The organism is Streptomyces sp. NPDC030798 (assembly GCF_055572275.1).
In genome coordinates, this window is sequence record NZ_JBVIDR010000002.1 from 1 (window position 1) to 57671 (window position 57671).

A 57671-nucleotide genomic window follows, 5' to 3' on the forward strand; every position below is an offset into this window, starting at 1 on the left:
CCGAGTTCGGGCATGAAGCCCTGGACGGCCGCCAGGATGGCGTAGTCACCGCAGCCGGGGCACCAGCGCACCTCCTGATCCGACTTGAAGTCCTTGGGACGCAGGGTGAGTTCAGTTCTCATGGAGGGCTGCCTTCAGTGCTTCGGCGAGCTGCTCGGCCTGGAACGGCATGCCGTTGACCTGGGTGTACGAGGCCGCGTCGACCAGGTACTTCGCTCGCAGCAGGAGCGCCAGCTGGCCGAGGTTCATCTCGGGGACGACGACGCGCTCGTACCGGGCGAGGACGTCACCGAGGTTGTGCGGGAAGGGGTTGAGGTGGCGCAGGTGGGCCTGGGCGATGGATTCGCCGGCGGTGCGCAGGCGCCGTACGGCGGCGGTGATGGGGCCGTAGGTGGAGCCCCAGCCCAGGACCAGGGTCTTGGCCTGGTGGGGGTCGTCGACCTCGATGTCGGGGACGTCGATGCGGTCGATCTTGGCTTGGCGGGTGCGGACCATGAAGTCGTGGTTGGCGGGGTCGTAGGAGATGTTGCCCGTGCCGTCCTGCTTCTCGATGCCGCCGATGCGGTGTTCCAGACCGGGGGTGCCGGGGATCGCCCAGGGGCGGGCCAGGGTCTGCGGGTCGCGCTTGTAGGGCCAGAAGACCTCGGTGCCGTCCTGCAGTGTGTGGTTGGGGCCGGAGGCGAACTGCACGCGCAGGTCGGGCAGCTCGTCCAGGTCGGGGATGCGCCAGGGTTCGGAGCCGTTGGCGAGGTAGCCGTCGGAGAGCAGGAAGACCGGGGTGCGGTAGGTGAGGGCGATCCGGGCGGCTTCCAGGGCGGCGTCGAAGCAGTCCGCGGGGGTGCGGGGGGCGACGACCGGGACCGGGGCCTCGCCGTTGCGGCCGTACATGGCCTGCAGCAGGTCGGCCTGTTCGGTCTTGGTGGGCAGGCCGGTGGAGGGGCCGCCGCGCTGGATGTCGACGATCAGCAGGGGCAGCTCGAGGGAGACGGCCAGGCCGATCGTCTCGCTCTTGAGTGCCACGCCCGGGCCGGAGGTGGTGGTCACGGCGAGGGAGCCGCCGAAGGCCGCGCCGAGTGCGGCGCCGATGCCGGCGATCTCGTCCTCGGCCTGGAAGGTGCGGACACCGAAGTTCTTGTGCTTGCTCAGCTCGTGCAGGATGTCCGAGGCCGGGGTGATCGGATACGACCCCAGGAACAACGGCAGGCCTGAGCGCTCGCCGGACGCCACCAGCCCCAGGGCGAGGGCCAGGTTCCCGGAGATGTTCCGGTACCGGCCCGGCGTGAACGCCTGCGCGGCCGGAGCCACTTCGTACGACACCGCGAAGTCCTCGGTGGTCTCGCCGAAGTTCCAGCCGGCGCGGAAGGCGGCGATGTTGGCTCGGGCGATGTCGGGCTTCTTGGCGAACTTCGAGGTCAGGAACTTCTCGGTGCCCTCGGTGGGCCGGTGGTACATCCAGCTCAGCAGGCCGAGGGCGAACATGTTCTTGCTGCGCTCGGCCTCTTTGCGGGAGAGGGCGAACTCCTTGAGCGCCTCGACGGTGAGCGTCGTCAGCGGGACGGCGTGCACCCGGTAGCCGTCCAGGGAGCCGTCCTCCAGCGGGTTGCCGGCGTAGCCGACCTTCTGCAGGGCGCGCCGGGTGAACTCGTCGGTGTTGACGATGATCTCGGCGCCGCGCGGCAGGTCGCCCACGTTGGCCTTCAACGCGGCCGGGTTCATCGCCACCAGCACGTTCGGCGCGTCGCCGGGGGTGAGGATGTCGTGGTCGGCGAAGTGCAGCTGGAACGACGACACACCCGGCAGGGTCCCGGCGGGCGCCCTGATCTCGGCGGGGAAGTTGGGCAGCGTCGACAGGTCGTTGCCGAAGGCGGCCGTCTCCGAGGTGAAGCGGTCACCGGTGAGCTGCATGCCGTCACCGGAGTCACCGGCGAACCGGATGACCACCCGGTCCAGGCGCCGGACGGTACGGGCCCGGGGCGGGCCGACGCGCGTGGCGTCGGCCCCCTCCGGTGTCATGAGGCCGGGAGTGGTCATGACGGCCCGCCCTGCTCGGTCGGGTAGCCGCCCCGCTTCCAGTACTCGAACCCGCCGATCATCTCCTTCACCTTGAAGCCGAGCGCCGACAGCTTGGCGGCGGCGCGGGTGCCGCCGTTGCAGGCGGGACCCCAGCCGTAGGTGACGTAGAGCGGCTCGGGGTCGAGCGTGCGGACCGTCTCGGAGGAGATGTCCTGGTGGGGGAGGCTGCGGGCGCCGCGCACATGCTCCGTGGCGTACGCGACGGGACGCCGCACGTCCAGGACCACCACGTCGCGCACGCCCTCCACCAGGTCGTGGTGGACGTCGTACGGGTCGGTCTCGCAGGCCAGTCTCAGGTCCTGGAAGTAGGCGTAGGCGTTCTCGGGCGCGGCCGGCGGGATGCCGAGGACCCGGCTGGGCGCGGCGTAGCGGATGGGCCGGTACTCGGCGAGGCGCTTGAAGTCGCGGTAGGCGGCCTCGTAGTCCTTGTTGGAGACCAGGAACGTGCCGCCGTTGGCGAGCAGGGAGTTGCTGCTCTCGATCTCCTCGCCGATCTCGACCTTCCAGGTCATCTCGACGTGGCTCTCCAGCTCGGGCTCGATCAGCTCGCGCACGACGCCCTGCGCCTTGGGGACCACCCCGTCGAAGCAGTAGATCTGCTCCCCGTCGTAGGGCAGGCTCTTGACGCCGGACTCGATCTCGAAGGCGAGGTTGACGAACGCGATGCCGTAGTTGCGCTGCATGGCGGCGAGGCCCGCCATGCCCTTGAAGCGGGCGCCGACCTCCAGGAAGACGAGTTCGTCGTCCTCGGTGTGGAACAGCTCCAGGTGGGAGCCGCCGTCGGGGCGGCCGAGCGCGTCCAGGGCGCGCTCGGCGAAGGCCACCATGCGGGCGACGCGCGGGTCGGAGTCGATCAGGTTGATGTCGGCGTTGACCTTGCCGCCCGGCACCTCCAGCGAGTTCACCAGGTACTCGGTGACGCCGCCGAAGACGGTACGGCCCGCGTCCGAGACGATGTTGACGCTGTACATCGTCCCGGCGACGAACTCCTCGTACTCGTACGCCCGGCCGAAGTCGGACGGCAGCGCGGTGAACTCGTCGCAGTCGCTGATCTTCAGGACGCCCTCGGAGGCGGCCGCGTCGGTCGGCTTGAGGATGAAGGGCAGCCCGACCTCGGCGACGATCGTCTGGAAGTAGGCCTCGGGGGCGACCGCGTGCCGCTCGGCGTCGAAGTGGCCGAAGAGCGGCACACGCACGCCGGCGTCCAGGAGCCGCTGCTTCATCAGGCACTTGTCGCGGAACGGCAGGATGTCGGCGACCTTGGGCCCCTGGAGGCCGAAGTGGGTGCGCAGTTCGGCGGCGACCATCATGTTCTGCTCGTCGTAGCAGTGCACGGTGAGGTCGGCCGAGGCGGTGTCGGTCAGCAACCCGGCGACCGCCTCGCGGGCGGCCTCCAGGTCGACGAGCGAGTACAGCATGGGTGTGGGGTCGGCCAGCCCGCACGGCACGACGTGGATCCGTTCGAACCAGGCGCGCTGTTCGGCGGTGAGGTTGTCCACGTCCCGGTCGGCGAAGACGCCGACGAGGCGCACCTCGGCCGGGTCGACGAGGAGGTCGTGCCGGAACACGCCGAAGCCTCGGGTGGAGATGATGACGGCGGTCTTCATGCGGCTGCCTCGCTGACGGGGTGGGCGGTCAGCTCCGTCAGGGCGTCGACGAGCGTCTGCAGCCCCGCCGACAGGTTGACCTGGCTGACGGTGAGTGGCGGAAGGATCTTGAGTACCTCGTCGTGGCGGCCGCAGGTCTCGACGATCAGCCCCTTCTCGAAGCACCGCCGGGACACCTCGGCGGCCTCCACGCCGGGTACGCCGGTGAGGTCGACGGCGCGCATCAGGCCGATGCCCCGGACGCCGGCGCCGAAGGGCTGGGCCACCCGGCGCTGGAGGAAGTCGGTGACCAGGTCGGCCTTGGTGCGTATCTGCCGGACGAAGGTGTCGTCGGACCAGTAGTGCCGCAGGGCGGCGGCGGCCGCGACGAAGGCGAGCTGGTGCCCGCGGAAGGTGCCGTTGTGCTGGCCGGGACGCCAGATGTCGTACTCCGGCTTGATCAGCACGATCGCCATGGGCAGGCCGTAGCCGCCGATGGCCTTGGACAGGGTGACCAGGTCGGGGGCGATGCCGGCCCGCTCGAAGGAGAAGAAGGTGCCGGTGCGGCCGCAGCCGGCCTGGATGTCGTCGACGATCAGCAGGATGCCGTGCCGGTCGCACAGCGCGCGCAGCTCCTGCAGGAACGGCACCGGTGCCACCCAGACACCGCCCTCGCCCTGGACCGTCTCCAGCAGCACGGCGGCCGGTTTGTCGACGCCGGAGCTGGGGTCGTCCAGCAGCCGGCGCAGCAGCCCCAGGCTGTCGAACTCGCCCAGCGGGGAGACCGGGTAGGGGATGTGGGTGACCTGGGGGAGCGTGTTCTCCAGGCCCTCGCGGTAGTAGGTGGAGCCGGTGGCCGCGAGGGAGCCGGTGCTCACGCCGTGGAAGCCGCCGCCGAAGGCGATGACGTTGGTGCGGCCGGTGGCCAGCCGGGCCACCTTCAGCGCGGCCTCGACGGCGTTGGTGCCGGACGGGCTGGTGAACTGGACCTTGTAGTCCAGGCCCCGGGGCTGCAGGACGAGGGTCCGGAAGGCCTCCAGGAAGCCCGCCTTGGCCGAGGTCGACAGGTCCAGGCCGTGCACGAGGCCGTCGGCGCGCAGATACTCGATCAGCTCGTCCTTGACCGGGTCCGGGTTGTGCCCGTAGTTGAGGGTCCCGGCACCGGAGAGGAAGTCGATGTAGCGGGTGCCGTCCTGCCCGACGAGCAGGTCGCCCTTGGCGCTGGTGAACACCGCGGGGAAGGCGCGTGAGTAGGACCGTACGGCCGATTCGGCGGTCTCGAAGACCGAGCGGGCCGGCGTGGTGGTGTCGAGGGTGAGCGTGGTCATGAGGGGTTACCTCCCGGTTTCCACGACGGCCGGCTCGGCGTCGGCGGGCAGCGGGGAGCCGGTGTCGAAGGCGGCTCCGATGTCGGTGCGGTGACGCATGCCGGGGAACGAGATGCCGCCGATGCGCCGGTAGGCCTGGGCCCGTGCCTCGGTGAGGGTGCGGCCGGCGCCGACCACGTGCAGCACCCGGCCGCCGCTGGTGACCGGCCGGCCGTCGGCGTCGGCGCGCAGGTTGGCGTAGAAGAGGCGGGCGTTGTCGCGCGGGAACTGGGCGAGGCCCAGCACCGGCTGCCCGGTGGTGAAGGCGCCGAACGGCCAGCCGGGCGCGGCCGCCGGGTCGGCGGGGTCGACGCAGCCCTGGGTGAGGGCCACGCTGCAGCGCACCAGAGCGTCGGTGACGAGCAGGCTGTTGGCGAGGTCGCGGCGCAGCACCGCCCGGCACAGCTCGGTGAAGTCGCTGTGCACGCCGGGCAGCACGGCCTCCGCCTCGGAGTCGCCGAACCGGGTGTTGATCTCGATGACCTTCAGGCCCGCCGCGGTGAGCATCGCGCCGATGTAGACGAACCCGGTGTACGCCAGCCCCTCGGCGGCGAGACCGCGCAGGAACGGCTCGACGAGGTCCCGGCGGATCTGCTCCAGCAGGGCCGGTGAGGACTCGGGGTGCGGGGCGAGGGAGCCCATGCCGTCGCAGTTCTTGCCGGCGTCCCCCTCGAGCGTCCGCTTGAAGTCCAGCGCGGTCGGGAAGAGCAGGTAGTCCTCGCCGTCCAGCAGGGCGAAGACCGAGATCTCCCGGCCGTAGAGCCGCTCCTCCACGACGAGTTGCAGGTGCTCGCCCTGTACGGCGGCGAACGCGTCCACGGCCGCCTCCGCCTCGGCCGCGGTCTCGCACACCACCGATCCGTCCCCGTCCGGGGTGAGCCCGTCCGTCTTCACGACACAGGCGTAGGGGCGCTGCCGGACGTACTCCCGGGCCGCCGCCGCGTCGGTGAACGCGGCGTACTCGGCCGTGGGCAGTCCGTGCTCCGCACAGAAACGTTTGCCCCGTTCCTTGCTGGCCTCCAGGGCGGCCGCCTCCCGGGACGGCCCGATCACCCGGTGGCCGTGCGCGGACAGCACGTCGGTGTACCCGGCGCACAGCGCGTCGATGTGGGAGACGAACACGAACTCCACCGGGTGGGCGGCCAGGAACCGGAGCGCCGTCGCCGGGTCGTCCAGCCGGATCTCCGGGACGCTGACGACGCGCTCGTCCGTCAGGGCGTCGCAGCCCGGGCCGTAATACACGGTCACCGAGGGGTTCGTGCGGACGAACAGGTCACAGATCGCGTGGCCGCGGCCCGTGCCGTCGATCACCAGTACGTGGGTCACAACCGCCCCTTCACTGTGCGGCCGTCGGGCGTCACGGCCCCGGTGACGACCGGTATGGATTGCGTCCACGGCGTGGGCGCGACGTCCTCGGGCAGCCCCGCCCGGTCGTCGCCGACCTGGCCCGCGGCCTGCAGATGGTCGGCGAGCGAGCCCCACACCTCGGTGTAGCGCTCGGGCCGGTTGTCCTGGTCGTCGGCCCGGATCCAGGGCGAGTTGGCCCAGTCGCAGGCCGGCATGACGTGGTGCAGATCGTGCTGGACGGTGTCGCCGACGAGCACGAACATCCGGTACGAGGAGTGCACCACCAGCATCCGGAAGGTCCACCTCGCCCAGGCTGCCGCCTTGCGGCCCCCGGTCAGGGAGGCGTCCGGCACGGCCTCGCCGCAGAAGCGGCCGAAGGTGAGCAGGTCCCGCTTGTCCCGGGGGAGCCGCTCCTGGTTGCCGAACAGCCACCAGCGGTGCTCGGTCATCGTGTACAGGTAGGTGCACGACTGGAAGAACACCGACGCCGGCACCAGCCACAGCACCAGCCACTCACGCCACCAGCCGGTCAGCGCCAGGAAGGCGACCGTGGCGGCCAGGTACACCAGCGACATCACCAGCCGGTAGCGCGGCTGCACCCCGACGAAGTTGGACTTCACCCGGCCGAAGAAGAACCGGCCGTGGTGGCGCGGCGAGAACAGCGTCGCCCACAGGTAGCGCCGGAACTCCGTCCGGGTCATCCCCGGGCGCATCCCCGTCGACAGCAGGTAGCGGGTGTCGCCGTCCTTCATCGAGCAGGGGTAGGCGTGGTGGGTCAGGTGCTCCTTGCGGTTCTCGTCGTACGGGGTGCGCCAGAACACCGTCGTGATCAGCTCGCCGACCAGGCGGTTGCTCCACGCCTTCTTGGTGAACATGCGGTGCAGGGTCTGGTGCACCACCACGACGTCCAGGCGCCGCATGCCGCCGCTGGTCAGCAGCCAGCCCAGCACCAGCAGCAGCGGCGAGAGGGCGGTGAACGGGTGCATCGCCCAGGCGCCGAGCGCGATGCCGCCGGCCATCTGCACCAGGCCCAGCAGACCGGCCTTGGCCGGGCTCCACGGGATCAGCTGCCTGCCACCCTTGAGCGGGACCCCGGTGATCCAGGTCAGGTACGGCTGGACGAAGCCCGGCAGGACCCGCATGGACTCCCGCGGCTCGCCCGCCGTCAGCAGGGGCTCCTCGGTGCGCTGCGGACTACTCACCGGTGCCCCCGAACAGCGCGTCGTTGGTCTCGTGGGTGATCTCGCGGCGCAGGTCCGCGCCGTTCGCCCACGTCATGTTGACGATCGTGCGGGTCGTCTCGCCGCGGATCGGATACACCCGGTGCATGGTGGTGTCGGTCTTCACCACGTAGGCGTCGCCGGCCTCGAAGGCGTAGGAGCGGACCTGGCTCTTCAGCAGCGCTCCGTGCACGTCCGGGTTCTGCTTGTCCCAGGAGGTGTGCGGCACGGCCTGGACGAAGCCGCCGTCGCGGTAGTCGGGGGCCTGCAGCACCAGGATGAAGCCGTAGGTGTAGTCGTCCCAGTGCCAGCCGTGCGTGTCGCCGCTCTTGCCGAGACGGCTGATCACGTAGTGCTCACCGGCGTACGGGCAGGTGAACACCTCCTCGCCGACCACCTGCGACAGCAGTTCCTTGACCGCCGGGGAGAAGTAGGTGGCGTGGATGAGCGGGCCGTGCTCCCGGATGACCGGCTGGCCGACCGTGGTCATCTGACGGGGCGTGCCGTCGGTGATGTCGAAGCTGAACTTGCGGTCCACCCCGTGCTCGTCCATGATCCCGAACGCCTCCTGCTGGAGGGGGGCCAGCAGCTCGGGCGGGCAGAAGCCGCGCAGCGGCACGATGTGCTCCTCACGGAACCGCTGCTGCAGGCCGGTGAGGGCGTCCCCGGTGAACCGGGCGGCGAAGTGCCGCTCGAAGAGGCGCTCGGGGTCGGCGCCGGTGCCGTGCTCCGGACGGGAGCCGGTCTCGGTGGTGACGGTCATGCGGAGTTGTCTCCTTGCGGGTGTCAGGCGGGAGTCGCGGTGAACAGGTAGTGGCGCGGCGACACCACCCGGTTGTTCGGGTGGTCGCCGAGCGGTTCGCCGTTGAAGACGGTGGTCCGGCGCACCTCGAGGGCCCGCTGGTGCAGCTCCTCGGGGGTGTCCGCGGTGACGACGAGCATGGCGACCACGTCGAGCTGGTCGGCGCGTCCGCTCAGGGGCTGCCCGAAGGGCTTGGTCGCCCTGCCGTACTCGGTGCCCTCCGGGAAGGCCAGGTCGGTCATCACGGTCGCGCCGGGCGGCGGCAGGAGCAGCAGATCGGCCGAGTGGCGCGGGGTGCGCTCCAGGAAGGCGAGGTCCGGGCGCCGGCCGCAGGCGAGGTCGGTGAGCGGGACGGCGTACTCGATGCCGAAGGCGTTGCCGATGCAGACGGCCATGCCCACGCCGGCGGTGCGCAGATTGAAGTCGATCAGCTCCACGGGTCCCTCGTCGGGCACCATGACCTCGAGGTGGGTCGGCCCGTGGGTGATGCCCAGGCTGCGGTGGAAGTCCACCGCGCGGGCCACGATCTCGTCGTGGCGCGGATGCCGGTACGGGAAGCACACGCCCAGCTCCACGACCGGGTCGAGCGCGGAGACGTAGCGTCCGGTGAGCCCGACCACGTGCACCTCGCCCCGGTGCACCAGGGACTCCACCGACAGCAGCTCGCCCTCGGCGCGCTCCTCCAGGACGAACTCGCCGTGCGCCCGGATGTACTCCGCCATCAGCGCGTTCCCGACCTGGACGGCGGCGATCCGCTCGGCCGCCGCGCGGAGTTCGGGGAGCGAGCCGACCGTGAAGCACAGGGCGCTGCCGGTGCCGTTGGCCGGCTTGAGCACCGCCGCCCGGTCGAAGCGCCACTCCGGCCAGGTCAGCGCCTCGGCCAGGGTCGTCGAGCGCAGGGCGGTCAGGCCCTCGGCGTACAGGTCGGAGCGCACCAGGGCCTTGTCCAGGACGCGGCTCACGGTGGCGGCGCCGCTGGTGGGCAGGCCGGCCAGCTCGCGCAGCCGGGCCTCGGAGCGCAGCGCGCCCTCGAAGGCGGCGTAGGTGCCGGCCACCTCGTAGCGGGTGAGGAGGTCGTCGACCAGGCCGTCGACCGCCCCGGCGTCCGTCCAGGAGGCGACCGGGACCAGCTCGTCGACCACGCCGTCCGGCACGGCGAACGGGCCCTCGGTGAGCAGCGGGTTGTGGTTGAGGGCGATCACCTTCAGGCCGCGCTTCTTGGCCTCGCGGGCGATCAGGACCATGTGGTTGAGCAGTTCCAGCAGGACGAAGGCCTGCGGCTTGGCCGGGTGCATGGGTGGGCGTCTCTCTCTTCCCGGTGCGTCGGGTGGCGGTGTGTCTTCGGGGATGCGTCAGTTGGCGGCCCGGACGTCGTCCGGTACCGGGAGGGAAGGGGCGGGGCTCGGGACCCGGCGGCGCAGCCGTCCGCGCAGCAGCTCCCAGCCGCCGACCAGCGCCACGACGAGGACGATGTCGGCGTAGACGGACGGGGCGACGCCGATGCCGTCCATGCCGCGGGCGAAGACGAAGGCGAAGACGGCCATCAGGCTGTAGCCGATCGCGGTCTGCACGCCCACCACCGAGGAGACCTGCGCGTCCGGGGTGTGGGCGATCATCAGCTTGAACTGGTGCACCCACACGACCTCGCCGCACAGCACCATGACCGAGAACAGGGCGACGCAGAGGTAGATGTTCCCGCGCGCGGCCGGCATCGCCAGGTAGCAGAGTGTGGCGGCGGTCACGGCGCCCAGGTTCACCATGGTGCCGTTCGCAGCTGTGATCAGTTCACGCCGGCTGCAGAACTGGTAGAGGAAAATACCGGCCATGATGCTGACGGATTCGAAGGTGAAGAACAGCGCCGTGCCGGACTCGCCCCAGTGGAACCAGACTTGGGGAATCACGGTGATGAGGGACTCGTAAGTCGCCTGGAAAGCGGTTACGGACAGCACGATGTAGAAGACGGCCGTGCCGATGACCTCCTCGCGTCCCATGAGCGCGAGCGCCTCCCGTGCCCCGGCCAGGCTGCCGCGCCGGCCGGCGGCCTTGGCGGAGGCCAGGGATTCCGCGAGGCGTTGCTCGTGGGGCCGTACGAATACCGTCAGAACGGCCGCCACCACAAAGGCACTTGCGTCGATCCACACCACCGCCGTGAAGCCGACGAACTTCAGGATGAACACGCCGACCGCCCCCGCGAGCGCCAGCGCGAGCGGCAGGCTGGAGTTGAAGACCGGCGAGTACAGGTCGGTCTCCCGCTCGTCGAAGAACTGCACCAACGCCTTCACCCGGGCGTTGCTGACGGCGCTCTTGAGCAGGGAGCGCACGAAGACGATGGCGACCGCGCCGGCGAACATGCCGGGGGTCAGAAAGGCCAGGAAGAGCAGCGTGAAGACGGCGGCGGCCACATTCAGCTTGATGAGCAGCGTTTTCGCGTTCTGCCGGTCGATGTACTGCGCGGCGAAGATGCCGACGAACAGGTTGGCGATCCAGTCCGCCGCGAACACGATCGCGGAAAGGGTCGCGCTGCCGCTCTCCTTGAACACATAGGCGGCATAGGAGATCATCAGCAGCTTCGAGCCGAACAGCGAAATGAAGGATGCCAGGAAGCTGAGCAGGAAGTTTCGGCGCAGGTAGACACTCATATCAGGCTTGCTCTTTCTGGCAAGGGCTGTGGGGGGCTTTACCGAGAAGTGTTCGGGGAGGTGGTACCGGCCGTGTTCCGAACGGGTACCGCTGGGCCCGGCAGCCGCCTAAGATCCTTTGCGCAGGCCCCACGACCTGGGGTTTGGCAGTGACAAGGGGGAGCGCAGCACGATGACGAGACCCGTCGAAGGCGCGGTGCGGTTCAACATCCTCGGCGCCCTGGAGTGCTGGGAGGGACGCCGTCGGGTGAAGCTCGGCGGACCGATCCAGGAGCGGGTGCTGACCGTGCTCCTGCTGGAGGCCCACCACGTGGTGACGGTCTCCCGGCTGATCGAGGCGGTGTGGGGCGAGGAGCCGCCCGCGACCGCGGTGCGGCAGATCCGCAAGACGGTCGCCGAACTCAGACGGCGCATCCCGGGCGGCGCCGACTTCGTCGTCACCGAGGCCGCCGGATACCGGGCGGTCGTCGCGGACGGCCAGCTCGACCTGCACGACTTCCAGCAGGGCGCCATGGAAGCCGCCGCCGACGTGGCCGCCGGCCGGCCCGCGGACGCGGTGGAGAAGCTCGGGTCGGCGCTCGCGCAGTGGCGCGGCACCGTGATGTGCGGCCAGGGCGGCCCGGTCATCGACGCCGCCGCCACCGCGCTGGAGGAGCACCGCCTCGCGGCCTTCGAACAGCTCTACGAACTGCGGCTACGGGCGGGCGAGAGCGGCGAGCTGGTCGGCGACCTGCGCCGGGCCGTCGACGCCCACCCGCTGCGCGAGCGGCTGCGCGGCCGGCTGATGCTCGCCCTGTACCGCTCGGGCCAGCAGGCCGAGGCCCTCGCCGAGTACGGCAGGCTGCGCGACCTGCTCGCCGAGGAACTCGGCATCGACCCCGGCGCGGAGCTGGCCCGGCTCCACGAGGACATCCTGCGCGGCAACCCCGAACTCGCCGCCCCGCGCTGCGAACCCCGGGCCCCCGCCCCGCCGGAGACGGCACCGGCGAGCCCGCCGTGCACCCTGCCGTACGACCTCGCGGACTTCACCGGCCGGGACCGGGAGCTGCGGCGGCTGCTGGAGATGGGCGCCGGCCCGGGGCGCACCCGGCTCGTCGGCATCGACGGCATGGGCGGCACGGGCAAGTCGACGCTCGCCGTGCACGCCGCCTACCAGCTGGCCGACGCCTATCCCGACGGCCGGCTCTACATCGACCTGCGCGGCTTCACGCCCGGCGAACGGCCGCTGCAGCCCGACTTCGTGGCCGCCGCGCTGCTGCGCGAACTCGGCGCGCCGGACGCGCAGATCCCCGACGACGCCCAGGGCCGCTTCGCGCTGCTGCGGTCCTGGACGGCGGACCGGCGCCTGCTGCTGATCCTGGACAACGCGGCCGACACCGCGCAGGTACGGCCGCTGCTGTCCGGCATGACGAAAGGTTTCGTCATCGTGACCGGCCGGGTCCGCCTGGTCGACCTCGACGGCGCGCAGTGGCTGACCCTCGGCAGCATGGACCCCGAGCAGAGCGCGCTGATGCTCACCCGGACGCTCGGTGAACAGCGCGTGGCCGCCGAACCCAAGGCGGCCCGGGTGCTGGCCGACCTGTGCGGCCATCTGCCGCTGGCCCTGCGCATCGCCGCCGCCAGGCTGTGCAACCGCCCGCACTGGACCCTGCAGTACCTGGTCGGACGACTCCACGACGAGTCCCGGCTGCTCAAGGAGCTGTGCTCCAACGAACGCAGCGTCGCCACCACCATCCAGCTCTCCTACCAGGTCCTGGACCCCGACCAGCAGCGCGCCTTCCGGCTGCTGGGCCTGCACCCCGGCACCGACATCGACGTGCACGGGGCGGCCGCCCTCTTCGGCACCGGCCCGCTGGACGCCGAGGACCTGCTGGAGGCGCTGCTCGACGTGCACCTGCTGCGCCAGCCCGGCGTCGGCCTGTACTCCTTCCACGACCTCGTGCGCAGCTTCGCCCGCGGGCTGGGCGAGAGCGCCGACGACGAGGAGCGGGCGGAGGGACGTACCGCGCTGGGCGGACTGCTCGACTACTACGTCGCGGCGACGGACGAGGCCTGCCGGGCGCTGTTCCCGGCCCGGGCCCAGTACCAGATCGCCCGCGCCGGAAAGCTCCCCGAACTGCCGCCGCTGGGCAGCAGGGCCGAGGCGCAGCGCTGGTTCGACCGGGAACAGCGGGCCCTGCAGGCGACCGTCGGGGTCGGCCACGAACAGGGTTTCGACCTCCAGGCCGCCTACATCGCCCGCAACACCCTCTTCCAGCTCCACCGGCGCGGCGACATCAAGGGCTACCAGGAGGTCGCCGCGATCGGCGTCGCCGCCGCCCGCCGCGACCAGGACCCGCTCGCCCTGCAGTTCAGTCTGCGCAACATGGTCGCCGGCCACTCCATGCTGGGCGACTTCCGGGCGGCGACGGACGTCGCCGAGGAGGGACTGCGGCTCGCCCGCGCCCAGCACGACCGGGTCAGCGAGGGCTACTACCTGGGCGAACTGGGCTGGGCCTGCTGCGCGCTCGGCCGCCTGGCCGACGGGAGCGAACTACTGGAGCAGGCGATCGACGCCTTCCGCGAGGCAGCCGTCGAACAGGAGGAGAACTTCGCCCTGTGCAACCTCAGTTCGGTCTACGCCTGGCTCGGCCGGACCGAGGATGCGGTCGCCGCCGCCCAGCGGGCCGTCCTGCTCCAGCGGCGCATCGGTGAGCGCCTGCACCAGGTCGCCGCACTGAACGACCTGGCCATCGCCCACCTGTTCGGCGGCGCCCACGAACCGGCCCGCGCCGCCCTCGAACAGGCACTCGACCTGTGCGACGAGTTCGCGATGCCCCGGTGCGTGGCCCTCACCAACGTCCTCATGGCCGACGTCTGCCAGCGCGACGGCCACGGGGACCAGGCCCCGGCCTATGTGGAGCGGGCCCTGACCCTGGTCACCCCGCTCGGCGCCAAACCCTGGCAGGCCCAGATCGAGAACATCGCCGGCCTCGTCCACCGGCGCCGCGGCGAGCACGCCCGGGCACTGGAACTGCACCGCACGGCCTTCGAGCACGCCTCCGCCAGCGAGTACCGCATCGAAACGGCCTGGGCCCTGGACGGCATCGCCCACGCACTGGAGGGCACGGGCGACCCCGGCCGCGCGGCGGAACACCGTCGCGCGGCGGCCGGGCACTTCGAGGCCATGGGGCTGCCGGAGGGGAGCCGGCGGCGGGGGTGACGTTCCGCCGCGCTGCCCGAGGGCAGTGGAGCCCGGCTGACACACCGCGGCGCTCCGTCCCCGGAGGTGGTGCGGGGAGGGAGCGCCGCGGCCGATGTGGCCGGTACGGCTCAGGAGCCGGCGAACTTCGGTCCGCGGTCGTCGGCGACGACCTGGTGCCCCGTGCTCTTGCCGGACCCCGCGAGCCCGTGGCCCGTCACCCCGGCTCCCAGAGCCAGCGCCACCGCGAGTATCCCCACGAGACCGGCCAGCTTGCGTCGCATTCGTTCCCCCTGTGATGCATGTGTGTTTCTCGGCGTGTGCCTTGCGGCGCAACCGATCATGGGTGAAGGAGACCCCGAATGGAATCCTTTCCGGTACCGAACGACTACCTGAAGTCAGCAATCGGCCGACCTGAAGTCAGCAATCGGCCGACCCGACACCCTCGGGCCCCTCGGCGGGCGACCCGAGCCGATGGCCGCGGCCACCCCCGCGGCCAGGGCAGGCACCGCGAAGGCACCGGCGGGGGAGAGGTGCTCCGCCGCCCAGCCACCGGCCGCCGAGCCGCAGGCGATGCCGGTGAGCAGACCGGTGACGACGAGGCTCATCCCCTCGTGCAGCCGGTCGGCCGGGGTGCGCTCCTGCACCAGGGTCATGGCGGTCACCATCGTCGGCGCGGTGGCCATGCCCGCGACGAGCAGCACCCCGGCCAGCACCGTGAGCGACCCGGCGGTGACGGCCGCGCACCAGGGCAGACACATCAGCGCGGCCATCGCCGCCAGACAGTGCGCGAACCGGAGCCCGGCCGGCTTCAGCGCCCCGTACAGCAGCCCCGCCGCGCACGAGCCGGCCGCCTGCAGCGCGAGCACGGCACCGGCCGCCGCGCGGTGCCCCAGCGCGTCGGCGTAGGCGATGGTGACGACCTCCATGGAGCCGAACACCGCGCCGGTCGCCACGAAGCAGGCCAGCAGCGGTGGTATCCCCGGACTCCGCAACGGCGACGGAGCCTTCGAACGGGCGGCCCGCGCAGGGGGTTCGGTGGCGCGCTGCGCGGTGAACCACAGCATCCCGGCCAGCAACAGCCCGGCCCCGGCGAGCGTGCCCGCCTCCGGGAAGAAGGTGCCGGTCAGGAAGGACGCCAGCACCGGCCCGAGCATGAAGCACAGCTCGTCGGCGGCCTGTTCGAAGGAGGTCGCGGTGTGCAGGGCGGCGGGGTCGTCGCGCAGCAGATGGGCCCAGCGGGAGCGGGACAGCCCGCCGATGTTGGGAGTGGCGGCGGTGGCGGCGTAGGCGGCGAACAACGTCCAGTCCGGTGCGCCGTACCGCACGCACAGCAGCAGCGCGAGGCTTGCGAGTACGGCCGTGAGCGTGGCCGGCACGGCGACCCGGGCCTGCCCGTAGCGGTCCACGAGCCGCGCGATCCAGGGGCCGGCCAGCCCGGTCGCCGCGAGCCCGGTGGCGGTGACGGCACCGGCGAGGGCGTACGACCCCCGGGACCCGGCGATCATCACGACCGCGCTCACCCCGAACATGCCCATGGGCAGCCGGGCGACGAGGTTGCCGGCGGTGAAGGCGCGGGTGCCGGGCAGGGCGAACAGACGGCGGTACGCCGAGGTCTGGGGAGGCATGACTCCACGGTGACCCGGAGTGGATCACGGGGTCCAACACCTTCTGGGGTCACATTCACGCACCTCTGTTGTAAGTTCCCGCCATGCCCGCCCCCGCCTCGCCGGCCCCCCGCCTCCTCCGCGCCTTCGTCACCGTCGCCGAGGAACTGCACTTCACCCGCGCCGCGGCCCGCCTGTACGTCGCCCAGCAGGCGCTCAGCCGGGACGTGCGGCGGCTGGAGCGGGAGCTGGGTGCCGAGCTGTTCGTACGGACCACCCGGCAGGTGACGCTCACGGCGGACGGCGAGCGGCTGCTGCCGCACGCCCGGCGGGTGCTGGCCGCCCAGGACGACCTCCTCGCCGCCTTCGGCCAGGCCCGTCCCCTGCTGGTCGACCTCAACTCCGCCGGGCTGGTCACCGGCCGGCGCGTACTGCACCGGGCCCGCGAACTGGCCCCCGACCACGAGCTGATGGCGCGCTACGAAAGCGGTCTGACGGGAGCCGCCGCGGACCTGCTCGCCGGCCGCCTGGACGCCTCCTTCGGCCGCTTCGCCGGCCTGGACCCGACCCTGCGCTCCGGCCTGGCCCACCAGCCGGTCCGCTACGAACCGATGGCCGTCGTCCTCCCCGACGACCACCCCCTCGCCACCCTCCCCGAGGTCCCGCTGGCGGCACTGACCGGCGAAACGGTCTACGCCGGCGCCGGCAACCCACGCACCCGCGAGTGGACCGACCTGGCCCTCCACCTCTTCGAGTCCCGCGGCATCCACCTGGCCCCACCCCTGCCCCTGGCGGTCGGGGACGAGGAGTTCCAGCGCATCATGTCCAAGACCCGCACCCCGATCCTGGCCGTGACCGACTTCCCGTCCCTGCCCGACACGGTGCTGCGGCCTCTCGTCGACCCGGTACCGCTGTCACCGGTGTCCCTGGTGTGGCGACGAGGACTGTCCCACCCGGCCCTGGACGCCCTGCGGGAAGCGGCGACGGAACTGGCTCGGGGGGAGGGGTGGCTGCGGCGGCCCGGCGGGGGGTGGATTCCGGCCGTGGACGAGGAGGTGATGGGCGCGTCCTGAGCGGGGGTTCTTCACCGGCCCCTCATCGGCTGAGGGGGGCGAGACGCTCCTGGAGACCCTTGGCTCAGGCCACGACGAGGTGGCCCGGGCCTCACGCGTCCGCGTACTTCGTGTCCGCCGCCGGATCCAGCGCCAGCCGGTAGCCCCGCTTCACCACCGTCTGGATCAGCTTCGGCGCCCCCAGTGCCGTACGCAGCCGGGCCATGGCCGTCTCCACCGCGTGTTCGTCGCGGCCCGCGCCCGGCAGCGCGCGCAGCAGGTCCGAGCGGGGGACGACCCAGCCCGGGCGGCGGGAGAGGGCGCGCAGGAGGGACATGCCGGCCGGCGGCACGGGCTTGAGTTCGCCGTCGACCAGGACCGCGTGGCCGCGGATCTCCACGCGGTGTCCGGCGACGGGCAACGCGCGGGCCCGGGAGGGCAGTTCCTGGCAGAGGAGCTGGACGAGGGGGCCGAGGCGGAAGCGCTCCGGCTGGACGGTGTCGATACCCCGGGCCTGGAGAGGCAGGGCCGTCACGGGGCCCACGCAGGCAGGAAGGACGTCGTGGCCGAGGGCTCCCAGGACCTCGTCGACCAGCCCCCGCTCCTCGGCCCGGGAGAGCAGGGAGACGGCGGCCGGCGCGCTGGTGAACGTGAGCGCGTCCACCGCGCGTGAGACGACCGCGTCCAGCAGCCGGTCCACGGGCCCGATGTCCTCCGGCGGCATCCACCGGTACACCGGCACCGGCACGACCTCGGCTCCGCCGGCCCGGAGCGCCTCCACGAACCCGGGCAGCGGCTCGCCGTGCAGCTGGACGGCGACCCGGCGCCCGTCGACGCCCTCCTCCAGCAGCCGGTCGAGGACCTCCGCCATGGACTCCGACGACGGCGACCACTCCTCCGTCAGCCCGGCGGCCCGTACGGCCCCCTTGACCTTGGGCCCGCGTGCCAGCAGCTCCACCCCGCGCAGCCGGGCGAGCAGCGGCTCCCCGAGCCCCCAGCCGTCGGCGGCCTCGATCCAGCCGCGGAAGCCGATGGCGGTGGTGGCCACCACGACGTCCGGCACCTGGTCGATGAGCTCCTTGGTGGCGGCGAGCAGTTCCCCGTCGTCGGCGAGCGGCACGATGCGCAGGGTGGGTGCGTGCAGGACGGCGGCACCACGCCGCTGGAGCAGCGCGCCCAGTTCCTCGGCGCGACGCGCGGCGGTGACGCCCACGGTGAACCCGGCGAGGGGTCCCTGTTCGGGGTGGTGCTGTTCGTCGTACATGGCTCTCCTAGCTGTCCCGCATGCCGAACGAGCCTGTCAACGGTGCGTGACAGGCTCGGTTCGACTTGATGTCCGCGGTGTTACGTCACACCTCGGCATAGCTGAGCTGCGGCTTTGCCTCGGAGGCGGCTGTGGCGTGGGCCTCACCGGCCGGGCGGCGAAGGTATACGGCCCAGGTCACCGCGAAGCAGACGCCGTAGTAGGCGAGGAAGGTGACGAAGGCGCCGGTGCCGGAGCCGTAGGAGAGGAAGGACTGGCGGAAGGCGAGGTTGATGCCGACACCGCCGAGTGCGCCGACCGCGCCGATCAGCCCCATGGAGGCACCGGAGAGCCGCCGTCCGTGCGCGGCCGCCGCCTCGCCCTCCAGGCCTTTGGCGAGGGCCTTGGCCTGGAAGATGCCGGGGATCATCTTGTACGTCGAGCCGTTGCCGAGCCCGCTGAGCACGAACAGGACGACGAAGGCCGACACGAACAGCGGCAGCGACTTCTGCATGCTGGCGAAGACGAGGACGCCGGTGGCGGCGGCCATGCCGACGTAGTTCCACAGGGTGATGCGGGCGCCGCCGTAGCGGTCGGCGAGCCAGCCGCCGACGGGGCGGATGAGGGAGCCGAGCAGCGGGCCGATGAAGGTGAGGTAGGAGGCCTGCAGCGGGGTGCGGCCGAACTGGTTCGTGAGGACCTGGCCGAAGGCGAAGCTGTAGCCGATGAAGGAGCCGAAGGTGCCGATGTAGAGGACGGACATGATCCAGGTGTGGCCGTCCCTGGCGGCGTCCTTGGCGGCGCCGGTGTCGTTCTTCACGGAGGCGAGGTTGTCCATGAAGACGGCGGCGAGTGCGGCGGCGACGACGATCAGCGGGATGTAGATGCCGAGCAGCACCCGCGGTCCGCCGCTGGCGCCGATGATCGCGAGAGCGACCAGCTGGATGACCGGGACGCCGATGTTGCCGCCGCCGGCGTTCAGCCCCAGGGCCCAGCCCTTCTTCTTCAGCGGGAAGAAGGCGTTGATGTTGGTCATGGAGGAGGCGAAGTTGCCGCCGCCGATGCCGGCCAGCAGGCCCACCAGGAGGAAGGTGGAGAAGGACGTGCCGGGCTCCATGACCAGGAAGGCGGCGATCGTCGGGACGAGGAGCAGGCTCGCCGAGATGATCGTCCAGTTCCGGCCGCCGAAGACGGCGACGGCGAAGGTGTACGGGACCCGGACGACGGCGCCGACGAGCGTGACCATGGAGGTCAGCAGGAACTTGTCGGCCGGGGTGAGCCCGTACTCGGGGCCCATGAAGAGCACCAGCACGGACCACAGGGTCCAGACCGAGAAGCCGATGTGCTCGGAGAGGACGGAGAACCAGAGATTCCGGTTGGCGATCTTCTGCCCGGTCTCCTTCCAGAATCCTTCGTCCTCAGGATCCCAGCGCTCGATCCAACGGCCACTGCGACGGGTTGGTGCTGGGGCTGTCATTGCGCCTCCACGGTGCTCCGGGCTCGGTCGTCCAACGGGGACTGAGCTCGAAGGTAGGGAGACAGGATTTCCTGACTGTGGCTGTGAGTGACCGATAGGGAACGTTGCTCTCACTCATGACCCGGTACGACGGTGAGGATCGGTGAGCCTCGGGGTCGTACGCGGCACAGGCGGCAGGCGGAGCTGGTACCAGGTGCCCGGCTTGCCTCCGACGTCGGAGGGGTCGGCCGGGCCGGTCGGGGTGAAGCCCGCCTTGGTCAGGACCCTTTGGGACGCGGTGTTGGTCAGGGACGTGGCCGCGCGGATCGTGTGCAGGCCGTGGCGTTGCGCCGCCAGTCGGCACAGGTGCCGGACGGCGGACGTCGCCACGCCGCGGCCGGTGGCATGCTGGGCGACCCGGTAGCCGAGTTCCGCCGTGCCGTCGGCGATGTCGACCAGGTTGAACCTGCCGAGCACCGAGCCGTCCTCGGCGACGAGCACGTGGAAGGCGCAGACGCCGGCCTCCTGCTCGGCCAGCAGGGCGTCGTAGCGGGCGGTGAACTGCTCGAAGTAGGCATCGCCCCGGTCGGAGATCGACGCCGCGAAATACGCGCGGTTGGCCAGCTCGAAGGCCAGGACCGCCGGCGCGTGGGAGGGATGCAGCCGCTGCAGTTCGGGCACGGCCCGACTGTACTCTCCAGGCCAGCCGGTACAGGGGGTTCCGGCCGGGGCCCCGGGCGGGCACTGTGAAGAGGAAGAGCCCCACGGAGAGCCTCACGCTTCCTGCCTAGGCGGTGACAGGCACATGGCACTGGGTACGGCCACGCCCCCGTACGAGCTGCGGTTCGACGCAGGACGCGTCTGTCTCGATCTGCTCGCCACCACGCACCCGGCCGAACGGCTGGACGCCGTCGAGCCGTTGCGGGCGTGGATCACCGGGGCGGGGCTGGTGCCGCCCGGCACCCCGCTGGGGCAGGCCGACGGCTCGTGGGTGGTGGGGTTCCGGGAACTGCGCGCCGATGTGGGCCAGTTGGTGCGGGGGAGGCACGCCCCTCCGGCCCCCTCCTACGATCTCGCGCTCCGCAGGCTCAACGAGGTCGCCGGGGCCGCACCCCCCGCGCCCTGCGCCGTACGCGGTGAGGACGGCACGCTGGTGCGGGAGTTGGCCCGGGCGCCGGAGTGCGCGGGGCTGCTCGCGGTCGTCGCGCGGGATGCCGTGGAGTTGCTCACGGATCCCGTCGCGCGGGCGGCGGTCAGAGAGTGCGAAGGGGACAACTGCCCCATCGTGTACCTGGATACGTCCCGCGGACGCCGGCGCCGCTGGTGCTCCAGTGAGGTCTGCGGCAACCGCGAGCGGGTGGCCCGGCACCGGAGGCGGGCGGCCCTCGCCCGAGCCTGAGTGTCCGGTTCGCGCTCTCTGTACTGTTGCACCTTACGGATCGTCCGAGTGATTTGCGCAACACCTGGTTTGCCTTCGCTCCGGCGCGGGCAACTCGGCGGGCTCCGACAATGTGCCGGAAATGTAAAGATCATGCGGTGGGAATGTGTGTCCATGTCCCGCTCGTCACGTCGGTCCTGCGAAAACTGTCACCTCCCGTTGAACATCTCGCGCCCCCCGTCCGTACGGGTGGGCGAGCGACCGACTGGGGGAACCCCCGGACACCGGAGGTGGGCGTGCGCAAGGATGCGGCCGTGGCCAATGAACGTGGAACGAGGGCCCGACATCGCATGTCCTCACAGCCCTCGGAACCGGATGAGGAGCTGATGCGTGCTCTGTACCGCGAGCACGCCGGACCCCTGCTTGCGTATGTCCTCCGGCTGGTCGCCGGAGACCGGCAGCGTGCCGAGGACGTCGTGCAGGAGACGCTCATCCGTGCCTGGAAGAACGCCGGTCAGCTCAACCGGGCGACCGGCTCGGTACGCCCCTGGCTGGTGACGGTCGCGCGACGCATCGTCATCGACGGCCACCGCAGCCGGCAGGCCCGGCCGCAGGAGGTCGATCCGTCGCCGCTGGAGGTCATCCCCGCGGAGGACGAGATCGACAAGGCGCTGTGGCTGATGACGCTGTCGGACGCGCTCGACGACCTGACCCCGGCCCACCGGGAGGTCCTCGTCGAGACGTACTTCAAGGGGCGTACGGTCAACGAGGCGGCCGAAACCCTGGGCATTCCCAGCGGCACCGTCCGCTCCCGGGTGTTCTACGCCCTGCGGTCGATGAAGCTGGCACTGGAGGAGCGGGGGGTGACGGCGTGATGAGTGTGTACGGGGGATTCGGAGCGAGCGGTACGGGTATGTCTGGTCCCATGCAGGGATCTCCGGTGCCGAACGAGCATGAAACCGTCGGCGCCTACGCCCTCGGGATCCTGGACGACGCCGAGGCAACCGCTTTCGAGGCCCATCTGGCCGGGTGCGAGTGGTGCGCCCAGCAGCTCGACGAGCTGGCCGGGATGGAGCCCATGCTGGCCGCCCTCGCGGACCTGCCGGGTTCCGGCAGCACGCCCGCGATCGGCGAGTCGCTGTCCGCGAAGCCCAGTCCACGGCTGGTGGAGAAGCTGGTCGACGAGGTCGCCGACCGCCGGGCCCAGAAGCGCCGCAAGGGCTTCTACCTGGTGGCGGCCGCGGCCGCGCTGATCATCGGCGGCCCGGTGGCCGTCATGGCGGCGAGCGGCGGCAGCGACACCGGCCAGACGGCCACGCCACTGGCGGCCTCCGCGCAGCAGACCTTCGACCAGCTGCCCGACAAGGTCAGCGGCAAGGACGGCTCGACGGGCGCCACCGCGACCATCGCCATGGGCGAGAAGGACTGGGGCACCTCCGCGGTCCTGGAGCTCAAGGGCGTCAAGGGCCCGCTGAAGTGCTCCCTGGTCGCCGTCGGCACCAACGGCGAGCGCCAGACGCTGGGCTCCTGGTCCGTGCCCAAGTGGGGTTACGGCATCCCGACCGCCAAGACCGAGGAGTCCAGGAAGCCGCTGTACATCGGCGGCGGAACGGCGCTGAAGCCCAACGAGATCGACCACTTCGAGGTGACGACCTTCGACGGCAAGAAGCTCGTCCAGGTGGACGCGTAGCCGCCGTAGCTTTGCCGGGTCCCCTTCGCGTACGGTTGACGGCTGCCCAGCACGTCAGAAGGGGGCCCGGTGGCCGCTCAGGTTCAGCAGTCCGCGGTCGGCCCGGTACACGGCGGACACGACTCCGTCCGTGACCGGGAGATCGGCGTCGAACAGGAACACCTGGACCGGGTGTACCGGCGGCTCGAGGAGAAGATCCACGAGGCCGAGTTCCTGATGAACGACGCCGCCAAGCGCGCCCAGGTGGGCACCCCGGGCGCGCTGGCCGAGCGGGACGCGCAGGTCTTCCGGGCCGGCATCCATCTGAACCGGCTCAACAACGAGTTCGAGGACTTCCTCTTCGGCCGCATCGACCTGCTGCTCGGCAAGGACGGCAAGAAGGGACCCGACGGGGCCTACACGGCGGTGGAGCCGGCGGAGGGGGCGGTGCGCCCGGACAACACCGCCGACATCGCCGAAACCCTGCACATCGGGCGCATCGGCGTCCTCGACCAGGACTACGCCCCGCTCGTCATCGACTGGCGGGCCCCGGCCGCCGCGCCCTTCTACCGGTCCACGCCCCGCGATCCCGGCCGGGTCGTACGGCGCCGGGTCATCCGCTCCAAGGGCCGCCGGGTGCTCGGCGTCGAGGACGACCTGATGCGCCCGGAGCTGACGGCGTTCCTCGACGGCGACGAGCTGCCCGTCATCGGCGACGGCGCCCTGATGGCCGCCCTCGGCCAGGCCCGCGGCCACACCATGCGGGACATCGTCGCCTCCATCCAGGCCGAGCAGGACCTGGTCATCCGGGCCCCCGCCGCCTCGATCACCTACGTCGAGGGCGGTCCGGGCACGGGCAAGACGGCCGTGGCGCTGCACCGCGCCGCCTACCTGCTCTACCAGGACCGCAGACGCTACGCGGGCGGCATCCTGATCGTCTCGCCCACCCCGCTGCTGGTGGCCTACACCGAGGGTGTGCTGCCCTCGCTCGGCGAGGAGGGCCAAGTCGCGATCCGCGCGATCGGCTCCCTGGTCGACGGAGTGGAGGCCACGCTGTACGACTCCCCGTCGGTGGCCCGCGCCAAGGGCTCGTACCGGATGCTGAAGGTGCTGCGGAAGGCGGCCCGGGGCGCGCTGGAGCTGGGCCCGGCAGCCGCCGCGGCCTCCGGTCGGCCCGCTTCCGGCAGATCCGGCTCCGGGCAGCTCGCCTTCGGTGACGACGGCGGCGACAGGAGGGGCGACGAGTACGGCGACGACGCCGAGGCCATGGACGTGCCCGCCGGGCCGCCCACCCGGCTCCGCGTCGTCGCCTTCGGGCGCCGCCTCGAGCTGGAGGCCGGGGAACTGCAGGGCATCCGCCGTACCGCCCTCGGCGGCACGGCCCCGGTCAACCTGCTGCGCCCGCGCGCCCGCAAGCTGCTGCTGGACGCCCTGTGGGCGAAGTCCGGCGCGGCCGCCCGGCACACCGACCCCGAGCTGGCCGCGGAGCTCCGCTCCTCCTTCGACGAGGACGTCGCCGGCGAGGACGCCTTCATCGCGTTCCTCGACGCCTGGTGGCCCGAGCTGACCCCGAAGGCCGTCCTCGCCGCCATGGCCGACGAGAAGCGGCTCGGCCGCTGGGCCCGCCGGATCCTCAACCCCGGCGAGGTCCGCAAGGTCGCCCGCTCGCTGAAGCGCAACGGCCACTCCGTGCACGACATCGCCATGCTGGACGAGCTGCAGGCGATCCTCGGCCTGCCGTCCCGGCCGAGGAAGAAGCGCGAGCTCGACCCGCTGGACCAGCTCACCGGCCTGGAGGAGCTGATGCCGGTGCGCGAGGAGACGCAGCGCGAGCGCGCCGAGCGGCTGGCGCAGGAGCGCACCGAGTACGCCCACGTCATCGTCGACGAGGCGCAGGACCTGACACCGATGCAGTGGCGCATGGTCGGCCGCCGCGGCCGGCACGCCACCTGGACGGTCGTCGGTGACCCCGCCCAGTCCTCCTGGTCCGATCCGGACGAGGCGGCCGAGGCACGCGACGAGGCCCTCGGCACCCGTCCCCGGCGCCGCTTCCAGCTCACCGTCAACTACCGCAACCCGGCCGAGATCGCCGAGCTGGCCGCCCGGGTGCTCGCCCTCGCCATGCCCGGCTCCGAAGCCCCCAGGGCGGTGCGGTCCACGGGGGTCGAGCCGCGCTTCGGCGTCGTACGCGGCTCGCTGGAGCAGTCCGTACGGGTCGAGGCCGAGCGGCTGCTCGGGCTGGTGGACGGCACGGTCGGCGTGGTCGTCGCGATGAACCGGCGCGAGGAGGCCCGGCGGTGGCTGGCCGGGCTCGGCGACCGGGTGGTGGCCCTCGGCAGCCTGGAGGCCAAGGGGCTGGAGTACGACGCGACGGTCGTGGTGTCGCCCGCGGAGATCGCCGACGAGTCCCCGGCCGGGCTGCGCGTGCTGTACGTGGCGCTGACCCGGGCCACCCAGCAGCTCACCGTCCTCTCCGGCGAGCGGGACGAGCCGGACGCGGCCGGGGTGCCGGATCTGCTGCGTGAGTGAGAACCTCATGAACTCTCGGCACGGGAATGGCCGTACGGGATCCGTTTGTTAGCCTTGATGTGGCACCGGCCCGATCCAAGCCCCCGGGCCCAACCTTTGTCGCTGCGAGCGACCACTTGCCGCGAGGCGAGCATGGCGGGTCGGTGTCACAGCGTGTGAGAGGCCCACGTCACTCCGGTGGCGTGGGCCTCTCGCTTTCGGCCGCACTCTGTCTGATAAATTCTCGTATGGTGGAAGTGTTTTTCCGAAAGCGCTCGCCTGTTGTGAACACAACGTTCGCAATCCCGGGCGACTACCACGTACTCAGGGGTAGGTGCGACGATCGGACGGCACTACTCGCGACACGGTGAAAGCAGAGGAAGTCGGCCATGGCAACGGCGCCCAGCGTCTCCTACTCGATGACCATCCGGCTGGAGGTGCCCGCGAGCGGAACCGCCGTCTCGCAGCTCACCAACGCCGTGGAGTCCTCCGGAGGCTCGGTGACCGGCCTCGACGTCACCGCGTCCGGCCACGAGAAGCTCCGTATCGACGTCACCATCGCGGCCACCTCCACCGCCCACGCCGAGGAGATCGTCGAGAAGCTGCGCGGCATCGAGGGCGTCACGCTCGGCAAGGTCTCCGACCGTACGTTCCTGATGCACCTCGGCGGCAAGATCGAGATGGCGTCGAAGCACCCCATCCGCAACCGTGACGACCTCTCCATGGTCTACACGCCCGGTGTGGCCCGCGTCTGCATGGCCATCGCCCAGAACCCCGAGGACGCCCGCCGCCTCACCATCAAGCGCAACTCCGTTGCGGTCGTGACGGACGGTTCCGCCGTGCTGGGCCTCGGCAACATCGGCCCCAAGGCCGCGCTGCCGGTCATGGAGGGCAAGGCGGCCCTCTTCAAGCGCTTCGCCGGCATCGACGCCTGGCCGATCTGCCTCGACACCCAGGACACCGACGCCATCGTCGAGATCGTCAAGGCGATCGCCCCCGGGTTCGCCGGCATCAATCTCGAGGACATCTCCGCGCCCCGCTGCTTCGAGATCGAGGCCCGGCTGCGCGAGGCCCTCGACATCCCGGTCTTCCACGACGACCAGCACGGCACCGCCATCGTCGTCCTCGCCGCCCTGACGAACGCACTCCGCTGCACCGGCAAGGCGATCGAGAACATCCGCGTCGTCATGTCCGGGGCCGGCGCGGCCGGCACGGCCATCCTCAAGCTGCTGCTCGCCGCCGGCGTGAAGAACGCCGTGGTCGCCGACATCCACGGCGTCGTGCACGCCGGCCGCGAGGACCTCGTGGACGCCCCCGCGGGCTCGGCGCTGCGCTGGATCGCCGACAACACCAACCCCGAGGGCCTCACCGGCACCCTGAAGGAGGCCGTGCGCGGCGCCGACGTGTTCATCGGCGTCTCCGCCCCGAACGTCCTCGACGGCGACGACGTGGCCGCCATGGCCGAGGGCGCCATCGTGTTCGCGCTCGCGAACCCCGACCCCGAGGTCGACCCCGCGGTGGCCCGCCAGACCGCGGCCGTCGTGGCCACCGGCCGCTCCGACTTCCCGAACCAGATCAACAACGTGCTGGTCTTCCCGGGTGTCTTCCGCGGTCTGCTGGACGCCCAGTCCCGCACCGTCAACACCGAGATGATGCTCGCCGCCGCCAAGGCCCTCGCCGACGTGGTCACCGAGGACGAGCTGAACCCGAACTACATCGTTCCGAGCGTCTTCAACGACAAGGTCGCGGGCGCGGTCGCCGGAGCGGTCCGGGAAGCCGCGAAGGCGGCCGGGCCAACGGCCTAGCGGGTCGTACCGTAGGGTGCAGGGGCTGTGAGGATGGACACGGCAGCCCCCGCACGGCGCGTCGTGGAACCACCCGTCGGTGGGCGCCCTCTAGGGTGACGGCCGGGCAGGGTGCTTTTCGTGTGACTCCCCAGGGTGTTCTCACGACTCCTACGGGTGCCGGATTGGCTTTCCCGCCGCAGGTAGGGGCAGGATGCGTCCCTGGGCGCGAGCGCATCGGCATCGATCTCACCTCACGCCTCAATGGCAAGAAGAACACGGGAGTAACAACATGAACCGCAGTGAGCTGGTGGCCGCGCTGGCCGACCGCGCCGAGGTGACCCGCAAGGACGCCGACGCCGTTCTGGCCGCGTTCGCCGAGGTCGTCGGCGACATCGTCGCCAAGGGCGACGAGAAGGTCACCATCCCCGGCTTCCTGACCTTCGAGCGCACCCACCGTGCCGCTCGCACCGCGCGCAACCCGCAGACCGGCGAGCCCATCAACATCCCGGCCGGCTACAGCGTGAAGGTCTCCGCGGGCTCCAAGCTCAAGGAAGCGGCCAAGGGCAAGTAAGCGCTCCGGACGGCGGCACCGGGTGACCGGAGCGCCTCGGCTGAAGATGTCAAAAAGGGCGGCCCCCCTCATGCCGAGGGGGGCCGCCCTTCTGCTGCCTGCGGGCCGAGGGCCCTGCCGGGGGGCGGGAGGTGCGGTCAGCCGAGGGCCTTGCCCGGGAGTTCGACCTTCGCGCCCAGTTCGACCAGCTTCTCCATGAAGTTCTCGTAGCCGCGGTTGATCAGGTCGATGCCGTGGACGCGGGAGGTGCCCTCCGCCGCGAGGGCGGCGATGAGGTACGAGAAGCCGCCGCGCAGGTCGGGGATGACCAGATCGGCGCCCTGGAGCTTGGTGGGGCCGGAGACGACCGCCGAGTGCAGGAAGTTGCGCTGGCCGAAGCGGCAGTCGGAGCCGCCCAGGCACTCGCGGTAGAGCTGGATGTGGGCGCCCATCTGGTTCAGCGCCGAGGTGAAGCCGAGCCGGGACTCGTAGACCGTCTCGTGGATGATGGACAGCCCCGTGGCCTGGGTCAGGGCCACCACCAGCGGCTGCTGCCAGTCGGTCTGGAAGCCGGGGTGCACGTCCGTCTCCAGCGCGATGGACTTCAGCCGGCCGCCCGGGTGCCAGAAGCGGATGCCCTCGTCGTCGATCTCGAAGGCGCCGCCCACCTTCCGGTAGGTGTTCAGGAACGTCATCATCGAGCGCTGCTGGGCGCCGCGGACGTAGATGTTGCCGTTGGTCGCCAGCGCCGCCGACGCCCACGAGGCGGCCTCCAGGCGGTCCGGCAGGGCGCGGTGGGTGTAGCCGCCGAGTTTCTCCACACCGGTGATGCGGATGGTGCGGTCGGTGTCCATCGCGATGATCGCGCCCATCTTCTGCAGGACGCAGATCAGGTCCTCGATCTCCGGCTCGACGGCCGCGTTGGACAACTCGGTGACGCCCTCGGCGAGTACGGCCGTCAGCAGCACCTGCTCGGTCGCGCCGACGGACGGGTACGGCAGCCGGATCTTCGTACCGCGCAGCCGCTGCGGGGCCTCCAGGTACTGCCCGTCCGCGCGCTTCTCGATCGTCGCGCCGAACTGCCGCAGCACGTCGAAGTGGAAGTCGATGGGCCGGCCACCGATGTCGCAGCCGCCGAGGCCGGGGATGAACGCGTGGCCGAGACGGTGCAGCAGGGGACCGCAGAACAGGATCGGGATACGGCTGGAACCCGCGTGGGCATCGATGTCAGCGACGTTCGCGCTCTCCACGTGCGTGGGGTCCATCACCAGCTCGCCGGGTTCCTCACCCGGGCGGACCGTCACCCCGTGCAGCTGGAGCAGGCCGCGCACGACGCGCACGTCACGGATGTCCGGAACGTTGCGCAGCCGGCTCGGCGCACTGCCCAGCAGGGCGGCGACCATGGCCTTCGGTACGAGGTTCTTCGCACCGCGGACCCGGATCTCGCCCTCCAGCGGGGTGCCGCCGTGGACAAGCAGGACATCGTCGTTGACGGTCATGTATCTCGCGTTCCGATGAGTCGGGCAGGGGTCGGCCGATCAACTGTGCGCAGGGGCCGGAGAGACAGGGTAATCGCCGATTACCCCCCTCCCGTAAGCCCAAGGACCGCCCAGCCACGTCATAGCTGTGTCACAACACGAACCGTTGAGCGACGGCCACGTGCGGTCACCGTCCGGGGGCCGTGCGCCGGGGCCGCTTCCGTGCTCCCTGGCCTGCGTTCACTCCCGGACACCGATTGGCTCCCCACACCGGGGGAAGATGCGGGATCATGTCTGGCATGACCGAGGTGTCCTCGCTCACAGGGCGGCTGCTCGTGGCCACGCCCGCCCTGGCGGACCCCAACTTCGACCGTGCGGTGGTGCTCCTTCTCGACCACGACGAGGAGGGTTCCCTCGGTGTCGTCCTCAACCGGCCCACCCCCGTGGACGTCGGCGACATCCTGGAGGGCTGGGCCGATCTCGCCGGCGAGCCCGGTGTGGTCTTCCAGGGCGGCCCGGTGTCGCTGGACTCGGCGCTCGGCGTCGCGGTCATCCCGGGCGGCGCCGCGGCCGATCCGGCCCCGCTCGGCTGGCGGCGGGTGCACGGCGCGATCGGCCTGGTCGACCTCGAGGCACCGCCCGAGCTGCTCGCCTCCGCCCTCGGCTCCCTGCGGATCTTCGCCGGGTACGCCGGCTGGGGCCCCGGTCAGCTGGAGGACGAGCTGGTGGAGGGCGCCTGGTACGTCGTGGAGTCCGAGCCCGGGGACGTCTCCTCGCCGGCGCCGGAGAGACTCTGGCGCGAGGTGCTGCGCCGCCAGCGCAACGAGCTGGCGATGGTGGCCACGTATCCGGACGACCCGTCGCTCAACTGAAGCGGGGGAGCTTCAGTACTCTGGGGCGTATGAGCACTCTCGAGCCCGAGCGCGGGACTGGTACGGGGACCCTCGTAGAGCCGACGCCGCAGGTGTCCCACGGCGACGGCGACCACGAGCGCTTCGCCCACTACGTCCAGAAGGACAAGATCATGGCGAGCGCCCTCGACGGCACCCCCGTCGTGGCGCTGTGCGGCAAGGTGTGGGTGCCGGGCCGCGACCCGAAGAAGTACCCCGTCTGCCCCATGTGCAAGGAGATCTACGACTCCATGGGCAGCGGCGGCGACGAGGGCGGGGACAAGTAACCCCTTCCGCCCCGCCCGGCCCGTGAGGCCCCGGCACGCCCTGGCGCGCACCGGGGCCTTTGTGGCGCCTCGGGGCGGCCTCCTCCGCGGAGCCCTGCCGACGGGTCCGCGTGGTCGAGACCTCTTGTCGGCGGTCCGGGGAGTCCGTAGCGTCCGTACCTGGTTGTACAGAGCGGAACAGTCGTTGCACGCTGTGCAACGCCGGGTGCGGAGGTGCGACGGACGGTATGAGCGACCCACGCGAGGTCGCCGGGCCCGACGAGACGCTGATCCCGGCGCCGGGCCGTGTGGTCCGCGGTGCCGCCGGGCACGCGCGCCTGGACGGCGGGACGGCGCTGGAGGCGCGGCCCGGCGCGCAGGGCGTCGCGCGCTGGCTGCGGGCGACGGTCGGAGCGGCGACCGGCCTGCCCTTCCCGGACGCGGACACGGACGCGGGCGCGGACGCCGGCACGGACACGGACGCCGGCACGGACGCGGACACAGGGGTCGGCGCGGGCGCGGGTTGCCGGGTCCGCCGCATCGTCCTGAGCGTGGAGCCCGGCCTGCCCCCCGAGGGCTACCGCGTCGTCATCGGCGACGGCCCCCTGCGCCTTCAGGGCGGCAGCGCCGCCGGGGTCTTCTGGGGCGCCCAGACCCTCCGGCAACTGCTCGGTCCCGACGCCTTCCGCCGCGCGCCGGTGCGGCCGGACCAGGTCTGGGACCTCCCGCGGGTCACCGTCGAGGACAGCCCCCGGTTCCACTGGCGCGGCCTCCTGCTCGACGTCGCCCGGCACTTCATGCCCAAGGACGGCGTCCTGCGCTACCTCGATCTGATGGCGGCGCACAAACTCAACGTCCTGCACCTGCACCTGACGGACGACCAGGGCTGGCGCATCGAGATCCGGCGCCACCCGAGGCTGACCGAAACCGGCTCCTGGCGGGCGCGGACGAAATTCGGCCACCGCGCCTCACCGCTGTGGGAGGAGAAGCCGCACGGCGGTCACTACACCCAGGACGACATCCGGGAGATCGTCGCCTACGCCGCCGAGCGGCACATCACCGTCGTCCCCGAGATCGACGTACCGGGCCACTCGCAGGCCGCCATCGCCGCGTACCCGGAACTCGGCAACAGCGACGTCATCGACACCGCCGCCCTCTCCGTCTGGGACACCTGGGGGATCAACCCCAACGTGCTCGCCCCCACCGACACCACCCTGCGTTTCTACGAAGAGGTGTTCGAGGAGGTCCTGGAGCTGTTCCCGTCCCGGTTCATCCATATCGGCGGTGACGAGTGTCCCAAGGACCAGTGGCGGAAGTCGCCGGCCGCCCAGGCCCGCATCGCGGAACTCGGGCTCGCCGGCGAGGACGAGCTCCAGTCCTGGTTCATCCGGCACTTCGACACATGGCTCTCCGCGCGCGGGCGCCGGCTCATCGGCTGGGACGAGATCCTGGAGGGCGGCCTCGCGCCGCGTGCGGCGGTCTCCTCCTGGCGCGGCTACGGCGGCGGAATCGCCGCCGCGCGCGCGGGACACGACGTCGTCATGTGCCCCGAGGAACATGTGTACCTGGACCACCGTCAGGCGCCGGGCGAGGACGAGCCGGTGCCCATCGGCTTCGTGCGGACCCTGGAGGACGTCTACCGGTTCGAGCCCGTCCCGCCCCAACTCACCGACGAGGAGGCCCGGCACGTGCTGGGCACCCAGGCCAACGTGTGGACCGAGGTCATGGAGGACGCCGCGCGCGTGGACTACCAGACCTTCCCCCGGCTCGCCGCCCTGGCCGAGGTCGCCTGGAGCCGGCTGCCCGCCCCGCAGGAGCGGGACTTCGCGGACTTCGAGCGCCGCATGGGCGCGCACTACCGCCGACTTGACGCCCTCGGTGTCGCCTACCGGCCGCCCACCGGGCCCCGGCCGTGGCAGCGGCGCCCCGGCGTGCTCGGCCGCCCGAAGGAGGGTCCGCCCCCGAACCGGTAGGGAAAGATGAAAAAAGCCCGCCAATAGTCACTGGTGAGGGTTAACCCGGCGTACCGGCTGTGTCGTACAAAATAGGACCATCTCCTCGATGAGGTGGACGAATGCCTCCTAGCGGACCCCCGCGTTCGGGTCTTGCGAAGATGTGCCAGAGTTGCCACGTCCGCCCTGTGAGCACGTACCGTACGGCCACACAGGTGGGACCAGGTGGGGCAGCGGGAAGGGGCAGCCGGTTTGACCACGCACGCACCGCAGGCGGCGCAGGCCGTCACGCTGCCCACGACGCTGGACGAGGCCGTGGCGGCCCTCACCGCCATGCCCGCGGCCGTCCCCGTGGCGGGTGGCACCGACCTCATGGCCGCCGTCAACTCCGGTCAGCTCAGGCCCGCAGCGCTGGTCGGCCTCGGCCGGATCAGTGAGATCCGCGGCTGGCAGTACCAGGACGGCCACGCGCTGCTCGGCGCCGGCCTCACCCACGCGCGCATGGGCCGCCCCGACTTCGCGGCCCTCATCCCGGCGCTCGCCGCCGCCGCGCGCGCCGCGGGCCCGCCGCACATCCGCAACGCCGGCACCCTGGGCGGCAACATCGCCTCGGCCGCCCCCACCGGGGACGCGCTGCCGGTGCTGGCCGCCCTGGAGGCGACGCTGATCATCGCGGGCCCGGGCGGCGCCCGCCGGGAGATCCCGGTGTCGCACCTGCTGGCCGGCGTGGAGATGCTGCGCGGCGGCGAGCTCATCGGCTACGTGCGCGTGCCGCTGCTGCACGCCCCGCAGGTCTTCCTGAAGGCGACCGGTCGCACCGGCCCGGGCCGCGCCATGGCCTCCGTGGCCGTCGTGCTCGACCCGGCCCGGCGTGGGGTGCGGTGCGCCGTCGGCGCCATAGCGCCGATGCCGCTGCGCCCCCTGGACGCCGAGCAGTGGGTCGCGCAGCTCATCGACTGGGACAACGACCGCGCCCTCGTCCCGGAGGCCCTGCACGCCTTCGGTGAGTACGTCGCCGCGGCCTGCATCCCGGACCCGGCACCCGAGCCGGACGGCTCGGTGGTCCCGCTGCCGCCCGCCGTACTGCACCTGCGGCGCACCGTCGCCGCGCTGGCCCGACGAGCACTGGGGAGGGCGCTGTCGTGACCGACGACCAGCACGGAGAGGGCACGCCCCGGAGCGGCGGCCGCTGGAACCCGCTGCCCCAGGGCGACTACGACGACGGCGCCACCGCCTTCGTCAAGCTCCCCGAGGGCGGCATCGACGCCCTGCTGTCCGGTGACAGCCCTCTGGCCGCGCCCGGTCACGGCTATGTGCCGCCGCGGATAGCGCAGGCCCCGGGCGCGGGCGACCCCGCCGCCCCGGACGCCTGGGCGGCGCCCGCCGCCGGCCACCAGTGGCCCGACCCCAACGCGGCGCCCCAGGACCAGGCGGGCGGCGACCGGTTCACGTACCAGCCGGCGGCCACCCAGCAGTGGACCTTCGAGGAGCCCGCGGCCCCGCCCGCCGCCGGACACGACGTCACCGGGCAGTGGTCGATCCCGGTCGCCGGAGGCGACCTTCCGGACGAATCGGGCGAGTTCACCACGTCCTCGCTGGTCGAGCAGTGGGGCGGCACCCCTCCGGCCACCCTCCCCGGCGGCGCCGCGGCTCCCTGGGCGACGGAGGGGGCGGGACAGGCCTGGGCCCCGCCGCAGACCGAACAGCCTCAGGGCGAGACCCCGGTCGCGGGCCCGCCCGGTCACGGCCCCGGCCGGGCCGACGCCCCCACGGCACCCGGCACGTCCGAGGGCACCTACGCGCCAGGCCCGGCGGACCACGCCGCCTGGCCGGCGCACCCCGGCCGGCCCGGACCCTCCGGCCGGGACGCCGAACGGGACACCGACGGCGCGGGCCCGGCGGCCCCGGCCGAGGCCGGTGCCCCGGCGGGCGGTCACGAGCCCGGGCGCACCCCGCAGGGGTCCACCGACGGTCATGAGCCCACGCGGCCCGCCGGCGGGGCCTCTGACGGCCCAGCAGGTCACGACCCGGCCGAGGGGACCGGCGCGGCCCGGGAGGCCGTAGGAGCGCCGGACACGGCCGACGCACCGGCCACCGGCGACCCGGCGGGCGCCGAGGCGGCGGGGCCGGCAGCCGGACGCGACACGACGGACCCGCAGGGCTCCGGGGACTCCGCGCCCGAGACTCCCGCCGACCCGGACCACTCGACGGCGGACCACTCGACGGCGGACCGGGCGGCGCAGGACGACACGCCGGACGACCCGGCTCCGCAGCCGCCGCACGACGAACACCCCTTGGCCTCCTACGTCCTGCGCGTCAACGGCACCGACCGGCCCGTCACCGACGCCTGGATCGGCGAGTCGCTGCTGTACGTGCTGCGCGAGCGCCTCGGGCTCGCGGGCGCCAAGGACGGCTGCTCGCAGGGGGAGTGCGGCGCCTGCAACGTCCAGGTCGACGGGCGCCTCGTCGCCTCCTGCCTGGTCCCGGCGGTCACCGCGGCCGGCAGCGAGGTCCGCACCGTCGAGGGCCTGGCCGCCGACGGGCAGCCCTCCGACGTGCAGCGGGCGCTCGCCCGGTGCGGTGCCGTGCAGTGCGGCTTCTGCGTGCCCGGCATGGCGATGACCCTGCACGACCTGCTGGAGGGCAACCCCGCGCCGACCGAGCTGGAGACCCGCCAGGCGCTGTGCGGCAACCTGTGCCGCTGCTCCGGCTACCGGGGTGTCCTGGAGGCCGTCAAGGAGGTCGTCGCCGAACGCGAGGCACACGCCGCCGCCGACGCCGAGACGGACACGGACGAGCCACGTATTCCGCACCAGGCGGGCCCGGGCGCCGGCGGCGTCAACCCGTCGGCGTTCGACACCCACGGGGTCTTCGACAGCCCCGGAACCTTCGGTGCGCCGGGAGCGCACGACCAGCACTACGGCCAGGACGGGAGCCAGGCGTGAGCAACGAAGCCGCCACCGCGACCACCGCGACCGCCGCTGCCGAGACGGCCGCCGCCGATCCGGTGCCGCACGGCCTCGGCGCCTCACTGCCGCACGCCGACGCCCGCGCCAAGACCGAGGGCACCTTCCCGTACGCCGCCGACCTGTGGGCCGAGGGCCTGCTGTGGGCCGCCGTGCTGCGCTCCCCGCACGCGCACGCGCGCATCGTCTCCATCGACACCAGCCACGCGCGCGAGATGCCCGGCGTACGGGCCGTCGTCACCCACGAGGACGTGCCCGGCACCCCCCGGCACGGCCGGGGCACGCCGGACCGCCCGGTGTTCGCCTCCGAGGTGGTGCGCCACCACGGCGAGCCCATCGCCGCCGTGGCCGCCGACCACCCCGACACCGCGCGGATGGCCGCCGCCGCCGTCATCGTCGAGTACGAGGTGCTCGACCCGGTGACCGACCCCGAGCAGGCGTTCGAGGCGGAGCCGCTGCACCCCGACGGCAATCTGATCCGGCACATCCCGCTGCGCCACGGCGATCCGGACGTGGTCGGCGAGGTCGTCGTCGAGGGGCAGTACCGCATCGGCCGCGCGGACCCGGCCCCCATCGGCGCCGAGGCCGGACTCGCCGTGCCCCGCCCGGACGGCGGGGTGGAGCTGTACCTGGCCTCCACCGACCCGCACACCGACCGCAACACGGCAGCGGCCTGCTACGGCCTGTCCCCGGATCGGGTGAAGATCGTCGTCACCGGGGTGCCCGGCGCCACCGCCGACCGCGAGGACCAGGGCTTCCAGCTCCCGCTCGGCCTGCTCGCGCTGAAGACGGGCTGCCCGGTGAAGCTGACGGCGACCCGCGAGGAGTCCTTCCTCGGCCACGCCCACCGCCACCCCACCCTGCTGCGCTACCGCCACCACGCCGACGCCGAGGGCAGGCTGGTGAAGGTCGAGGCGCAGATCCTGCTCGACGCGGGCGCCTACGCGGACACCTCCGCCGACGCGCTGGCCGCCGCCGTCTCCTTCGCGTGCGGCCCGTACGTCGTCCCGAACGCCTTCATCGAGGGCTGGGCCGTCCGCACCAACAACCCGCCCTCCGGCCATGTCCGGGGCGAGGGCGCCCTGCAGGTGTGCGCCGCCTACGAGGCGCAGATGGACAAGCTGGCGAAGAAGCTGGGCCTGGACCCGGCCGAGCTGCGCCTGCGCAACGCCCTCGCGACCGGTGACGTCCTGCCCATCGGCCAGACGGTGACCTGCCCGGCGCCGGTGGCCGAACTGCTGCAGGCGGTACGGGACTTCCCGCTGCCGCCGCTGCCCAAGGACACCCCCGAGGAGGAGTGGCTGCTGCCCGGCGGCCCCGAGGGCGCGGGCGAACCCGGGGCGGTGCGCCGGGGCGTCGGCTACGGCCTGGGCATGGTGCACATGCTCGGTGCGGAGGGCGCCGACGAGGTGTCCACGGCGACGGTCAAGGTCCAGGACGGCGTCGCGACAGTGCTCTGCGCGGCCGTGGAGACGGGCCAGGGCTTCACCACGCTGGCCCGGCAGATCGTGCAGGAGACGCTGGGTGTCGACGAGGTCCACGTCGTCCCCGTCGACACCGATCAGCCGCCGGCCGGCGCGGGCTGCCGCGGCCGCCACACCTGGGTGTCGGGCGGCGCGGTGGAGCGCGCGGCCAAGATGGTCCGCACCCAGCTCCTGCAGCCGCTGGCGCACAAGTTCGGCATGTCCACCGAGCTGCTGCAGATCACCGACGGCAAGATCACCTCGTACGACGGGGTGCTGTCGACCACCGTCACCGAGGCGCTGGAGGGCAAGGAGCTGTGGGCCACGGCCCAGTGCCGTCCGCACCCCACCGAGCCGCTGGACGCCTCCGGTCAGGGTGACGCGTTCGTGGGCCTCGCGTTCTGCGCGATCCGCGCGGTGGTGGACGTGGACATCGAGCTCGGCTCGGTACGGGTGGTGGAGCTGGCGGTCGCCCAGGACGTCGGCCGGGTGCTCAACCCCGGCCAGCTCGCCGCCCGTATCGAGGCCGGCGTCACCCAGGGCGTCGGCATCGCCCTCACCGAGAACCTGCGCACCCCGCGCGGCCTGATCCGCCACCCCGACCTGACCGGATACGCCCTGCCGACCGCGCTGGACGCGCCGGACATCCGGATCGTGAAACTGGTCGAGGAGCGGGACGTGGTCGCCCCCTTCGGCGCCAAGTCGGTCAGCGCGGCCCCCGTGGTGACCTCCCCGGCCGCGATCGCCTCGGCCGTCCGCGCCGCCACCGGCCGCCCGGTCAACCGCCTCCCCATCCGCCCCCAGGCGGCGGTGGTCAGCCCCCAGTGACGCGGTCGCCGCAGGGCGAGGCGCCCGACCGCTCCTGACGCAACGGACGAGAGTCGCCCGGCGTCCTTCTCCAGGGGCGTTGTCAGTGGTGCGGCGTAGTGTTCCGGTCAGTGGGGGACGGCCGCGTCCGACGGGAGATCCGGACGGCCGGGCCCGCCCTGCCCAGGGACGACGTACGGCGCACCGCGCCGTACCGAGGAAGATCGCGGGGGAGCGATGAGCACGACCGACGCCGGGTTTCCGGCGATCACGCTGACCGAGGCGGAGCTGGACCGGTACGTCACGCACGCACCGACGCGCGGCCTGCTCACGGGCGCCGGGTTGCCCACGGACACCGACCTGCTGACCTTCTCCCCGCTGCGCACCCACGGCCTGCGCACCCTCGGCGACGCCACCGACGGCCCCTTCCACCTGGCCGAGGAGCTGCGCGGCCGCCTGGTGATAGGCGAACTCCTCAACCCCGCGGGCATGGAGCGCGAGTCGATCCTGCTGGACGGCGCCACCGGCGAGATCACGACGGCCTACCTCTTCGACCCGTCCGAGACCCGCCCCTTCGCCCCCTCCCTCGCCACCCTGCTGCGCTTCGCCGCGGTCACCGAGGAACTGGCGGGCCTGCGCGGCCGCTTCGCCTCCCTGGCCGGGCAGTACGGGCCCAAGACGGTGACCGAGGCCTCCCGCCGCCTCCTCGCCCTCTTCGAGGAGGGCACGGGCGGCGAGGTCCCGCCGTACTGGAAGGCGGCGGCCCTCATCCGTCCGCTCGCCCTCATCGCCGGCCCCGGCACCGCCTCCGGCCTCACCCTGGACGTGCCCGCCCGCATCCTGGACCAGGAGTTCGGCCACGGCCGGGTGGTCCGCTTCGAGGAGGTCGACTTCCCGGCGACGCTCACCCACGAGCCGACCCGCCGCTTCCTGCGGGAGACGGGGCTGCCGGAGGAGGCGGTCCTCTTCCACGCCGACACGGACGTCCCGCTGCCGACGCTCACCGAGTACTTCACCACCGAGCGCTGCGACGACTACCCCCTGGACGCCCTCCCCGCCCACGCCGACCACCTGATCCGCCTCGGCCGCCTGGTCGAGGACAACAGCCTGGTGATCGACGGCAGAACGGGCGCGGTCCTCACCTTCAGCGAGCCCGAGGCGACGCTCTACCCCCTCAACACCGACGTCTCCACCCTTGCCTTCACCCTCTGGCTCCTGCACCACGAGCGGACCATCGACGAGCACCTGTCCCACGAACTGACCACGACGGCCTACGATCACCTCGCCGCCGCCATGATCCGGACGCTGACCACCGTCGACCCGACGGCCCTGCTCCCGGACACCACCTGGCACTACTGGACGGAACTGTTCCAGGACGAAGCGGGCGGGGTGCTCTGAAGCGTCTCGCGTGGATGCGGCCCTTGGTGGGCGACGCATCGGCCGACCGGGTGTATCTCGGGCATTCGCGAATATTTCGCCGACTCACCTGAATGCCCGGTGCGACGAGAGGGGACCGGGCCGGCCAGTGACAATCCCCTTAGCTCCGAACCCGCATCGGAGTGTCGTGCGGAACTGGGGAGAAGACGATGGCCGCACCGAATTTCTGCACCCTCGCCATGGGCGGGGCGGCCATAGCCGCTGTCGCCACCGCCTGGGTGCTCGGGGACCCGACCACCGCCATGTCCGCCCGAGCCGACGCTCCGGTGGACGCGGCGACGAAGCGGGCGGTGTCCTCCGCGCTCGCCGTCAAGACCGCCGGTCCACGGAAGGACGGCACCGCCATCACCCCCGTCGGGTACCGGGTCGCGCCGGCGGGTGACCAGACCCGGCTCGGGGAGCTGCCACTGAACGCGGCTCTTCACCCGGACGGTCGCCATCTGCTGGTGACCAACAACGGTCCGGGTGTGCAGAGCCTGCAATTGGTCGACACCCGGACGAACGAGGTCGTCCAGACACTGTCGTATCCGTCGCCGGAGTCGTTGTACATCGGCCTGGCGTGGAGTCCGGACGGCAGGACCGCCTACGCCAGCGCCGCGGCGAACTCCAAGATCCGGGTGCTGTCGTTCGCCGGTGGCCGACTCACCGAACGCGATCCCATCAAGCTGCCCACCAAGTCCCCGGACGGCAAGGCCGTCACGCTCTTCCCGGCCGGCCTGGCCGTCACCCCGGACGGCAGAAGACTGGTGGTCGCCGATCAGCTCGGCAACTCGGTGACGGTCGCCGACACCGCCGGCGGCCGGGTGCGGACCGTCGCCGCAGGCCGTCGGCCGGTGTGGGTGACGCTCAGCAAGGACGGGCGAACGGCCTACGTGTCGAACCAGGGTGCCGACACCGTGGACGTCGTCGATCTGGCGGGCTCCGCACCCCGGACGACCGGGCGGATCAAGGTGGGTCTGCATCCGAACAAGGCCGTGCTCTCGGCGTGCGGCCGCAGACTGTATGTCGCGAACGGCGACGCCGACAGCGTCAGTGTGGTGGATCTGGCGACCAGGAGCGTGTTACGCGACATCCCCGTATCGCCGTCCAAGAAGGCCCTCATCGGCAGCAACCCCACAGGGCTCGCCCTGGATCCCGTGCACCAGCGGCTCTATGTTGCCAACTCCGGCGACAACAGCGTTTCGGTGCTCGATCCGATCGGCGGCAAGTTCCTGGGGCGGATTCCCACCGGCTGGTACCCCAGTGCGGTCGTCTGGCGCGACGGACGCCTGTGGATCACGAATGCCAAGGGGCTGGGGGCGGGCCCGAACAACGGTCCCGGACACCCCAACCCCGAGCGCGTCGGCAGGGTGACCCCCACCGAGCAGCTCGCGTCGATGGTCGCGGGCACGCTGAGCAGTGTGGAAGTCCCGGTCTCCGACGCGCGACTGGGCGAGTACACCCGCCAGGTGGAGCGCAACAACGCCCCGGTGACCGCGGGCGACCATGCCGTCGTGCCGCTCAGGCCCGGCGAAAGGACTCCCATCAGGCACGTGATCTACATAGTCAAGGAGAACCGCAGTTACGACCAGGTGCTCGGCAGTCTGGGCAAGGGCGACGGCGACCCCCGCCTCGACCTGTTCGGGGACGAGTCCGCGCCCAACACACGGGAGTTGGCACGGCGCTTCACCACCATCGACAACTTCTACGCCGACGGCAGGGTCAGCGCCGGCGGCTGGAACTGGGCGGTCCAGGCCAACTCCAATCCCTACGTCGAGCAGATGTGGCCCGCACGGTACTCCGGCCGCAAGGGCGCCTACCCCAGCGGGAACAACGCTCCGGAGAACGCCGCGCAGGAACCCGGGAACTCCTACCTCTGGCAGCGCCTCGACAAGGCCGGCGTGAGCTTCGCCAACTTCGGCTTCTACGTGGGGCGCCGGGGGAACGCCGTACACGCCGCGGATCCGGTGCTCGATGCCCGGACGGACCACGGGTTCGGGGTGGAGCTGGGCTGCCCGGACTCGGCGGGAACGTTCGCTCCCACCAAGAAGGACTGCCTGACTCCACGGGTCGACCAGTGGCTGAAGAGCTTCCGCGGGTACGAGGCCAAGGGCGACATGCCGACGGTGCAGTTCATCCAGTTCCCCGGTGACCACACCCTGGCCACCAGGGTCGGTCAGCCCACTCCCAAGGCGATGGTGGCCGACAACGACTACGCCCTCGGCAGGCTCGTGGACGCGGTGTCCCACTCCCGGTTCTGGAAGGACACCGTCGTCCTCGTCACCGAGGACGAGGCCCAGGACGGACCCGACCACATCGACGCCCACCGGACGCTCGCCCTGGCGATCAGCCCGTACACCCAGACGGGAAAGGTCGACTCGACCTTCTACAGCACCGCTTCCATGGTCCGGACCGTCGGCCTCTTCGCCGGAATCGGCCCGCTCACCCGGTTCGACGACTACGCCACGCCCATGAGTGCGTCCTTCACCGACAAGCCCGTCTTCCGGACCTACTCGGCGATCAGACCGACCTACCCGATGGACACTCTCAACGCCCCAGGCATCCCGAGCCGTCCACCGGGAGGCAAATGATGGAGGCCGTGGCGGGAATTGAACCCACGTACCTCGCTTTGCAGGCGAGTCCCTAAGCCACTCGGGCACACGGCCGTGTCGGTCACCTTGTCGTGCCGAACTCGGTGGAACGACCGTATGGGTCGCTGCGGGCGGGTCTCAAGGACTCCGGCCGGGTTGCAACGAGGCTGCCACACGCCGTTCATGAAGGGCGGGTCCAGGGCCGACGGACGAGAGCGGCCGGGACCACCGACAGGAGCCAAACCGCCTTGCGGGCCTTACTCTGACCGGCATGACCACCATCGAGTCCTCCGATGCCGCTGTTGTGGACGATGCCGCCGACGGACAGGGCGGTGTGCTGAGCCGGGCCCACCGGGCGCTGAGTGTGGGGATCGTGTCCGTCGTGCTGTTGATCGCCTTCGAGGCGACCGCCGTCGGGACCGCGATGCCCGTCGCGGCGCGGGAGCTGGACGGGGTGGCGCTGTACGCGTTCGCCTTCTCGGGGTACTTCACCACCAGCCTCTTCGGGATGGTGCTCGCCGGACAGTGGTCCGACCGGCGCGGCCCGATCGGCGCGCTGACCTGCGGGATCGGCGCTTTCGCGGCAGGGCTCGTGGTGGCCGGGACCGCCCAGGTCATGGGGGTGTTCATCCTGGGGCGGGCCGTGCAGGGATTCGGCGGCGGCCTGGTCATCGTCGCGCTGTACGTCGTCGTCGGGCGCGCCTACCCCGAGCGGCTGCGGCCCGCGATCATGGCCGCTTTCGCCGCCGGATGGGTCGTACCGTCCATCGTCGGACCGCTCGCCTCCGGCGCCGTGACGGAGCACCTCGGCTGGCGGTGGGTCTTCCTCGGCATCCCCGCCCTGGTGGTCTTCCCCCTCGCCCTCGCGCTACCGCAGATACGACGCAGGGCGGCGGGGCCGGTGGCGGGCGCCGAGGACTCGGCATCCTTCGACCGGCGCCGCATCCGCCTCGCCCTCGGCATCTCCCTCGGAGCCGGGCTCCTGCAGTACGCCGCCCAGGATCTGACGTGGCTGTCGCTGCTGCCCGGTCTGGCCGGCGCCGCCCTCCTCGTACCCGCCGTCCTCGGGCTGCTGCCCCGCGGCACCTACCGCGCCGTGCGCGGCCTGCCCTCCGTGGTGCTGCTGCGCGGAGTGTCCGCCGGGTCCTTCATCGCCGCCGAGTCCTTCGTGCCGCTGATGCTGGTCACCCAGCGGGGGCTGTCGCCGACGCTGGCCGGTTTCTCGCTGGCCGCGGGCGGCGTCACCTGGGCGCTGGGGTCGTGGGTGCAGTCCCGGCCGCGCCTGGAGCCGTACCGCGAGCGGCTGATGACGGCGGGGATGGTGCTGGTCGCCGCCGCGATAGCCACCGCGCCGAGCGTGCTGGTACCGGCCGTGCCGGTCTGGGTCGTCGCCGTCGCCTGGGGCTTCGGCTGCTTCGGCATGGGCCTGGTGATCTCCTCCGCCGGCGTACTGCTGCTGAAGCTGTCCGCCCCGGAGGAGGCCGGCGCCAACTCCGCCGCGCTGCAGATCTCCGACGCCCTCTCCAACGTCGTCCTCCTCGCCGTGACCGGCGCCGCGTTCGCGGCCTTGGGCGGTGGCAGCGCGGCGTCGGGGACGGGGGTGGCGGCCGGCGGCGGTCATCCTGCTGCGTTCGCGGCCGTGTTCTTGCCGATGGCGGTGGTGGCGCTGGCGGGTGCGTGGGTGACGACGCGGGTGCGGGAGCGCTGAGTCCGCACCGGGATCGGTCGCGGCAGTGCGGTGCCGGGTCCTGGCGCCCCCCATGTGGTCGCCCTCGCCGCTCCTCGCGTGCCGACCCGTGAACGAGGTGCGGGGGATCGCCGGGCGGCTGTGGCGGTTGTGACGTGGGTCCCACCCGAGGACGACCCGGCGCCGTCCGGGCATGGACGGGGTCGGGCCGCCGGTAGGGTGGCCCGGTTGTCATACGTAGCCGAAGCCCTAGCCTCATACATACGGAGACCGTGACTACTACCGCCGCTTCCTCCGCTCACTCCCACCACCTCTCGCCCGCCTTCCCGGGACGGGCCCCCTGGGGTACCGCCAGCAAGCTGCGTGCCTGGCAGCAGGGGGCGATGGAGAAGTACATCCAGGAGCAGCCGCGCGACTTCCTCGCCGTCGCCACCCCCGGCGCCGGCAAGACCACCTTCGCGCTGACCCTCGCCTCCTGGCTGCTGCACCACCACGTCGTGCAGCAGGTGACCGTGGTCGCGCCGACCGAGCACCTGAAGAAGCAGTGGGCGGAGGCCGCCGGCCGCATAGGCATCAAGCTCGACCCCGAGTACAGCGCGGGCCCGCTCGGCCGGGAGTACGACGGCGTCGCGGTCACGTACGCGGGTGTCGGGGTACGGCCGATGCTGCACCGCAACCGGGTCGAGCAGCGCAAGACCCTCGTCATCCTCGACGAGATCCACCACGCCGGCGACTCCAAGTCCTGGGGCGAGGCCTGCCTGGAGGCCTTCGAGCCGGCCACCCGCCGCCTCGCGCTGACCGGTACGCCGTTCCGCTCCGACACCAACCCCATCCCGTTCGTGACGTACGAGGAGGGCCCGGACGGGATCCGGCGCTCGGCCGCCGACTACACCTACGGCTACGGCAACGCCCTCGCCGACCACGTCGTCCGGCCGGTCATCTTCCTTTCCTACAGCGGCAACATGCGCTGGCGCACCAAGGCCGGCGACGAGGTCGCCGCCCGGCTCGGCGAGCCGATGACCAAGGACGCCATCAGCCAGGCCTGGCGTACCGCGCTGGACCCGCGCGGCGAGTGGATGCCGAGCGTGCTGCGCGCCGCCGACCAGCGGCTCACCGAGGTGCGCAAGGCGATCCCGGACGCGGGTGCCCTCGTCATCGCCTCCGACCAGGACTCCGCCCGCGCCTACGCCAAGCTCATCCGGGAGATCACCGGCACGAAGGCGACCCTCGTGCTCTCCGACGACGCCGGCGCCTCGAAGCGGATCGACGACTTCAGCGCCGGCGACGACCGCTGGATGGTCGCCGTCCGCATGGTGTCCGAGGGCGTCGACGTACCGCGGCTCGCGGTCGGCGTGTACGCCACCACCATCTCCACCCCCCTCTTCTTCGCCCAGGCCGTCGGCCGTTTCGTACGGTCCCGGCGGCGCGGCGAGACCGCGTCGGTGTTCCTGCCGACCGTGCCGGACCTGCTGACCTTCGCCAACGAGATGGAGAAGGAGCGCGACCACGCCCTCGACAAGCCGAAGAAGGACGGCGAGGAGGACCCGTACGCCGAGTCCGAGAAGGAGATGGAGGAGGCGAACAAGGAGCAGGACGAGGACACCGGCGAGCAGGACATGCTGCCCTTCGAGGCGCTGGAGTCCGACGCCGTCTTCGACCGGGTCCTCTACGACGGCGCCGAGTTCGGCATGCAGGCCCACCCCGGCAGCGAGGAGGAGCAGGACTACCTCGGCATCCCCGGACTGCTCGAGCCGGAACAGGTCCAGCTGCTGCTGCAGAAGCGGCAGGCCCGGCAGATCGCGCACAGCCGCAAGAAGCCGGACGCGGAGGCCGACCTGCTCGAACTGCCCGCCGAGCGGCGGCCGGTGGTCACGCACAAGGAGATGATGGAGCTGCGCAAGCAGCTCAACACGATGGTCGGCGCCTATGTCCACCAGAGCGGCAAGCCGCACGGTGTCATCCACACCGAACTGCGGCGGGTGTGCGGCGGACCGCCCAGCGCGGAGGCCACGGCCGGGCAGCTGCGGCAGCGGATCGCCAAGGTCCAGGAGTGGGCCACCCGCATGAGGTAAAAGCCTGCTGCCTGTGCGTATGGGGACGAATGCAGGCAGGCCGGATCCGGCACTGCCCGGATTCTGGACGGAGGCTTCCGCTGAGCGAACCCCCTTCGCTACTGTCCCGCTACGCACACGCCCCGTGGCAGCGCCGCCGCGGAGCGCAGCCGTGAAGCGACAGGTCCCGGAGCCCCGGGCCGTTCTGCCGATCGGCGGCCTCTGAAGCGCGTCTCCGACGGGACTCGGTGACGCATTCGCCGCTCAGGGGTCTGCCGACCTCACCACCAAAGGAGTGGGCGTCGTGACCGCGGAGACCTCTCAGACGCTCGACCGGGGACTGCGCGTCCTCAAGCTGCTGGCCGACACGGACCACGGGCTGACCGTCACCGAGCTTTCCACCAAACTGGGCGTGAACCGGACCGTGGTGTACCGGTTGCTGGCCACCCTGGAGCAGCACGCGCTCGTACGGCGCGACCTGGGCGGCCGGGCCCGCGTCGGCCTGGGAGTACTGCGCCTCGGCCGGCAGGTGCACCCGCTCGTACGGGAGGCCGCCCTGCCCGCGCTGCGGTCCCTGGCGGAGGACATCGGCGCGACGGCGCATCTGACCCTGGTGGACGGCACCGAGGCGCTGGCCGTCGCCGTGGTCGAACCGACGTGGACGGACTACCACGTCGCCTACCGGGCCGGCTTCCGCCACCCCCTGGACCGCGGCGCCGCGGGCCGCGCCATCCTCTCCGCCCGCCAGTCCCTCGCGGACGACCCGGGCTACACCCTCACCCACGGCGAACTGGAGGCGGGGGCCAGTGGAGCCGCGGCCCCCCTGCTCGGGGTGACGGGCGTCGAGGGCAGCGTGGGCGTGGTGATGCTGGCGGACTCCGTCCCGGAGCGAGTGGGACCGAGGGTGGTGGACGCGGCCCGGGAGGTCGCGGAAGCGCTGCGCTGACCGGACCGGGCCGGTCACGCCCCCTGTACGCGGCTCAGGGCGCACATGGGGGGCGCGTTACATTGATCCCGTGCTCTCACGTCTCACGCGTCCCCAGGCCGTCGCCGTCTGCGCTCTGCCCGTCGCGGCACTGCTCGCCACGGCCGCGTTCGCGCCGCTGCCGTTCACGGTGGCGGCGCCGGGTGCGACGACGAACGTGCTCGGGAAGCACCAGGGCGCGCCGGTGATCACCATCTCCGGAGCGCCGGTCCGGCAGACCAGCGGGCAGTTGCGGATGGTCACGATCGTGGCGACCGGCCCGGAGACGAGGGTCAGCCTCGGTGACGTGGTCGGCAACTGGTTCCGCACCGACCGGGCCGTGATGCCGCACGACGCCGTCTACACCGGGGACACGGACAAGGAGATCGAGCAGCACAACGCGGCGCAGATGCAGCAGTCCCAGGACGCGGCGACCCAGGCGGCGCTGAAGTACCTCGGGCTGAGCGCCGACAAGGTCAAGGTGTCGCTGAAGCTCGCCGGCGTCGGCGGGCCGAGCGCCGGGCTGCTGTTCACCCTGGGGATCATCGACAAGCTGGACGGCGACGGCAGCGGCGGCGACCTGACGGGCGGGCGCACCATCGCCGGTACGGGCACGATCGACGCCTCCGGCAAGGTGGGCGCGGTCGGCGGGGTGGCCCTGAAGACCCAGGCCGCCCGGCGCGACGGGGCCACCGTCTTCCTCGTGCCGAAGGCCGAGTGCTCCGACGCGAAGGCCGAACTCCCCAAGGGCCTCCGCCTGGTCCCGGTGACCACCCTGAAGGGCGCGGTGAACTCCCTGGCGGCCCTGGAGAAGGGCAAGGGCTCGGTACCGAGCTGCTAGGGCCTGGCCGACCATTCCCGTCTGCCGCCCCGACGCCATGCACGCACCTGACGCCGCGAAGCCGCCCTTCGGGCCACGACGCGAAGCGTCGGACAGGCCCTAGACCATGGCCGGCCTCGGGGTGGAGGCGAGGCGCAGGCCGAGTTCCACCAGGGTCCAGCCGACGCGCGTGCGCAGCTCGACCGGGGGCCTGGCCTCGGTGGCCAGGCGGTGGTCGTCGGCCCGGGCGCGGAGGGCGGCGGCGCGGTGCTGGGCGAGCTGGGTCTCGATGTGCATGGCGTGGCCTCTCGGTCGGTCTCGGCGTGGGTCGGTGGGGTGCGGTGTGCTCGGGGTGTCTCGTCCGGCTCAGCCGGTCTCAGTCCGTCTCGAGCGGGAACAGGTGCGTGTGGATGCGCACTTGTTCGGAGCCCGGTGTGTCCGCCCCGGGGACACGGCCCCGGTAGCCGTCGATGAGGGCGTGCATCTCCCTGATCAGGTCGGCGGCCAGCTCGGGCGTGAGCCGTAGCGTCGCGTCGCTCATGTCGGAGGCGCCGCGCTGCCAGTCCTTGGCCCAGGTGTCCCGGGTGCTGAGCCAGGTGGACAGCTCACGGGCGTGTGTCGCGGCCACCTCGTGCAGGAAGACCTCGGCCATCCCGCGCACCTCCGGTCCCGCGCCCTCGAAGTCGCCGCTGTCGAAGACCAGGCCCTGGTCCACGGCCCGCCACCAGCGCTCCCGGCCCTTGCCGTGCCCGGGGGCGTCCTCGACGAAGCCGTGAGACGCGAGCTGGCGCAGGTGGTAGCTGGTCGCGCCGCTGGACTCGCCGAGCCGCGCGGCCAGCTGGGAGGCGGTGGCCGGACCGTGGTGGCGCAGGGCGTCCAGCAGCTGCATCCGCAGCGGATGCGCGAGCCCGCGCAGCGAGCGCGCGTCCAGGCGGCGCTGTTTCCGTTCCTCGTGCTCCGTCATGCGTACAAAGATAGCTATGCAAAGACTGCTTTGCAACGGTCTCTTTGCATCTTTCGTGCGAGCCGGGCGGTCAGCCTTCGCGCTCACCTCCCGCCGCCTGCTCCACCAGCGGGATGATCCGCAGGGGCACCGGGTTCTCCATGACGATCGCCGTGGACGCCCGGACGATGCCCTCGAAGCCGACGACGCGGTCGATGACGCGCTGGAGGTCGGCGTTGGAGCGGGCGACCAGGCGGCAGAGCATGTCTCCGCTGCCGGTGGTCGTCAGCAGTTCCAGTACCTCCGGCACCGTCGCCAGGTGGGTCCGGACGTCGGCGCCCTGCCCCTGCCGGATCTGCAGGGTGGCGAACGCGGTGACCGGGTAGCCGAGGGCCGCCGGGTCCACCTGCGGGCCGAAGCCCCGGATGACCCCGTTCGACTGCAGCCGGTCCAGGCGCGCCTGCACCGTGCCTCGCGCCACCCCCAGCCGCCGGGACATCTCCAGCACGCCGATGCGCGGCTCCCGCGCCAGGAGCAGGATGATCCGCCCGTCCAGATGATCGATCGCCATCGCGCCTCCCGGGATGGTCATCCTGTACAGAAAGTCCGCCGATACGGCCGTACTGCTGAGCAGATTGCCCAATGAATATGGGAACTATTGCGCACCTTGCAGAGCCGGGCCACCCTTCCGCTATGACGCAGACCACACACCACACTCCCGACACGACCGCCCGGCAGGCCGACCCCTTCCCGGTCAAGGGAATGGACGCGGTCGTCTTCGCCGTGGGCAACGCCAAGCAGGCCGCGCACTACTATTCGAGCGCCTTCGGCATGAAGCTGGTCGCCTACTCCGGACCGGAGAACGGCAGCCGCGAGACCGCCAGTTACGTGCTCGAGAACGGCTCCGCCCGGTTCGTGCTCACCTCGGTGATCAAGCCGAGCACCGACTGGGGCCGCTTCCTCGCCCGGCATGTCGCCGAGCACGGCGACGGCGTCGTCGATCTGGCCATCGAGGTCCCGGACGCCCGCGCCGCGTACGCCTACGCCGTCGAGCACGGCGCGCGGAGCGTCGCCGAGCCGTACGAGGTGAAGGACGAGCACGGCACGGTCGTCCTCGCCGCGATCGCCACCTACGGCGAGACCCGCCACACCCTGGTCGACCGCTCCGGCTACGACGGCCCCTACCTGCCCGGATACGTCGCCGCGCAGCCGATGGTCGCGCCGCCCGCCCAGCGCACCTTCCAGGCCATCGACCACTGCGTCGGCAACGTCGAACTCGGCCGGATGAACGAGTGGGTGGAGTTCTACAACAAGGTCATGGGCTTCACGAACATGAAGGAGTTCGTGGGCGACGACATCGCCACCGAGTACAGCGCGCTGATGTCGAAGGTCGTCGCGGACGGCACCCTCAAGGTGAAGTTCCCGATCAACGAGCCCGCGATCGCCAAGAAGAAGTCCCAGATCGACGAGTACCTGGAGTTCTACGGCGGCGCCGGCGTCCAGCACATCGCGCTGAACACGGGCGACATCGTGCAGACGGTCCGCACGATGCGCGCGGCCGGCGTCGAGTTCCTCGACACCCCGGACTCGTACTACGACACCCTCGGCGAGTGGGTCGGCGACACCCGGGTGCCGATCGAGACCCTGCGCGAGCTGAAGATCCTCGCCGACCGCGACGAGGACGGCTACCTGCTGCAGATCTTCACCAAGCCGGTCCAGGACCGCCCGACGGTCTTCTTCGAGATCATCGAGCGCCACGGCTCCATGGGCTTCGGCAAGGGCAACTTCAAGGCCCTCTTCGAGGCGATCGAACGCGAGCAGGAGAAGCGCGGCAACCTGTAGCCGGCACGTTCGGCAGGGACGTCACGACAGGTCGGCGGGCGGGGGCTCGTCGGGGGCCTCCCCGAGCCCCTGCAGCGCCGCCCGTGCCGTCGGCGCCCGCAGCGGCGAGAAGTACGGGTTGATCTGCAGGGCCTCGCGCAGATGCCGCCGGGCGGGCCCGGTCAGCTCCAGGTCCCGCTCGATCATGCCCCGGTGGAACACGTACGGGGCGCTGCGCACCCCGCCGCCCTTCGCCTTGTCCGTCGCGATCGAGGCGTAGGTCAGGGCCTCCTCGTCGTCGCCGGTGCGGTGCAGCGCCCAGCCGAGGGCGTCGGCCACCTCGATGCCCGGCTGGCGCCGCCACTCGTCCTGCAGCCGCAGCACCGCCTCCTCGGCGTCCCCGTGGTCGGCCTCGAACTGCCCGATCAGCAACTCCTCGTCGACCCCGCCCGTCTCCGCGCGCTCCACCCGGTCGCGCAGCAGCCCGTACTGCTCCTCGGCCTGGCCCTCCAGGCCCAGCGACTCGTACAGCTCGCCCAGTTCCAGGGTGATCCGGGCGTCCGGCTGCCGGGCGAGGGCGGTGCGGTACGCGGCGAGCGCCTCCTGGGTGCGGCCCAGCGCGGCCAGCGTCCGCCCCTGCCCGGCGCGCGCCGCCCGCTGGTCGGGGTCCAGGCGCACGGCCGCCTCGAAGTGCCGCAGTGCGTCCGCGAGGTCACCCCGCTCCCAGGCCAGCTCCCCGACCCCGGTGAGGTAGGCGGCCTGCTGGGCGGGGGTGCGGGCGGCCGCCGCCGCGTCCGTCAGCTGCGCCACGGAGTCCTCGCGCCAGCCCCGGTCCCGGTACACCGCCGAGGCCCGCGCCATCACGGCGGGCCTGGCGTCCGCCCCGGTGCGCAGCGCCAGCAGCTTGTCCAGGGTCGAGCGGGCGCTCTTGTAGTCGCCGAGCCCGGTGTAGGCGTCGATCAGCGGCGGATACGCCATCCAGCGCTTCGGCGCCAGCTTCAGCGCCTGCTCGCCGTACCGTTTCGCCCCCGGGAAGTCCCGGCGCGCGTTCGCCAGCGCGGCCAGCGCGCCGAGCGCCTCCGCGTTGCCGTTGGCCCGCACCTCCAGGGAGGTCTGCAGCGCCCGCTCGGCCTTCGGATAGTTCGCCGCGTCGGCCGTGCGCCGCCCCAGCTCCACGTACGCGGCCCCCAGCACCGCCCACGCCCGCGCGTCCTGCGGCCGGCTCCGGACCAGGCTCTCCTGCTGCCCGATCAGCGCCGTCAGGCCGGGCAGCGCGGCCGGCACCCCGGAGGTGACCGCCGCCCTGGCCTGCGCGCGCGCCTGCGCCTGCGGTCCCGGCGCCGGTGCCGGGGGCCGGGTCCGCAGCTCCGGGCCCGGCGACGGCAGCAGCATCAGCGCCCCGCCCGCCGCTGCCCCGCCCACCACCGCGGTGACCAGCGCGTGCCGCAGCCACCGCCGGCGGCGCACCGCAGCGGGAGGCGCACCGGGCACGGAGTCGTCGTACTGTCGGATCTCCATACCGCTCACTGTGCGTCAGGACGCCGGGCACATCCGGGTGGCCCAAGGACGGCACGGTCGGGGTTCACACCGATGGCCCCGGGTGTCACGCTGTGATCATGAGCCGTATCGAAGCGCCCCGCGACGAAGCGACCAGCAACCTCACCGACCGGCTCCTGGCCGGCCTGCCCGCCGAGGCCGTCCTGACCGACCCCGACGTCACCGCGTCCTATACCCACGACATGGCGAGCTTCTGCCCGGCCGGCGCCCCGTCCGCCGTCGTGCTGCCGCGCACGGTCGAACAGGTCCAGCACGTCCTGCGCACGGCCACCGAGCTGCGCGTCCCGGTCGTCCCGCAGGGCGCCCGCACCGGCCTGTCCGGCGGCGCCAACGCCACCGACGGCTGCATCGTGCTGTCCCTGACCAAGATGGACCGCATCCTGGAGATCAGCGCCGTCGACCGGATCGCCGTCGTCGAACCCGGGGTGATCAACGCGACGCTCTCCCGCGCGGTCGAGGAGCACGGCCTCTACTACCCGCCCGACCCCTCCAGCTGGGAGATGTGCACCATCGGCGGCAACATCGGCACGGCCTCGGGCGGCCTGTGCTGCGTGAAGTACGGGGTCACCGCCGAGTACGTCCTCGGTCTGGACGTCGTCCTCGCCGACGGCCGCCTGCTCTCCACCGGTCGCCGTACCGCCAAGGGCGTGGCCGGCTACGACCTCACCCGGCTCTTCGTCGGCTCCGAGGGCTCCCTCGGCATCGTCGTACGGGCGGTCCTGGCGCTCAGGCCCAAGCCGCCGCAGCAGCTGGTGATGGTCGCCGAGTTCGCCTCGGCCGGCGCCGCCTGCGACGCCGTGTGCCGGATCATGGAGGGCGGGCACGTGCCGTCCCTCCTCGAACTGATGGACCGTACGACGGTCAAGGCGGTCAACGCCCTCGCCCACATGGGACTCCCCGAGACCACCGAGGCCCTGCTGCTGGCTGCCTTCGACACCCCGCACCCCGCCGCCGACCTCGCCGCCGTCGCCGCGCTGTGCGAGGCCGCCGGCGCCACCCAGGTGGTGCCCGCCGAGGACGCGGCCGAGTCCGAACTGCTGCTGAAGGCACGGCGGTTGTCGCTGCCCGCGCTCGAGGCGGTCACCGGCACGACGATGATCGACGACGTGTGCGTGCCACGCTCGCAGCTCGGCGCGATGATCGAGGGCACCGAGCGGATCGCCGAGAAGTACGGGCTGACCATCGGGGTCTGCGCGCACGCGGGCGACGGCAACACCCACCCCGTCGTCTGCTTCGACGCCCGCGACCCCGACGAGTCCCGGCGGGCCCGCGAGTCCTTCGACGAGATCATGGCCCTCGGCCTGGAACTCGGCGGCACCATCACCGGCGAGCACGGCGTGGGCGTGCTGAAGAAGGAATGGCTGGCGCGGGAGATCGGCCCGGTGGGGCTGGAGATGCAGCGGGCGGTGAAGCAGGTCTTCGACCCGCTGGGGATCCTCAACCCGGGCAAGCTGTTCTGAGCCCCCTCCCACGGGCTCGTTCACGGGCTTTCATCGGGCGAGCAGCTGGTCCAGCGCGTCGTCCAGACCGAGCTGCCCGCGCTCGGTCCCCGGCGGCACCACCCGCAGCGTCCGCTCCAGCCAGGCCGACACCTGCGCGACGGGCGCCTGAAGGAGGGCGTCGCCGTCGGGGGAGCTGAGCGCCATCAGAACGACACCGCGCCCCTGCGCCCGGCCCGGCCACACCCGTACGTCCCCCTGCCCGCAGGGCCGGAACACGCCCTCCACCAGCAGTTCCCGGGCGAACGTCCAGTCGACCGGGTGCTCGGAGTTGATGTGGAAGCTGACGTGGACCGCGTAGGGGTCGGCGGAGCGGTAGACGAGCCGGGCCGGGACCGGGATGCTCCGCTCGGGCGACAGGACGAGCCGGACCTCGAGCTCCCGCTCCACCTCGGTGTGCTGCATGACGTGCGTCTCCTCTCCACGGGGGCCGCCAGGTCGCGGGCCCGTACCAGGGGAGAGGGGGCGGGCGCCGGGGCATTACGCGGGTTCGGGGAAGTTTTTCCGCGCACGTGTGGGAGCCGTGCACGGCGTCACCCCCAAAGGGGTGGGTACGGCGGGACTGGCGGTGTGACATGCCCCGGTCTGATAGATGTGGAGGCCCCCATCCCACCCCCGAGCAGATACGGGACGACGGACATGAGCGCCCCAACCCCGGCCCCCGGTGACGACAGGCCCCGCGAGGGCTACTACCCGGACCCGTCCATCCCCGGCTACGTCCGGTACTGGAACGGCGCCTCCTGGGTGCCGGGCACCAGCAGGCCGGCGCCGCAGGACGGCAAGCCGCTCGCCCCGCCGCCCGGCGTCCGCCCCGCGGCCCCCGCCGTGGAGGAGACCGGCCCGCACTTCTTCGACGAGGATCCGCAGCCGGCGCCCGCCGACGGAGGCGGCCCGGCCTGGGGTGCCGACCCGAGGGTCCCGGCGGACGACACGTCCCACCCGGCCGGCCGCGCCCCCGGCACCGACGGCACGGCGTCCATCCCGCCGGCCGACGACTCCGAGCCCGACCCCGGCGGCACGTTCATCTTCCGCCGCCCGGTGCCGGGTCCGGCGGCGGTCAGGGACGACGGCACGACGACGTTCCGGCAGGTACCGGGGCAGGGCGCTGCGGGCGCGGGTGCCGGCTCCGGACCCGCCGGGCAGGGCTCGGTCGGCGGCTCGGGCACGCCCGGTTTCGCGGCGCAGGGCCCGGTCGGCGCGCCGCAGGCGGGACCGGGTGGTTCCGGGGCGAGCGGAGTCGGCGGCCCTGGGGCCGGTGCCGGTGCGCAGGGTCCCGTCGGCTCACCCGCAGGGCAGTCAGCCCCGGCCCCCGGCCCCGGCTTCAACGCCGGAAAGGCGGCCGCCGCCCGGGCCACGGCGGCACAGGGCCAGGCAGCTCAGGCAGCCCAGCCGGCCCAGGCCCCCTCGCCCCAGGCGCACCAGGCCGGTCAGCCACCGCAGGCCCAGGCCGCCCCCACCCCCTCGGTCCCGCACCAGGCCGGGCCGCACCAGGCGGCATCCGTCCCCCAGCAGGGCGGCCCCATGAGCGCCGGCCCGGGTGGTGGCCAGGCTTCCTGGGCGCAGCAGGTGCACCGGCTGGCCGGGGGCGGGGACGAGCAGCCGGTGGCGCCGTGGAAGCCGCCGGTGGAGGACCCGTTCCAGGCGGCCGCCCGGCGCCAGGCCGCCGCCCGCCCGGCGGGCCTCGGCAAGCGGTTCGCCGCCCGGCTGATCGACAACCTCGTCATCGGCGCCGTCACCGCGGCGGCCGCCGTCCCGCTCGGAGCCCGGGCGGTCGACCACATCCAGCACAAGATCGACGAGGCCAAGCTGTCCGGCCGTACCGTCACCGTCTGGCTGCTCGACGGCACCACCGGCACCTCGCTCGGCATCGTCCTGGCCGTCCTCCTCGTCTTCGGTGTCCTGTACGAGGTGCTGCCCACCGCCAAGTGGGGCCGCACACTGGGCAAGAAGCTGTGCGGCATCGAGGTGCGGGACATCGAGGCGCACGAGCCGCCGACGTTCGGCGCTGCCCTGCGCCGCTGGCTGGTCTACAGCGTCCCCGGCCTGCTCGGCATCGGTGTCGTCGGCGTGCTGTGGTGTCTGTTCGACCGGCCCTGGCACCAGTGCTGGCACGACAAGGCGGCCCACACCTTCGTGGCGGACTGACCGGCCGTACTCCGTACGGCGGCCCGCCGGATGCGGAGCGGGGGCGTTCGCGGTCGACTCGGGCCATGAGCAGCGAACCGCCCCCCGGCTCCGGAGAGCAGCCCCCCGAGGACGACCCGTTCAGGAAGCGGCCCCCGTCGGACCAGGGGCCGGGATCGCCGTACGACACCCCGCCGGGCGGCGAGCCCCCGCCCCCGGGCAGCGACCGCCAACCCCCCTACGGCGGCGGCCCGTACGAGGGAGGCGGAGGCGGCGGCCCGTACGACGGCGGTGGCCCCGGCGCCCCGCACGGCGGCGGACCCGGCGGCCCCTATGCGGGCGGCGGACCCTACGGCGCGGGCGGTCCCGGTTACCCCGCCGACCCCCTCGCCGGCATGCCCCCGCTGGCCGACAGCGGCAGGCGCACGCTCGCGAGGATCATCGACATGATCCTCGTGGGCATCGTCGTATGGCTGGTCACCCTGCCGCTCGGCGCCCACCAGTACGACGTGAACGCCGACCGGATCGAGACCTCCGGCACCATCTGGCAGTCGGTCGCCGCGGCCGTCCTCTACGTCGCCTACGACACGGTCCTGATCGCCAGGACGGGCCAGACCCTGGGCAAGAAGTGGCTGGGCATGCGGGTGGCCAACCTCGACAACGGCGCGACCCCCGCCACGCAGACCTCGCTCATCCGGGCCCTGGTGCTGTGGGTGCCGTTCGCCTTCTGCTGCGCCTGCATCTGGACGATCATCGCGGGCGGCTGGAGCTTCTTCGACAAGCCGTACAAGCAGGGCCTGCACGACAAGGCAGCCAAAACGGTGGTGGTCAGCACCCGTTGAGCGCGCCGGTCACAGCCGGCTGGGGACGCGCTCGCTCTCCGGCGCGTTCTCGGCCGGCCGCGCCGCCGTGCGCGGCCCCGGCAGGGGCACCGTCATCGCCACGAGCAGCCCGAGGCCGAGCGCGGCCAGGGCGATGACGGCGATCCCGATGCCCGAACTCGTCTGCGACAGCAGCAGCATGGCGAGCGTCGAGAAGATCACGGTGCACGAACCGTAGGCGAGCTGGGCGGCAGTCGGACGAGGCATGGCAATCGTGTCCTCGGAAAGCGGGAGCTGGATGTCGGGGGGTGCCGTGCGACTCTCTTCGCCTGCATGCCCGAGCCGGACGCCTGGTAAGCGTGACCTAACCCATGGTGCCGGGTGCACAGGGGGCGCACGGAGTCATGAGCCTGGTCGAGAGGCCGGATGCCTGCGCCGGTTGACCACGATGTGGACAAGTTCGCAAAGCGAACGTCGACTCCGCATAGTGCACTTGTCCTGCTCAAGTCAAGGTCTGTCTTTTCTTCTAAACCTCTAGTCAAATGTCGTCACTTGAACACGCGTTGAACGTGCGCGCACGGAACTTTCCATGACCCGGAACCCCCTGTCCGTGTGCGCGGCGCGGGGGAGGAACTCAAGTGACCAGCAGACCCTGGACGTTCAGGGCAGCCGCGATCGGTGTGGCGCTCGCGGCGGCTTCCGCCACGTTTGCGACGTTCGCCGTCGCGGAGGCCAGCACCACGGCCAAGTCGGCAGCCGCGAACCGGCACGACCCGGCCCCGGTGAAGCAGCAGAAGCACGACCTCGACGGCCCGATGAGCAAGACCCAGCGGGCTCAGCGCCAGGAGGCCCTGAACCAGCTCATATCGGGCAAGGCTAAGGCCCAGGAGCGCAACGGCTCGAAGGTCGTCCAGCTCAAGAGCAAGAAGGGCGACAGCAAGTACGTCGAGCTGAGCCGCGAGAAGAACGACAAGATCTTCACCATCCTGGTGGAGTTCGGCGACCAGACGGACCCCAAGTTCGGCGGCACCCCTGGCCCGCTGCACAACACCATCGCCGAGCCGGACCGCAAGAAGGACAACTCGACGGCCTGGCAGAAGGACTACAACCAGAAGCACTACCAGGACCTCTACTTCGGCACCGGCAAGAAGACCGAGTCGCTGAAGAAGTACTACGAGAAGCAGTCCTCGGGCCGCTACTCGGTCAACGGCGAGGTCTCGGACTGGGTCAAGGTCCCCTACAACGAGGCCCGCTACGGCAACAACGCCTGCGGCCAGACCAACTGCACCAGCGTGTGGAACGTCGTCCGCGACGGCCTCAACGCCTGGGTCGCGGACCAGAAGAAGGCGGGCAAGTCGGACGCCGCCATCAAGGCGGACCTGGCCAAGTACGACCAGTGGGACCGCTACGACTACGACGGCGACGGCAACTTCAACGAGCCGGACGGGTACGTCGACCACTTCCAGCTCGTGCACGCCGGTGAGGACGAGTCCGCGGGCGGCGGCGCCCAGGGCAAGGACGCGATCTGGGCCCACCGCTGGTACGCCTTCGGCACCGACGCCGGCGCCACCGGCCCCGACGACAACAAGCTCGGCGGCACGCAGGTCGGCGACACCGGCATCTGGGTCGGCGACTACACCATCCAGCCGGAGAACGGCGGCCTCGGCGTCTTCGCGCACGAGTACGGCCACGACCTCGGTCTGCCGGACGAGTACGACACGGCGGGCGGCGACAACTCCACCGGCTTCTGGACGCTGATGTCCTCCGGTTCCTGGCTGGGCACCGGCAAGGAGTCCATCGGCGACCTGCCCGGCGACATGAACGCCTGGGACAAGCTGCAGCTGGGCTGGCTGAACTACGACACCGCCAAGGCCGGCGTCAACTCCTGGCACAAGCTGGGTGTCGCCGAGTACAACACCAAGTACCGCCAGGCCGTCGTGGTCACGCTGCCGGACAAGGCCGTCAAGACCGAGATCGTCAACCCGGCGCAGGGCTCCACCCAGTGGTGGAGCGGCATGGGTGACAACCTCAAGAACACCCTGACCCGTTCGGTGGACCTGACCGGCAAGTCCTCGGCCAAGCTGGACCTG

The 57671-nt window shown here is 72.0% G+C and carries 45 protein-coding genes, 1 tRNA gene and 1 pseudogene (1 of these 47 running past the window's edge); 25 read left to right on the plus strand and 22 right to left on the minus strand.

All coding sequences use genetic code 11. The annotated features are described in order from the left end of the window. The 9 genes and pseudogenes from ACZ404_RS04535 to ACZ404_RS04575 form a co-directional block, all read right to left on the minus strand. Positions 1 to 122: pseudogene (locus ACZ404_RS04535) on the minus strand (2-oxoacid:ferredoxin oxidoreductase subunit beta); the annotation flags it as partial. Next, on the minus strand, positions 112 to 2031 hold the full coding sequence (locus ACZ404_RS04540; protein WP_468435877.1) for a 2-oxoacid:acceptor oxidoreductase subunit alpha: 1920 nt from the start codon (positions 2029 to 2031) through the stop codon (positions 112 to 114). The pseudogene ACZ404_RS04535 and the gene ACZ404_RS04540, both read right to left, overlap by 11 nt. After that, positions 2028 to 3680, minus strand: a complete 1653-nt coding sequence (locus ACZ404_RS04545) for a rhodanese-like domain-containing protein (protein WP_468435879.1) — start codon at positions 3678 to 3680, stop codon at positions 2028 to 2030. Before ACZ404_RS04545 ends, ACZ404_RS04540 begins: the two co-directional genes overlap by 4 nt. Then, a complete protein-coding gene (ectB, locus tag ACZ404_RS04550) occupies positions 3677 to 4987 on the minus strand; it encodes a diaminobutyrate--2-oxoglutarate transaminase (RefSeq protein WP_468435881.1) in 1311 nt (436 codons plus the stop codon). The genes ACZ404_RS04545 and ectB overlap by 4 nt, the downstream gene beginning before the upstream one ends. 6 nt (positions 4988 to 4993) lie before the next feature. Then, entirely contained in the window at positions 4994 to 6352 is a 1359-nt protein-coding gene (purD, locus tag ACZ404_RS04555; protein WP_468435883.1) for a phosphoribosylamine--glycine ligase, read from the minus strand. Next, positions 6349 to 7575, minus strand: a complete 1227-nt coding sequence (locus tag ACZ404_RS04560; protein ID WP_468435885.1) for a fatty acid desaturase — start codon at positions 7573 to 7575, stop codon at positions 6349 to 6351. Before ACZ404_RS04560 ends, purD begins: the two co-directional genes overlap by 4 nt. Continuing rightward, positions 7568 to 8356 carry a HalD/BesD family halogenase gene (locus ACZ404_RS04565; protein WP_468435887.1) on the minus strand — a complete coding sequence of 263 codons (789 nt, stop codon included), beginning with the start codon at positions 8354 to 8356 and terminating at the stop codon, positions 7568 to 7570. The genes ACZ404_RS04560 and ACZ404_RS04565 overlap by 8 nt, the downstream gene beginning before the upstream one ends. Before the next feature lie 23 nt (positions 8357 to 8379). Continuing rightward, the gene (locus ACZ404_RS04570; RefSeq protein WP_468435888.1) at positions 8380 to 9690 is read right to left on the minus strand and encodes an ATP-grasp domain-containing protein; all 1311 of its coding nucleotides are present in this window, start codon (positions 9688 to 9690) and stop codon (positions 8380 to 8382) included. Between the two features lie 57 nt (positions 9691 to 9747). Next, complete coding sequence (locus ACZ404_RS04575) at positions 9748 to 11034, minus strand: MFS transporter (RefSeq protein WP_468435890.1); 1287 nt, start codon at positions 11032 to 11034, stop codon at positions 9748 to 9750. 172 nt (positions 11035 to 11206) lie between these two features. Between ACZ404_RS04575 and ACZ404_RS04580 the strand changes: the two genes are divergently transcribed. After that, positions 11207 to 14236 (plus strand): AfsR/SARP family transcriptional regulator, encoded by a 3030-nt coding sequence (locus tag ACZ404_RS04580; RefSeq protein ID WP_468435891.1) that lies wholly within the window; start codon positions 11207 to 11209, stop codon positions 14234 to 14236. A gap of 110 nt (positions 14237 to 14346) precedes the next feature. Here ACZ404_RS04580 and ACZ404_RS04585 read toward each other — a convergent pair whose 3' ends face one another. Both ACZ404_RS04585 and ACZ404_RS04590 read right to left on the minus strand, forming a co-directional pair. After that, the gene (locus ACZ404_RS04585) at positions 14347 to 14499 is read right to left on the minus strand and encodes a hypothetical protein (protein ID WP_468435893.1); all 153 of its coding nucleotides are present in this window, start codon (positions 14497 to 14499) and stop codon (positions 14347 to 14349) included. Between the two features lie 114 nt (positions 14500 to 14613). Continuing rightward, positions 14614 to 15843: an MFS transporter gene (locus ACZ404_RS04590; protein WP_468435895.1), complete on the minus strand. Its 1230-nt coding sequence runs from the start codon at positions 15841 to 15843 to the stop codon at positions 14614 to 14616. An 83-nt stretch (positions 15844 to 15926) separates the two neighbouring features. Here ACZ404_RS04590 and ACZ404_RS04595 point away from each other — a divergent pair, with 83 nt between their 5' ends. Continuing rightward, the gene (locus tag ACZ404_RS04595) at positions 15927 to 16895 is read left to right on the plus strand and encodes a LysR family transcriptional regulator (protein WP_468435897.1); all 969 of its coding nucleotides are present in this window, start codon (positions 15927 to 15929) and stop codon (positions 16893 to 16895) included. 91 nt (positions 16896 to 16986) lie between these two features. Here the strand turns inward: ACZ404_RS04595 and ACZ404_RS04600 are convergent, their stop codons facing one another. The 3 genes from ACZ404_RS04600 to ACZ404_RS04610 form a co-directional block, all read right to left on the minus strand. Then, a complete protein-coding gene (locus ACZ404_RS04600; protein ID WP_468435899.1) occupies positions 16987 to 18138 on the minus strand; it encodes a uroporphyrinogen-III synthase in 1152 nt (383 codons plus the stop codon). 85 nt (positions 18139 to 18223) lie between these two features. Next, positions 18224 to 19594, minus strand: a complete 1371-nt coding sequence (locus ACZ404_RS04605; protein ID WP_468435901.1) for a nitrate/nitrite transporter — start codon at positions 19592 to 19594, stop codon at positions 18224 to 18226. Positions 19595 to 19708: 114 nt separating this feature from the next. After that, complete coding sequence (locus ACZ404_RS04610) at positions 19709 to 20254, minus strand: GNAT family N-acetyltransferase (RefSeq protein WP_468435903.1); 546 nt, start codon at positions 20252 to 20254, stop codon at positions 19709 to 19711. A gap of 124 nt (positions 20255 to 20378) precedes the next feature. Here ACZ404_RS04610 and ACZ404_RS04615 point away from each other — a divergent pair, with 124 nt between their 5' ends. From ACZ404_RS04615 to ACZ404_RS04640, 6 genes are all read left to right on the plus strand, one after another. Next, positions 20379 to 20972 (plus strand): CGNR zinc finger domain-containing protein, encoded by a 594-nt coding sequence (locus tag ACZ404_RS04615; RefSeq protein WP_468435905.1) that lies wholly within the window; start codon positions 20379 to 20381, stop codon positions 20970 to 20972. 269 nt (positions 20973 to 21241) lie between these two features. After that, positions 21242 to 21826 carry a sigma-70 family RNA polymerase sigma factor gene (locus ACZ404_RS04620; RefSeq protein ID WP_079071569.1) on the plus strand — a complete coding sequence of 195 codons (585 nt, stop codon included), beginning with the start codon at positions 21242 to 21244 and terminating at the stop codon, positions 21824 to 21826. Between the two features lie 38 nt (positions 21827 to 21864). Next, a complete protein-coding gene (locus ACZ404_RS04625; protein WP_468435907.1) occupies positions 21865 to 22641 on the plus strand; it encodes an anti-sigma factor family protein in 777 nt (258 codons plus the stop codon). Positions 22642 to 22710: 69 nt separating this feature from the next. Then, positions 22711 to 25149, plus strand: coding sequence for a HelD family protein (locus tag ACZ404_RS04630; RefSeq protein WP_468435909.1), 2439 nt, complete (start codon positions 22711 to 22713; stop codon positions 25147 to 25149). 368 nt (positions 25150 to 25517) lie between these two features. Further along, the gene (locus tag ACZ404_RS04635; protein ID WP_468435911.1) at positions 25518 to 26933 is read left to right on the plus strand and encodes an NAD-dependent malic enzyme; all 1416 of its coding nucleotides are present in this window, start codon (positions 25518 to 25520) and stop codon (positions 26931 to 26933) included. A 271-nt stretch (positions 26934 to 27204) separates the two neighbouring features. Then, a complete protein-coding gene (locus ACZ404_RS04640; protein ID WP_061923952.1) occupies positions 27205 to 27486 on the plus strand; it encodes an HU family DNA-binding protein in 282 nt (93 codons plus the stop codon). A gap of 137 nt (positions 27487 to 27623) precedes the next feature. On the opposite strand, the gene murA is transcribed toward ACZ404_RS04640, so the two are convergent. Further along, positions 27624 to 28964 (minus strand): UDP-N-acetylglucosamine 1-carboxyvinyltransferase, encoded by a 1341-nt coding sequence (murA, locus tag ACZ404_RS04645; protein WP_468435913.1) that lies wholly within the window; start codon positions 28962 to 28964, stop codon positions 27624 to 27626. A gap of 278 nt (positions 28965 to 29242) precedes the next feature. Between murA and ACZ404_RS04650 the strand changes: the two genes are divergently transcribed. The 8 genes from ACZ404_RS04650 (at position 29243) to ACZ404_RS04685 (ending at position 41294) form a co-directional block, all read left to right on the plus strand. Further along, positions 29243 to 29815, plus strand: a complete 573-nt coding sequence (locus ACZ404_RS04650; RefSeq protein ID WP_468435915.1) for a YqgE/AlgH family protein — start codon at positions 29243 to 29245, stop codon at positions 29813 to 29815. Between the two features lie 29 nt (positions 29816 to 29844). Further along, positions 29845 to 30120: a DUF3039 domain-containing protein gene (locus ACZ404_RS04655; protein ID WP_317443630.1), complete on the plus strand. Its 276-nt coding sequence runs from the start codon at positions 29845 to 29847 to the stop codon at positions 30118 to 30120. Positions 30121 to 30347: 227 nt separating this feature from the next. Then, complete coding sequence (locus ACZ404_RS04660; RefSeq protein WP_468435917.1) at positions 30348 to 32072, plus strand: beta-N-acetylhexosaminidase; 1725 nt, start codon at positions 30348 to 30350, stop codon at positions 32070 to 32072. A 231-nt stretch (positions 32073 to 32303) separates the two neighbouring features. Continuing rightward, positions 32304 to 33197 (plus strand): FAD binding domain-containing protein, encoded by an 894-nt coding sequence (locus ACZ404_RS04665; RefSeq protein WP_468435919.1) that lies wholly within the window; start codon positions 32304 to 32306, stop codon positions 33195 to 33197. Next, positions 33194 to 34996 (plus strand): (2Fe-2S)-binding protein, encoded by a 1803-nt coding sequence (locus ACZ404_RS04670; protein ID WP_468435921.1) that lies wholly within the window; start codon positions 33194 to 33196, stop codon positions 34994 to 34996. The genes ACZ404_RS04665 and ACZ404_RS04670 overlap by 4 nt, the downstream gene beginning before the upstream one ends. Beyond that, positions 34993 to 37308, plus strand: coding sequence for a xanthine dehydrogenase family protein molybdopterin-binding subunit (locus ACZ404_RS04675; protein WP_468435923.1), 2316 nt, complete (start codon positions 34993 to 34995; stop codon positions 37306 to 37308). The genes ACZ404_RS04670 and ACZ404_RS04675 overlap by 4 nt, the downstream gene beginning before the upstream one ends. Before the next feature lie 216 nt (positions 37309 to 37524). Beyond that, positions 37525 to 38685: an SUKH-4 family immunity protein gene (locus tag ACZ404_RS04680; protein WP_468435925.1), complete on the plus strand. Its 1161-nt coding sequence runs from the start codon at positions 37525 to 37527 to the stop codon at positions 38683 to 38685. 188 nt (positions 38686 to 38873) lie between these two features. Continuing rightward, on the plus strand, positions 38874 to 41294 hold the full coding sequence (locus tag ACZ404_RS04685; protein WP_468435927.1) for an alkaline phosphatase family protein: 2421 nt from the start codon (positions 38874 to 38876) through the stop codon (positions 41292 to 41294). Here the strand turns inward: ACZ404_RS04685 and ACZ404_RS04690 are convergent. Then, positions 41295 to 41369: transfer RNA gene (locus ACZ404_RS04690), tRNA-Cys, on the minus strand. Between the two features lie 196 nt (positions 41370 to 41565). On the opposite strand from ACZ404_RS04690, the gene ACZ404_RS04695 reads away from it, so the two are divergent. The 4 genes from ACZ404_RS04695 to ACZ404_RS04710 all read left to right on the plus strand — a co-directional run bounded on the left by ACZ404_RS04695 (position 41566) and on the right by ACZ404_RS04710 (position 46837). Then, a complete protein-coding gene (locus ACZ404_RS04695) occupies positions 41566 to 43002 on the plus strand; it encodes an MFS transporter (protein ID WP_468435929.1) in 1437 nt (478 codons plus the stop codon). A 251-nt stretch (positions 43003 to 43253) separates the two neighbouring features. Further along, positions 43254 to 45053 (plus strand): DEAD/DEAH box helicase, encoded by a 1800-nt coding sequence (locus ACZ404_RS04700; protein ID WP_468435931.1) that lies wholly within the window; start codon positions 43254 to 43256, stop codon positions 45051 to 45053. Positions 45054 to 45336: 283 nt separating this feature from the next. Continuing rightward, positions 45337 to 45978, plus strand: coding sequence for an IclR family transcriptional regulator (locus ACZ404_RS04705; RefSeq protein ID WP_468435933.1), 642 nt, complete (start codon positions 45337 to 45339; stop codon positions 45976 to 45978). A gap of 70 nt (positions 45979 to 46048) precedes the next feature. Continuing rightward, positions 46049 to 46837, plus strand: coding sequence for a S16 family serine protease (locus ACZ404_RS04710; protein WP_468435935.1), 789 nt, complete (start codon positions 46049 to 46051; stop codon positions 46835 to 46837). Positions 46838 to 46936: 99 nt separating this feature from the next. Here the strand turns inward: ACZ404_RS04710 and ACZ404_RS04715 are convergent, their stop codons facing one another. The 3 genes from ACZ404_RS04715 to ACZ404_RS04725 form a co-directional block, all read right to left on the minus strand. Beyond that, positions 46937 to 47113, minus strand: coding sequence for a hypothetical protein (locus tag ACZ404_RS04715; RefSeq protein ID WP_468435937.1), 177 nt, complete (start codon positions 47111 to 47113; stop codon positions 46937 to 46939). 79 nt (positions 47114 to 47192) lie between these two features. Then, positions 47193 to 47780: an ArsR/SmtB family transcription factor gene (locus ACZ404_RS04720; RefSeq protein ID WP_468435939.1), complete on the minus strand. Its 588-nt coding sequence runs from the start codon at positions 47778 to 47780 to the stop codon at positions 47193 to 47195. Between the two features lie 70 nt (positions 47781 to 47850). Further along, on the minus strand, positions 47851 to 48330 hold the full coding sequence (locus ACZ404_RS04725; RefSeq protein ID WP_468435941.1) for an Lrp/AsnC family transcriptional regulator: 480 nt from the start codon (positions 48328 to 48330) through the stop codon (positions 47851 to 47853). 122 nt (positions 48331 to 48452) lie between these two features. Here ACZ404_RS04725 and hppD point away from each other — a divergent pair, with 122 nt between their 5' ends. Continuing rightward, positions 48453 to 49601 carry a 4-hydroxyphenylpyruvate dioxygenase gene (gene hppD, locus ACZ404_RS04730; protein ID WP_468435943.1) on the plus strand — a complete coding sequence of 383 codons (1149 nt, stop codon included), beginning with the start codon at positions 48453 to 48455 and terminating at the stop codon, positions 49599 to 49601. A gap of 21 nt (positions 49602 to 49622) precedes the next feature. Here the strand turns inward: hppD and ACZ404_RS04735 are convergent, their stop codons facing one another. Continuing rightward, complete coding sequence (locus tag ACZ404_RS04735) at positions 49623 to 51098, minus strand: tetratricopeptide repeat protein (protein WP_468435946.1); 1476 nt, start codon at positions 51096 to 51098, stop codon at positions 49623 to 49625. A gap of 92 nt (positions 51099 to 51190) precedes the next feature. Between ACZ404_RS04735 and ACZ404_RS04740 the strand changes: the two genes are divergently transcribed. Beyond that, the gene (locus ACZ404_RS04740; protein ID WP_468435947.1) at positions 51191 to 52597 is read left to right on the plus strand and encodes an FAD-binding oxidoreductase; all 1407 of its coding nucleotides are present in this window, start codon (positions 51191 to 51193) and stop codon (positions 52595 to 52597) included. Between the two features lie 30 nt (positions 52598 to 52627). Here ACZ404_RS04740 and ACZ404_RS04745 read toward each other — a convergent pair whose 3' ends face one another. Next, positions 52628 to 53041, minus strand: a complete 414-nt coding sequence (locus ACZ404_RS04745) for an SsgA family sporulation/cell division regulator (RefSeq protein ID WP_468435948.1) — start codon at positions 53039 to 53041, stop codon at positions 52628 to 52630. A gap of 234 nt (positions 53042 to 53275) precedes the next feature. Here ACZ404_RS04745 and ACZ404_RS04750 point away from each other — a divergent pair, with 234 nt between their 5' ends. Together ACZ404_RS04750 and ACZ404_RS04755 are read left to right on the plus strand one after the other, a co-directional pair. Then, positions 53276 to 54781 (plus strand): RDD family protein, encoded by a 1506-nt coding sequence (locus tag ACZ404_RS04750; protein ID WP_468435949.1) that lies wholly within the window; start codon positions 53276 to 53278, stop codon positions 54779 to 54781. Between the two features lie 65 nt (positions 54782 to 54846). Then, the gene (locus tag ACZ404_RS04755) at positions 54847 to 55602 is read left to right on the plus strand and encodes an RDD family protein (protein ID WP_468435951.1); all 756 of its coding nucleotides are present in this window, start codon (positions 54847 to 54849) and stop codon (positions 55600 to 55602) included. Positions 55603 to 55611: 9 nt separating this feature from the next. Here the strand turns inward: ACZ404_RS04755 and ACZ404_RS04760 are convergent, their stop codons facing one another. Then, positions 55612 to 55848 carry a hypothetical protein gene (locus tag ACZ404_RS04760; protein ID WP_468435952.1) on the minus strand — a complete coding sequence of 79 codons (237 nt, stop codon included), beginning with the start codon at positions 55846 to 55848 and terminating at the stop codon, positions 55612 to 55614. Between the two features lie 371 nt (positions 55849 to 56219). Here ACZ404_RS04760 and ACZ404_RS04765 point away from each other — a divergent pair, with 371 nt between their 5' ends. Further along, positions 56220 to 57671, plus strand: the 5' portion of a protein-coding gene (locus ACZ404_RS04765; protein ID WP_468435954.1) for an immune inhibitor A domain-containing protein. The gene runs 903 nt beyond the window's last position; only the first 1452 of its 2355 coding nucleotides appear in the window; it begins with the start codon at positions 56220 to 56222; the stop codon falls past the right edge of the window.

What these genes read in the sequence shown, in the direction of transcription:
- ACZ404_RS04650 (WP_468435915.1), top strand. Translation starts at nt 29,243, where the DNA reads ATGACCGAGGTGTCCTCGCTCACAGGGCGGCTGCTCGTGGCCACGCCC.
- ACZ404_RS04570 (WP_468435888.1), bottom strand. Translation starts at nt 9,690, where the DNA reads ATGCACCCGGCCAAGCCGCAGGCCTTCGTCCTGCTGGAACTGCTCAAC.
- ACZ404_RS04750 (WP_468435949.1), top strand. Translation starts at nt 53,276, where the DNA reads ATGAGCGCCCCAACCCCGGCCCCCGGTGACGACAGGCCCCGCGAGGGC.
- ACZ404_RS04655 (WP_317443630.1), top strand. Translation starts at nt 29,845, where the DNA reads ATGAGCACTCTCGAGCCCGAGCGCGGGACTGGTACGGGGACCCTCGTA.
- ACZ404_RS04735 (WP_468435946.1), bottom strand. Translation starts at nt 51,098, where the DNA reads ATGGAGATCCGACAGTACGACGACTCCGTGCCCGGTGCGCCTCCCGCT.
- ACZ404_RS04685 (WP_468435927.1), top strand. Translation starts at nt 38,874, where the DNA reads ATGGCCGCACCGAATTTCTGCACCCTCGCCATGGGCGGGGCGGCCATA.
- ACZ404_RS04580 (WP_468435891.1), top strand. Translation starts at nt 11,207, where the DNA reads ATGACGAGACCCGTCGAAGGCGCGGTGCGGTTCAACATCCTCGGCGCC.
- ACZ404_RS04605 (WP_468435901.1), bottom strand. Translation starts at nt 19,594, where the DNA reads ATGACAGCCCCAGCACCAACCCGTCGCAGTGGCCGTTGGATCGAGCGC.
- ACZ404_RS04725 (WP_468435941.1), bottom strand. Translation starts at nt 48,330, where the DNA reads ATGGCGATCGATCATCTGGACGGGCGGATCATCCTGCTCCTGGCGCGG.
- ACZ404_RS04540 (WP_468435877.1), bottom strand. Translation starts at nt 2,031, where the DNA reads ATGACCACTCCCGGCCTCATGACACCGGAGGGGGCCGACGCCACGCGC.
- ACZ404_RS04600 (WP_468435899.1), bottom strand. Translation starts at nt 18,138, where the DNA reads ATGTACGACGAACAGCACCACCCCGAACAGGGACCCCTCGCCGGGTTC.
- ACZ404_RS04760 (WP_468435952.1), bottom strand. Translation starts at nt 55,848, where the DNA reads ATGCCTCGTCCGACTGCCGCCCAGCTCGCCTACGGTTCGTGCACCGTG.
- ACZ404_RS04565 (WP_468435887.1), bottom strand. Translation starts at nt 8,356, where the DNA reads ATGACCGTCACCACCGAGACCGGCTCCCGTCCGGAGCACGGCACCGGC.
- ACZ404_RS04615 (WP_468435905.1), top strand. Translation starts at nt 20,379, where the DNA reads ATGGCACTGGGTACGGCCACGCCCCCGTACGAGCTGCGGTTCGACGCA.
- ACZ404_RS04545 (WP_468435879.1), bottom strand. Translation starts at nt 3,680, where the DNA reads ATGAAGACCGCCGTCATCATCTCCACCCGAGGCTTCGGCGTGTTCCGG.
- ACZ404_RS04575 (WP_468435890.1), bottom strand. Translation starts at nt 11,034, where the DNA reads ATGAGTGTCTACCTGCGCCGAAACTTCCTGCTCAGCTTCCTGGCATCC.
- ACZ404_RS04715 (WP_468435937.1), bottom strand. Translation starts at nt 47,113, where the DNA reads ATGCACATCGAGACCCAGCTCGCCCAGCACCGCGCCGCCGCCCTCCGC.
- ACZ404_RS04640 (WP_061923952.1), top strand. Translation starts at nt 27,205, where the DNA reads ATGAACCGCAGTGAGCTGGTGGCCGCGCTGGCCGACCGCGCCGAGGTG.
- ACZ404_RS04595 (WP_468435897.1), top strand. Translation starts at nt 15,927, where the DNA reads ATGCCCGCCCCCGCCTCGCCGGCCCCCCGCCTCCTCCGCGCCTTCGTC.
- ectB (WP_468435881.1), bottom strand. Translation starts at nt 4,987, where the DNA reads ATGACCACGCTCACCCTCGACACCACCACGCCGGCCCGCTCGGTCTTC.
- ACZ404_RS04585 (WP_468435893.1), bottom strand. Translation starts at nt 14,499, where the DNA reads ATGCGACGCAAGCTGGCCGGTCTCGTGGGGATACTCGCGGTGGCGCTG.
- ACZ404_RS04720 (WP_468435939.1), bottom strand. Translation starts at nt 47,780, where the DNA reads ATGACGGAGCACGAGGAACGGAAACAGCGCCGCCTGGACGCGCGCTCG.
- ACZ404_RS04695 (WP_468435929.1), top strand. Translation starts at nt 41,566, where the DNA reads ATGACCACCATCGAGTCCTCCGATGCCGCTGTTGTGGACGATGCCGCC.
- murA (WP_468435913.1), bottom strand. Translation starts at nt 28,964, where the DNA reads ATGACCGTCAACGACGATGTCCTGCTTGTCCACGGCGGCACCCCGCTG.
- ACZ404_RS04745 (WP_468435948.1), bottom strand. Translation starts at nt 53,041, where the DNA reads ATGCAGCACACCGAGGTGGAGCGGGAGCTCGAGGTCCGGCTCGTCCTG.
- ACZ404_RS04590 (WP_468435895.1), bottom strand. Translation starts at nt 15,843, where the DNA reads ATGCCTCCCCAGACCTCGGCGTACCGCCGTCTGTTCGCCCTGCCCGGC.
- ACZ404_RS04755 (WP_468435951.1), top strand. Translation starts at nt 54,847, where the DNA reads ATGAGCAGCGAACCGCCCCCCGGCTCCGGAGAGCAGCCCCCCGAGGAC.
- ACZ404_RS04635 (WP_468435911.1), top strand. Translation starts at nt 25,518, where the DNA reads ATGGCAACGGCGCCCAGCGTCTCCTACTCGATGACCATCCGGCTGGAG.
- hppD (WP_468435943.1), top strand. Translation starts at nt 48,453, where the DNA reads ATGACGCAGACCACACACCACACTCCCGACACGACCGCCCGGCAGGCC.
- ACZ404_RS04660 (WP_468435917.1), top strand. Translation starts at nt 30,348, where the DNA reads ATGAGCGACCCACGCGAGGTCGCCGGGCCCGACGAGACGCTGATCCCG.
- ACZ404_RS04625 (WP_468435907.1), top strand. Translation starts at nt 21,865, where the DNA reads ATGTCTGGTCCCATGCAGGGATCTCCGGTGCCGAACGAGCATGAAACC.
- ACZ404_RS04680 (WP_468435925.1), top strand. Translation starts at nt 37,525, where the DNA reads ATGAGCACGACCGACGCCGGGTTTCCGGCGATCACGCTGACCGAGGCG.